Here is a 55783-nt window from a genome sequence, read left to right on the forward strand (position 1 = left end):
CTCACCCGCCCCTGGGGGCACCGCGTCCCGGCGTGGCTGCTCGCCCTGCCGATGTGGGCGGCCACCGGTCTGCTCGCGCCGATCATGGCCGGGTTCCCGGCACAGCTCGCGGTGCGGGCGCTCGGCGGCTCGGTGAACAGCGCGGAGGACACCGGCCGCGAGCCGTTCCTCGACGAGTGGGTCTTCGGGGTGGTGTACGGCGGCTTCATCCTCCAAGGCCTCAGCCTGGGCCTGCTGTTCGCCCTGTACGCACGCGACCGCTGGGGCCAGGTGTGGCGCGGCCGGGTGGCGGGGCTCGCGGCCCCCGGCCGGGGCGCGCGGCTGTGCGCGCTCGCCGCGGCCGTCCTCGCGCTGTACCCGGCGACCCTGCGGCTCCTGTGGGCGAGCGGTTCGACGCTCGGCCTCAACGCGTCCCGGGCCGCGGAGCGCACCAGCGACTTCTACGTCCTGCAGGCCCTGGAGGCCTGCTACCTCGCGGCGGCCGTGGCGGGCGTCCTGGCGCTGGCCTTCCGGTGGCGGCCCGCGCTGCCCGTGCGGGTGCCGCTGGCGCTCGCCTGGCTGGGGTCGGGGGCGGTGGCGTGCTGGGGCGCCTGGCTGCTGATCGCCTCGCTCGGGCCCGCGGGCGACGCGGCCGAGCAGCCGACGACGGCCATGATCCTGTCCTACGCTGTACAGATGATCATCGGAACGCTCGTGGCCGCCGTCGGCGTCCGCCTGCTCACGGAGCGCGCGGGCCGCGGCGGGGCCGCGTGAGACGCCTCGGCCCTGCCCTGTTCGGGCGGCGGGCGCGCCGCCGGTGGATCCATCTGATCCTCGGCGGCGCGGTCGCCATGCCGTACGTCTTCGTGGGGTCGATCCTGTCGGGACCGCTCTTCGGCGACGACCGGTTCTTCGGCTCGTTCCGCGCCCAACTCCTCGCGTTCGCCATCGGGTTGCCGATGGCCGCGGTCACCGCGCTGTTCCCGCTGACCCGGCCCATGTCGGTGGCGGCGGTGCGGGCGCTGTGCGGGGTGCCGGACGAGGCGCTGGCCGACGGGCCGCCGCGCACCCGCCAGGAGCGCGGGCGCACGGTCCTGTGGTTCACGCTGCACCTCGGGTTCGGCGGGATCATCAGCGGGATGACCCTCGGGCTCGTGCCGTTCGCGGCGTTCCAGCTCGTGCTGCCCCTCACCGTGGGCGGGTGGGACTCCTGGCTCGGTCTCCCCGACCACCTCCGCGACCCCTGGACGCTGGCCCTCGCGCCGGTCTCGGGCACCGCGTGCCTGCTCGTGCTCGCCGGGTGCGCGGCGCTCGGCGGCGGGCTGCTCGCGCGGTGGGCGCCGCTGCTGCTCGGGCCCACGCCCGCCGACCGGCTGGCCGCCGCCGAGCAGCGCGCCGCCGACCTCGCCGTGCGCAACCGCCTCGCCCGCGAGCTGCACGACTCCGTGGGCCACGCGCTGAGCGCGGTCACGCTCCAGGCGAGCGCCGCCCGCCGGGTCCTCGACCACGACCCGGAGTTCGTGCGCGAGGCCCTCGCCGCCATCGAGGACACCACCCGGCGCACCGTCGGCGAGCTGGACGCGGTCCTCGGCGTCCTGCGCGAGGGCGACCAGCGGGCGTCGACGGCTCCCGCGCCCACGCTCGCCGCCGACCTGGACGGCCTCCTTCGCCGTACCCGCGCGGGCGGGCTGCGCGTGAAGGCCGCCGTCGCCCTCGGCCCCGGCGGCGCCGACGCGCTGCCGCCGATGGTGTCCCGCGAGGCGTACCGCATCGTGCAGGAGGCCCTCAGCAACGCCCTCAGGCACGGCGGCGCCGACACCGCCGTGACGCTGCGGATCGCGCGCGACGACACCGGCCTCGACCTGAGCGCCGAGAACCCGCTGCCGTCGGCGCCGCCCGGCACCGCGGCCGACCGGCCCGGCGGCGGCCACGGCCTGCGCGGCATCGCCGACCGGGCCCGGCTGCTCGGCGGCACCACCGAGTCCGGACCCGAGGCCGGGGTGTGGCGGCTGCGCGTACGGCTGCCGCTGCGACCACCCGCCTGACCGGCCCGACCGACCCCCCGCCCGCGTGACCGCCTGGAGGACCGCCCATGACCGACACCCCGCTGCGCATCGTGCTCGCCGACGACGAGCGCATGGTGCGCACGGCGCTGCGCGTCATCCTCACCGCCGAGCCCGACCTGGAGGTCGTCGGCGAGGCGGCGACCGGCGCCGAGGCGGTGTCCGTCGTCCGGGAGCTGCGGCCCGACGTGGTCCTGATGGACGTGCGCATGCCGGAGGTCGACGGCATCCGCGCCACGGAGCAGATCCTCCAGACGATGGCGGAGCCGCCGCGCGTCGTGGTCGTCACCACCTTCGAGAACGACGCGTACGTCTACGAGGCGCTGCGCGCCGGGGCGTCCGGCTTCCTGCTCAAGCGGGCCGACGCGGACTCCCTGGTGCAGGCGGTGCGCCTGGTCGCGCGCAGCGACTCGCTGCTGTTCCCCGCGGCCGTGCGCGCCCTGGCCGCCGAGCACGCGCGGGCCACGACCGCGCAGGCCCCCTGGGTGGCCCGACTCACCGGGCGCGAGCGCGAGGTCCTGAAGCTGATGGCGGCCGGGCTCACCAACGCCGAGATCGCCGGGCGCATGGAGGTGGGCCCGGCGACGGTCAAGACGCACGTGGCGGCGGTCCTCGCGAAGACGGGCGCCCGGGACCGCACGCAGGCCGTGATCGCGGCGTACGAGGCGGGCTTCATGAAGAACGCCTGAGAAACAGGACACATCCCTCCAAGCCGGGAACGTCCCGGCCCCGGATGCTCGTCCTTGTCAGGGATGAACAAGACGATCAGGCACACCGCGGTCTTCACGCTGCTCCTGGTGGTCGCGCTGCTTGTGCGGGCCACCTGGGTGCAGTTCCACGACTCGAAGGCGCTCGCGGAGGACAAGCTGAACAAACGGAACGCGATCAGGACCTACGCGAACCCGCTCGGCGACATCATCGTGGCCGGTGAGTCCGTCACCGGCTCCAAGCGCACGTCGGGCGGCGACCTGGCGTACAAGCGCACGTACAAGAACGGGCAGCTGTACTCGTCCGTCACCGGGTACAGCTCGCAGGTGTACGGCGCCACGCAGCTGGAAGGGATCTACAAGGACCTCCTGGACGGCAGCGACAACCGGCTGAAGAACCCGCTCGACACGCTCACCAACAAGCGCGCCGACCCCGGTGACGTCGTGACCACCATCGACCCGGCCGTCCAGAAGGCCGGGTACAAGGCGCTCGGCGACAAGAAGGGCGCCGCCGTCGCCATCGACCCGAAGACCGGCAAGATCCTCGGGATGGTCTCCACGCCGTCGTACGACCCGTCGAAGATCAGCGGCTCCAACGACGGCGACGCGTGGAAGGCGCTCACCGGCGACGAGGACAAGCCGATGGTGAACCGCGCGATCCGGCAGCCGCTGCCGCCCGGCTCGACCTTCAAGCTGGTGGTCGCGGCGGCCGCCCTGGAGGACGGCCTGTACGACTCGGTCGACCAGAAGACCGACAGCCCCGACCCGTGGACGCTGCCCGGCACGCGTACGTCCATCCCGAACGAGGTCAAGTCCGCGCCCTGCGAGAACGCCTCGCTGCGCACCGCGCTGCAGTGGTCGTGCAACAACGTCTTCACCAAGCTCGCCGTCGACCTCGGCCAGGACAAGCTGCGGGCGCAGGCGGAGAAGTTCGGCTTCAACGCGGAGAAGCTGGACGTGCCGGTGCGCGCGGGCGTCAGCCTGTACCCGAAGGACATGGACAAGGCGAGCACCGGCCTCACCGGCATCGGCCAGTTCGACGTGACCGCGACGCCGCTGCAGATGGCCATGGTGTCGGCCGCGATCGCCAACGGCGGCGAGCTGAAGTCCCCGCACATGGTCTCCAAGACCACGACCGCCGACGGCGACGTCCTGAAGAACTACGACGAGGACACCGGCTCGGAGCGCGTCGTCAGCGAGTCCACCGCCGATCAGCTCGCGTCCGCGATGCGGTCGGTCGTCGAGAAGGGCACGGCGACGAACGCGCGCATCAGCGGGGCGACCGTGGGCGGCAAGACGGGTACCGCCCAGCACGGCGAGAACAACAGCAAGACGCCGTACGCCTGGTTCACGTCCTACGCCAAGGGGTCCGACGGCAAGGAGGTCGCCGTCGCGGTCATCGTCGAGTCCTCCGACGCGGATCGCTCCGAGGTCAGCGGCAACGGCCTGGCGGCCCCCATCGCCACGGCCATGATGCGGGCCGCACTGCGCTGAGGCCCGCGCCCCCTACGGGGCGCTCACGCCGGGCTTCGCTTCGCGTACGGCAGGGTCGGGCGCGGGGATCGTCAGGTCGCGCACGGAGAGCATGACGTGCACGGCGACGGAGAGCAGCAGGCTGCCGGTGGCCAGGTACAGGCCGGTGAGCAGGGCCCCGAAGAGGGCGAAGACGAGCACGCCGGTGCCGCCCTGGTACCACCCGGCGAGCGCGTACACGGCGAGCGACAGGGCGGCGGCCGCGTACAGCGGCAGCCCGAGGGCGCCGACGCCGAAGGCGATGAGCAGGCCGCGGTAGACGAACTCGGCGCAGATCCCGTCGGTCACGGCGGCGGCCACGGCGAGCCGTCGCTCCCGCCCGGTGCGCGGGAGCATGGCCTCGATGGCGGCGCGGCCGGGGATGTGCTTGCCCTGCCTGGCCAGCTCCTGGAAGTGGCGGCTCGACGCGGCGGCGGCGACGCCGAAGAGCAGGACGACCGGCACCGTGTACGGCGCGTCGTCGGGCAGCGTGACGCCGAAGTCGGCCGGGGCGGCGCCGGGCGAGAGCAGCAGCACCGCCACAGCCAGCGCGGCCAGCCCCCACCAGGCGGCGATCACGTATCCGAAGTAGCGGACGAGGGCGCCCGGTTCGGTGGCGCGGCGGCGTGCGAGCGAGCCGTACATGCGGCGCCCCAGCCAGGGCTCGCCGAGCAGCAGATAGGCGGCGAGCGCGCCCCCGACTGCCGTGGCGGCCACCGATAGGTCGGGCGAGATCGACATGGGTCCCCCTGGACGATGTACGTGCGCACACGGCGGATGGACGTGTACTGGCTGGTCAGAGCCAGACCGTATGGTCAGCTGGTCCGTTGCGCAAACCATCTCGGGGCGCCGGGTGCTCCGGGCTATGGCCGCCAGCGCGGGTCGCGGCCGCTGAGCGCGATGACGCGGTCCAGGAGGGGAGCCTCCGGCGGGACGGGCACCGGCGGCCCGAAGAGCGAGCTCCGCGCCGCCGGGCCGTCGGCGTCGGTGGCGGACAGCATCGCGTGGGCGACGCCGAGGCTCGCCGCGTCCGGCGCGTACTCCTGGCCGGTGGCCCGCGCCAGGTCCCAGCCGTGCACGACGAGTTCGTCGACGGCGACGACCCCGGCCACCTCGCCGGGCAGGTCCACGCCGCCCGCCCGGGTCTGCCCGGTCCACGCGGCGGAGTCGCGCCACACCTCCGCCAGCTCGGCGAGGCGGCGCGGCAGCTCGTCGCGCCAGTCGGCGTCGATGTCGGGCAGCCTGCTCGACGGATCGGTGTCGGTGCGCGCCCCCAGGTCCTTGCGCGCGGCGTCGGTGAACGCGGCGGCGAGCCCGACGAGGTGGCCGAGCAGATGGCGCACGGCGTAGTCGGGGCAGGGCGTCGGCCCGTCCAACTGGTCGTCCGTCACCCCCACGGCCAGGCTCGCCACCAGGCGCGCCTGTGGCCTCAGGTCCGGCAGCTCGTGCGGCTCCCCCGCGGGGTCCACCGCGTCCGGCAGGGGGTTCGAGGTCTCGGGCATGGCCGTCTCCTTCACGCTGGGAAGCTCGCCCCGGTGGGGCCCTCTCCCTGACGTGACTGCCCCGGCGGCCGGAATTCATCGCCGCCGGGGCCCCGCTGTCGAGGCGGTTACTTCACGTCCGCCCAGCGCTTGATCGTCGCGATGACCCGGGACTGCTGCGGCTCGGGCAGTTTCGCGATGGACGCGCCGTGGTTGGCGCCCGGCACCTCGTAGCGGTAGGAGTCGCGGTGGCTCGGGGTGAACTTCTCCGCGCTCCACGGGTCGTTCTCGCCGTAGATGAACATCATCCGCTGGCCCCGGGTCTTCACCCAGCGGTCGACGTCGGCGATGGTCGCGTTGTCGTACGTGCCCCGCATGGCGGCGGGCAGGACCGAGTTCGGCTGGTAGATGTCCGGGTAGTGGCGCACGCCCTTGAGGTGCTTGAACTTCAGGTCGGCCCAGCCGAGCTGGGTGGCGGCCTGGCGGTAGTAGGGGCCCGAGCTGTTCACGCCGAGGTCCTCGTCGTAGTAGACGCTCAGACCGTGCCCCTTGGACCAGGAGTAGAGCTCGTCGTCCGTGGCCTTCTTCGCGTCGGGCACGGTGGCGCAGTTGTCGATGCTGCCCGACTGCCAGAAGTTCCACACCTGGTCGAGGACCGCGAACTCGTACGCGCGGTCGGTCGTGCCGAGCGTCTCCTCGAAGGTCTGGCCGTTGGCCTTGGCGTCCGCCTCGAACTTGGGCAGGAGCGCGGCGCGGCGGACGAGCATCTCGCGCTGCACGGCGTTCAGGGCCGCGCGGCACTCCTTGGTGCCGACGGTCTCGAAGAAGCGCTCGTAGCCGGAGTCGTCCCGGTTGTTCTTGTCGTTGGGCGCGACGAACGCGACCACGGCGTCCAGGTCCTCGGGGTAGAAGCGCTCGTGGTACGTGGCCGTCATGCCGCCCTTGCTGGCGCCGGTGCCGATCCACTTGCCCCGCTCGATGCCGCGCAGGGCCTGGGTGACGCGGTGCTCGTCGGCCGCCTCCTGCTGGACGGTCATCTTCGTCCAGTCGTCGCCCGCCGCGCCCTGGGGGCGGGACTGGAGGAAGTAGCGGTGTTCGAGGCTGACCTGGTTGGCGTCCAGGAGCCGGGTGACGGCGGTGGTGCCGGAGGCGATGCCGTAGCCGGTGGTGTACAGGACGGTCGGCCGATCCGTCGACTTGTGCCACAGCGTCAGGCGCTGGGTGAAGGAGGCCTTGTGCGGGCGCTCGTGGTCGACCGGCTGACGGTAGGTCAGGGTGTAGAAGGGATAGCCCTCCTTGTCCGTCACGGAGACGACCGTCATGCCCGGTATCTTCTCCAGGCGTTCGCGGACGTCCTCCGCGGTGGCTCTCGCCGAGGTGTCGGCCCGCCCGGAGCCGGCCCTGGTCTGCGCCTGCGCCGCGCCGTCCTGCGCGGCCGCCGTGCCCGCGGTGGCGAGCACCGCGGCGCCTGCCGTGAGTCCGGCACAGACCAGCGCGGATATCCCCTTGTTGCGCACGTTGTCTCCCCTGTTCCCCGCCCACGTGAGCGATGTTGGTGCGCGGATCGTAACGGCTGTCAGGCGAGCCGCGACAGGGCCTTCTCGACGTGCGCGAGGTCCTCGTCGGAGGCGAGACCCGCGTGATAGAGGCGCAGTTCGGTGGCGCCGTGCGCCGCCGCGCGCCGGGCGTCGGCGGCGAGCGTCGCGGGGCTTCCGCCCAGGCCCGCCACCACCGTGAGGTTGGCGGCGAGGACGGTGTGCCCGCGCGCGCGGGCGGCGAAGGGCGCGAGCGCCTCGGGGCCCCCGGTGCAGGGTACGACCACGCCGTCGGCCACGGACAGGACGTGCTCGGGGTCGGCCCCCGCGTTGGCTCCGCAGCGGTACGTCACCGGGTCCGCGTGCAGGAGCACCGAGAAGCCGTCGGGCGCCTCGGCGCGCACGGCCCCGACCGCCGCCTCCTGGAAGGTGCGGGCGCTGTGCTCGCGCCACGCGCGCGTGGCGGCCGCCGCCTCGGCTCCGAGCAGCCGCTCCACGCCCGCCCAGCCCGGACCGGGCGCGGCGCCGCGCCACACCGGCTCCAGGCCCCGGCGCACGGCGGCGGCGAGCCGGTCGGCGTCCTGGCCGTGTTCGCCGTACCCGGCGCGGCAGGTGGCGCAGAAGCACAGGGACATCGCGTACTCGCCCGCCTCGCCGAGCCGCACCCCGGCGACCTTGTCGTGGGCGTGCAGATGCGCGAAGCCGTACCAGCCGCACGACTCCAGTTCGGCCCCGGCCGCGCCCGGCCGGACGGCGGCCTCGGCGGCGAGGTCGACGAGGTAGGCGCGGTTCGCGGGCCGCGCGATGCAGGGCGCCCAGGGGTAGCGGTCGCCGTAGGCGTTGACCACGCCGGTGTCCGGGTGCTCGGCGCCCAGGCGGGAGTTGTGGGCGAGCACCACCCAGGCGTGGACGTCGAGCCCGGCGGCCGCCAGGGCCTCGGCGGCCGCGCCGTAGGCGTCGCCCGGCGCCCAGTCCCCCGCGGGGTACGGGCGTGGCTCCCGGCCCCGCCAGCGCCCGCCCGGCGGGTACAGGACGGCGGCGTGCCCGGCGGTGACGACGCGGTGGTGCGGGTGGCGCGGGGTGAGGGCCCGGGTGGAGTGGTAGGCGGCGGCGAGGGTCACCTGGCGCACGCCGAGGGCGGCGACGCGCTCTGCGGCCGCGGGGTCGCCGACGACGTCCCAGGGGTAGAGGAACGCGCCCGCCCTCACGCCCCGGCCTCCGCCGCCAGGGCCCGGCCCCGCTCGATGAGTTCGGCCAGGCGCTTGACGTGGTCGTCGGCGGGCTCGTGCAGCGGCGGGCGCACCCCGCCCACGTCGAGGCCGGTGAGCCGCACCCCCGCCTTGACCAGGGAGACCGCGTAGCCCTTGCCCTGGGCGCGCAGTTCCACGAAGGGCCGGTAGAAGCCGTCGATCAGCCGGGCCGCCGTCGCGTCGTCGCCGCCGTTCAGCGCCCGGTGGAAGGCGAGCGCGAGGTCGGGCAGGAAGCAGAACACGGCCGAGGAGTACAGGCGCACGCCGATGCCCCGGTAGGCGAGGCCGGTCAGCTCGGCGGTGGGCAGGCCGTTGAAGTACAGGAAGTCCCCGGGCCCTTCGGCGCGTACGGCGCTGACGATCCGCTGCATCAGGTCGAGGTCGCCGAGGCCGTCCTTGAAGCCGATGACGCCGTCGGTGCGGGCGAGGCCGAGGACCGTGGCGGGCGTGAACACGGCGTTGTCGCGCTGGTAGACGACGACGTCCAGACAGGTCGCCGCGGCCAGTTCGGCGTAGTGCCGCAGCAGGCCCTCCTGGGAGGCGGCGACCAGGTAGGGCGGCAGGGCGAGCAGGCCGTCGGCGCCCGCCTCCTCGGCGAGGCGCGCGTACCGCACGGCGAGCGCGGTGCCGTAGCCGGTGCCCGCGACCACCGGGACGCGGCCCGCGGTCTCCGCGACGGCGGCGGCGACGCACTCCTGGAACTCCTCGGGCGTCAGCGCGTGGAACTCGCCCGTGCCGCAGCACGCGAAGACCGCCGCCGCGCCCGCCTCCACGCCCCGGCGCACATGGGTGCGCAGCGCGTCGACGTCGATCGAGCCGCCGGGCCCGAAGGGGGTGACGGGGAAGAACAGCGGCCCGCTGGGAACGCGGAGCCGGGAGGCGAGGGTTCCTGACCGACCTGACCTGCCTGACGTCACGGGCTCTCCCTAAGCGTGCACGTTTCTGATTCACGTCCATGTCCCTGAACGCGCCCACGCTAGGGCGGCTCTCCGTGCGGGTCAAGCGCGCAACCACGCGACGCGGGAACGGATCCACCGGCTCCGCGCCCCCTTGACTCCACCCGCCACCGCTCCCTAGCGTGTCCACGGATGTGAATCCTGGACACAGGCACGCACGACACGGCCCCCGCCGCCGCGCCTCCCCCGGCCACCCCGCGCCACGCCGCCCCCGCACACCACCACGCCGCCCTCTCGCGCCACCCCGAGGAGACCGCCGCATGCCCGCTCCCCGCACCGTCCTGCTGACCGGAGCCGCCGGCGGTCTCGGCACCCTGATGCGCGGCCTGCTGCCCGCGTACGGCTACGAGCTGCGCCTGCTCGACCTGCGCCCCGTCGAGGGCGCGCCCGGCGCGCTCACCGTGGACCTCGCCGACCGGGCCGCGCTGCGCGAGGCCGTGCGGGGCGTGGACGCGGTGCTCCACCTCGCGGGCATCTCCCTGGAGTCCACCTTCGACAAGATCCTCAAGGCCAACGTCGAAGGCACGTACCACCTCTACGAGGCGGTGCGCGAGGAGGGCGTGCCCCGCGTCGTGTTCGCCTCCTCCAACCACGCGGTGGGCTTCGCCCCGCGCCCCGTCGGCACCGACCCGCTGATCCCCGTCGACGCCCCGCGCCGCCCCGACACGTACTACGGCCTGTCGAAGTCCTTCGGCGAGGACCTGGCCCAGTACTACTGGGACAAGCACGGCGTGCAGACGGTGTCCGTGCGGATCGGCGCCTGCTTCGCCGAGCCCGCCGACGTCCGGATGCTGTCGGTGTGGATGTCACCCGAGGACGGCGCGCGGCTCTTCCACGCGGCGCTCACCGCCCCGGACGTCGGGCACACCGTGGTGTACGGCTCGTCCGCCAACACCCGGCTGTGGTGGGACCTGGAGCCCGCGCGGGCGCTCGGGTACGCGCCCCGGGACGACTCCGAGCGGTTCGCGGCGAAGCTGATCGCCGAGCACGGGGAGCTCGACCCCGCCAACCCCGACCACGCGCACCTCGGCGGCCGCTTCTGCACGAACCCGCCAGTGTGGCCGTATTGAGCCTCATCCCGTGAGGGGACGGCGTCCTCAGACCGGGGTCGGGTGCGGGTCAGACCGTCGGCTGACGTGCCCGAACAGCCGCACCCCTAGCCTGACTCGACATGACGACCACCCGAAGGACCCCGCGCGGCCGTGCCGTCGCGTCCGTGCTCGCGCTGGCCCTCGCCCTGCCGCTCGCGGCCGCGTCGGAGGCGCTCGCCGCGCCGCGGACCGCCGACCGGCCCGCCACCGCCGACGCGCCCGTCACCCGGCCCGAACTCCCGCGCCCCACCGGCAAGTACGCCGTGGGCCGCGACACCCTGCACCTCGTCGACAAGAGCCGCAAGGACCTCTGGGCGCCCGAGGAGCCGCGCGAGCTGATGACCTCCCTGTACTACCCGGCGAGAGGACAGGGCGGGCGCGCCACCGCGTACACGTCCCTCGAGGCCGCCCGCGCCCTGCTCACGTACTACCACCTGGACGCCCCGCCCGCCGCCTACAGCGCGACGCGCACCTACGCCCGCACCGGGGCGCCCGCCGCGCCGGGCCGGTTCCCGCTGGTGCTCCTCTCGCCCGGCTTCACCGCGCCGCGCTCGACCCTGACGCACCTCGCCGAGGACCTGGCGAGCCGCGGCTACGTCGTGGCCACCGTCGACCACGCCCACGAGGCGGCGGGCGGGGAGTTCGAGGGCGGCCGCATGCCGCCGTGCCTGGGCTGCGACCCGGACTCGACCGTTCCGGGCCCGCGCATCACCGAGAACCGGGCCCAGGACCTGTCGTACGTCCTGGACCGTCTGGTCGGCGGGAGGTCCGGCAAGGCGACCTGGCGGCACGCGAAGATGATCGACCGCAAGCGGATCGGCTCGGGCGGCCACTCCATCGGCGGCGCCGCCACCATGGCCCTGATGAACACCGACCGCCGGGTGCGGGCGGGCATGAACATGGACGGCGGCATCCAGATCAAGCCGGACGGCCTGCGCGGCCGCCCCTTCCTGATGCTCGGCACCGAGCTGACCACGAAGCCCGACGGGCCCTACCACTGGGACGACGCCTGGCCCCTCATGGACGGCTGGAAGCGCTGGCTCGCGGTCGCCGGGTCCGGCCACTTCACGTTCACCGACGCCCCGGTCGTCCTCGAACAGCTCGGCGTGGACGAGGACCCCGAGGCGCCGATCTCCGGCGAGCGCGCCGAGCGGATCACCCGCGCCTACGTCGGCGCCTTCTTCGACCGGCATCTGCGGGGCATCGAGCAGCCGCTCCTGAACGGCCCGACGGCCGACCATCCGGAGGTGACGTTCCACCAGCCCTGATCCGTGCGTCCGGTGCGGGCGGCAAACGGGCGCCGTCCGCACCGCGAACGGGCCCGCGCGCCGTCGGCACCGCAGGCCAGGGCCGCCCCGGGCGGGCACATCCGGGCATCATCGAGTCCGCTTTCCGCCTGTTCAGCCCAGTGATCGCCCTGTAGAAACGTCCCCACGGGCCCGAACGGTCACCCGGAACGAGCCAGGGGAAGAGGTGGCACCATGACGGCGGAGGAGCGCCAGCGGCAGATCGTGCGCGCGGCTCGCCGCTCGGGATCCGTCGACGTCAGCGCGCTCGCCGTCGAGCTGGGCGTCGCGAAGGAGACCGTACGCCGCGACCTGCGCGCCCTGGAGGACCACGGCCTGGTGCGGCGCACCCACGGCGGCGCCTATCCGGTGGAGAGCTCGGGCTTCGAGACCACCCTCGCGTTCCGCACGACCATGCACGTGCCGGAGAAGCGGCGGGTGGCGGCGGCCGCGGCCGAGCTGCTCGGCGACGCCGAGACGGTGTTCATCGACGAGGGCTTCACCCCGCAGCTGATCGCCGAGGCCCTGCCGAAGAACCGCGAGCTGACCGTGATCACCGCGTCGCTCGCCACGGCGGGCGCCCTCGCCACGGCCGACCACATCACCGTGCTGCTGCTCGGCGGCCGGGTCCGTCCGGGCACCCTCGCGACCGTCGACCACTGGACCACCCGCATGCTGGCGGGCTTCGTCATCGACCTGGCCTTCATCGGCGCCAACGGCATCTCCCGCGAGCACGGGCTCACCACCCCCGACCCGGCGGTCAGCGAGGTGAAGGCGCAGGCGCTGCGGGCGTCACGGCGCGTCGTGTTCACGGGCGTGCACACCAAGTTCGGGGCGGCGAGCTTCTGCCGGTTCGCCTCCGTCGGCGACCTGGAGACCATCGTCACGAGCACCCTCCTGTCCGCGTCCGAAGCCCACCGCTACGCGCTGCTCGGCCCGCAGGTCATCCGCGCCTGAGCGCGCCCCGCCCCCTCTCCCTCCGGGCTCCGGCATGCCCCACATGCCCCAAATACCCCCTTTATCCCAGGAGCGATTCATGCGAACCCAGAGCCGACGGAGGCGCGGGCCCCTGCTCGCCGCTGCCGCCGCAGGGACGCTGCTCGTCCCGTCGCTGTCCGGCTGCTGGGCCGGCGCGGGCGGGTCCGGGTCCGGCGGCGACGCCATCAACGTCCTGATGGTGAACAACCCGCAGATGGTCGAGTTGCAGAAGCTCACCGCCGCGCACTTCACCGAGGAGACGGGGATCGAGGTGAACTTCACCGTGCTGCCCGAGAACGACGTCCGCGACAAGATCAGCCAGGACTTCGCCAACCAGGCCGGCCAGTACGACGTGGCGACGCTCAGCAACTACGAGATACCCATCTACGCCAGGAACGGCTGGCTGCGCGAGCTCGGCACCTACGCCCGCAAGGACCGCGCCTTCGACCAGAACGACATCCTGCCGCCGATGCGCCAGTCCCTCACCGGCGCGGACGGCAAGCTCTACGGAGAGCCCTTCTACGGCGAGTCGTCGTTCCTGATGTACCGCAAGGACGTCTTCGACAAGGCCGGGCTCACCATGCCCGCGCGCCCCACCTGGCGCCAGGTCGCCCGTCTCGCCGCCCGGGCCGACGGCGCCGAGGAGGGCATGAAGGGCATCTGCCTGCGCGGCCTGCCCGGCTGGGGCGAGGTCATGGCGCCCCTGACGACCGTCGTGAACACCTTCGGCGGCACCTGGTTCGACAAGGACTGGAAGGCCCGCCTCGACTCCCCCGCGTTCGAGCGGGCCACGCGCTTCTACGTGGACCTCGTACGCGAGCACGGAGAGTCCGGGGCGGCGCAGTCCGGGTACGCGGAGTGCCTCAACAACCTCACCCAGGGCAAGACGGCCATGTGGTACGACGCCACGGCCGCCGCCGGATCGCTCGAATCCGCCACGTCGCCGGTCAAGGGGAAGATCGGCTACGTGGCCGCGCCGGTGGAGCGCACGCCGAGCTCCGGCTGGCTCTACACCTGGGCCTGGGGCCTGCAGAAGGCCTCCCGGAACCAGGACAAGGCCTGGAAGTTCATCTCCTGGGCATCCGGCAAGGAGTACGAGGAACTCGTCGGCGAGAAGATCGGCTGGTCCAACGTGCCCGCGGGCAAACGCGCCTCCACGTACGCCGACCCGCGCTACCGCAAGGCGGCGGCCGCCTTCCAGGGCGTGACCCGCGCCGCCATCGCGGGCGCGCGGCCGCGCGACCCGGGCGTGCAGCCGCGGCCCGCGCCCGGCATCCAGTTCGTCGGCATCCCCGAGTTCACCGACCTCGGCACGAAGGTCTCGCAGGAGATCAGCGCGGCCATCGCCGGACGCACCTCCGTCACGTCGGCCCTCGGCAGGGCCCAGGACCTCGCCGAGAAGATCTCCGAGGAGTACGAGGGCCGATGACCGCCGCACCGACAGCCACCCGCACGCCCCCGCGCGCGCCCGGCTCCGTGCCGCGCCCCTCGCCCCGGCTGCGCGCCTGGGTCACCCGGGCCCCGCTGCTCCCCGCCCTCGTCTTCATGATCGCCGTGACCCAGCTGCCGTTCGTGGCCACCCTGGTGATCTCGTTCTTCGACTGGAACGCGCTCTACCCGGACGCGCGCAGGTTCACCGGCCTCGCCAACTACCACGAGGTCCTCGCGGACGCCGACCTGCGCAAGTCCGTGCTGACGACGATCCTCCTGACGGCGACGGTCGTCCTCGCCAGCCTCGTCGCCGGGCTCGGCCTCGCGCTGCTCCTCGACCGCAGGTTCCGCGGCCGGGGGGTGGTGCGCACCCTGCTCATCGCGCCGTTCCTGCTCGTGCCGGTCGCGGCGGCCCTGCTGTGGAAACACGTCCTCTACAACCCGGAGTACGGCCTGTTCAACGGGGTCCTGCACTGGGTGGGCGGGGACGGCGCGGCCCAGCCCGACTGGATCTCCGACACCCCGCTCATCGCCGTCGAGCTGGCCCTGATCTGGCAGTGGACGCCCTTCATGATGCTGATCCTGCTCGCCGGGCTGCAGAGCCGCGACCCCGAACTCATCGAGGCGGCCCGCATGGACGGCGCGGGCAACTGGCAGGTGTTCCGCCATCTGACGCTGCCCCATCTGCGCCGCTACCTCGAACTGGGCGCACTGCTCGGCTCGATCTACATCGTGCAGAACTTCGACGCCGTCTTCACGATCACCTCCGGCGGCCTGGGCACCGCGAACCTGCCCTACACCGTCTACCAGAGCTTCTACCAGGCCCACGAGAACGGCCTGGCGTCCGCCGCCGGGGTGCTCGTCGTCATCGGGTCGATCGTCATCGCGACCTTCGCGCTGCGCGTGGTGTCGTCGCTGTTCCGCGAGGAGGTGTTCCGCGCATGACCGGTGCTTCACGCACGACCGGTGCTTCGGGTACGACCGGGGCGTCGCGATCGGCCGGGGCGTCGCGCGCGACCGCCCTGCGCGCCCCACGCGCCCCCCGCGCGGTCCGTGCCAGGAGGCTCGGCCTCGGCCTCGCCGCGTGGCTGGCCGGGATCGTGTTCTTCCTGCCGATCGCGTGGATGGCCCTGACGTCCTTCCACTCCGAGGAGGACGCGGCGACCAACCCGCCCGCGCTCGCCGCCTCGCTCACCCTGGACGGCTACCGCGAGTTCTTCGGCGCGGGCGGCGGCGCGAGCCCCTGGCCCTCGCTGATCAACTCCCTGGTGGCGTCGACGGCGTCCACCCTCCTCGTCCTGCTCCTCGCGCTGCCCGCGGCGTACGCGCTGTCCGTGCGCCGGGTCCGCAAGTGGACCGACGTCCTCTTCTTCTTCCTCTCCACGAAGATGCTGCCGGTGGTGGCGGGCCTGCTGCCCCTCTACCTCTTCGCCAAGAACACCGGCCTCCTCGACAACATCTGGCTCCTGGTCCTCCTCTACACCTCGATGAACCTGCCGATCGCCGTCTGGATGATGCAGTCGTTCCTGTCCGAGGTGCCGGTGGCCGTCATCGAGGCCGCCCATGTCGACGGCGCGCGGCTGCCCACCGTCCTGACCCGGATCGTCGCGCCCATCGCCCTGCCGGGCATCGCCGCGACCTCCCTGATCTGCTTCATCTTCAGCTGGAACGAACTGCTCTTCGCCCGGGTGCTCACCGGCGTCGTCGCCCAGACCGCACCCGTGTTCCTGACCGGCTTCATCACCAGCCAGGGCCTGTTCCTGGCGAAGGTGTGCGCCGCGTCGCTCGTCATCTCCCTGCCGGTGCTCGCCGCGGGGTTCGCCGCCCAGGACAAGCTGGTCCAGGGCCTGTCGTTGGGAGCCGTCAAGTGAAGGCCGCCATCATCGAGTCCGTCGGCACCGCGGTGGTCGGCGAGGTGCCCGACCCCACGCCGGGGCCGCGCGACGTCGTCGTCGAAGTCGCCGCGTGCGGCCTGTGCGGGACCGATCTGCACATCCTCCAGGGCGAGTTCGCCCCGACGCTGCCCGTCGTGCCGGGGCACGAGTTCGCCGGCGCGGTGGTGGACGTCGGCACCGGCGTCACGGAGCTGCGGGTGGGCGACCGCGTCGCCGTCGACCCCTCCCTGTACTGCTACGAGTGCCGCTACTGCCGCACCGGCCACAACAACCTCTGCGAGCGGTGGGCGGCCATCGGCGTCACCCGGGCCGGGGGCGCCGCCCAGTACGCGGTGGCTCCCGTCGCCAACTGCGTACGCCTCCCCGACCACGTGCGCACCCAGGACGCGGCGCTCATCGAGCCCCTCTCCTGCGCGGTGCGCGGCTACGACGTGCTGCGCGCGCGGCTCGGGGCGCACGTGCTGATCTACGGCTCCGGGACCATGGGCCTGATGATGCTGGAGCTGGCCAAGCGGACGGGGGCGGCCAGCGTGGACGTCGTCGACGTCAACCCCGACCGGCTCGCCACGGCCAAGCAGCTCGGCGTCACCGGGGCGGCCACGCGTGCCGACGAGCTCGACCGGCCGCGCCGATGGGACGTCGTCGTCGACGCGACGGGCAACGCGGCGGCGATCCAGGACGGCCTGGGGCGGGTGGCCAAGGCGGGCACGTTCCTGCAGTTCGGCGTGGCGGACTACGACACCCGCGTGGCGATCGACCCCTACCGCATCTACAACCAGGAGATCACCATCACCGGCTCCATGGCGGTCCTGCACAGCTACGAGCGCGCCGCGGAGCTCTTCGCGAACGGCGTGCTCGACCCCGACGTCTTCATCAGCGACCGGCTGCCGCTGACCGACTACCCCGAGGCCCTGGCGAAGTTCGCAGCGGGCGAGGGCCGCAAGATCGTGGTGCTTCCCTGAGCAGTTCCCTCGGCGCTCCGCGCCTCGTCCTCAAACGCCGGACGGGCTGAAAGTCCCCGGTGCGGGCCGCAGACGACATCCGGTCCGCACCGGCAACCATTCAGCCCGTCCGGCGCTTGAGGACGAGCGCGTCAGCGCGATGCAGGGCGGGGTGCCAGGGGCGGCAGCCCCTGGTTCGGGAAGGGGCGCCCGCGCGCGGAGCGCGCTGATGGACACAGCGGGGCGCACCCGCGAGGGTCGGTCGGGTGGGCGGAAAAGGCACCGAGGTAAGGGAACGGCAAAGTCCCTCCGCTCGTTACCCCAGGCATGACCGCTATGACCCCCGGCTCGAACATCCCGCTCGCCGCGACCCGCGTCGCCGTGGACGTCTCCGCCCCCGTGCGGCTCGACGTATCGGGCCTGCTGCTCACCGCCGACGGCAAGGTGCGCTCCGACGACGACTTCATCTTCTACAACCAGCCCACGGGCCCCGGCGTGGCCTACCGCTCCGGCGGTGGCAGCACACCGGACGCGATCACGGTGGACACCGGCGCCGTCCCGCCGGGCATCGAGAAGATCGTCGTCACGGCGAGCCCGGACGCCGCGGGCCAGTCCTTCCAGGGCATCGAGCCCACCGCCACGATTCGCAACGCGGACGACGGCTCGGTCCTCGCCACCTTCACCCCGCCCCAGCTCGGCGCGGAGACGGCCCTGGTCATCGTGGAGATCTATCTGCGCAACGGCGCCTGGAAGGCCCGAGCGGTCGGCCAGGGCTATGCGAACGGCCTCGCGGGCATCGCCACGGACTTCGGCGTCTCGGTCGAGGAGCCCGCCCCGGCCGCCCCGGCCGCCGCGCCCCAGGCGCCCACCGCCCCCGCCATGGCGCCCCCGTCCGGCCCGCCGGTCCAGGGCCCGCCGCCGCCCACCGCGGCCCCCCACCACGCGGCCCCGCAGGCCCCCGCGGCCCCGGCCGCCCCCGCCCCCGGCGCCGGGAAGATCAATCTGGACAAGGGCCGCGTCAGCCTCCAGAAGAACCAGACGGTGTCGCTGGTCAAGGGCGGCCGCCCGCTGCTCTCCCAGGTCAAGATGGGCCTCGGCTGGGAGCCCGCGTTCCGCGGCAAGGACATCGACCTGGACGCCTCGGTCATCGCGTACGGCCCCCAGCGCAACCACATCGACAGCTGCTACTTCGGCAAGCTGTCGATCCTGCACGGCTCCGTCAAGCACTCCGGTGACAATCTGACCGGCGAGGGCGGCGGTGACGACGAGGTGATCGTCGTGGACCTCGGCCGTCTCCCCCAGGAGGTCAGCGGCCTGGTCTTCACGGTGAACTCGTTCTCGGGCCAGAAGTTCACGGAGGTCGCCAAGGCGTACTGCCGCCTCATCGACGCGGCCACCGGCGAGGAGCTGGTCCGCTTCGACCTGACGAACGCGGAGGCGCAGACCGGCGTCATGATGGCGAAACTGATCAGGCAGTTCTCCGGCGAGTGGGAGATGACCGCCATGGGCGACTTCGTGAAGTCCCGCACGGTCCGCGGCATGGTGAAGCCCGCCGCGCAGGCCCTGTAGCCGACGGCGGGGCGGGGGCCGGGACGCGTCTCGGCCCCCGCTCTCCGGCCGGGGTCAGGGGCGCTGGCGCCGCCACGGCCCGGTGATCGCGAACATGATCCCGGGGGTCTGGATGTTCGCGTACAGGGTCCTGCCGTCCGGCGAGAAGGTGACGCCGGTGAACTCGCTGTAGGCGGGCTTCTCGGGCGTGCCCTCGTTGAGTTCGTTGCGGGCGATCGGATACGTGCGCCCGCGCTCGGTCGCGCCGAACAGGTGCTGGATCCCGTCGCCGTCCTCGGCGAGGACGAGCCCGCCGTAGGGCGAGACGGTGATGTTGTCCGGCCCGTCGAAGGCGCCGTCCTTGCCGGGGTCCTGGTTCACGCCGAGCAGCACCTTCAGGGTGAGGGTGCGGCGGCCCGGGTGGTAGAACCACACCTGCCCGTCGTGCTGCGCGCCGGGGCTCTCGGCACGGGCGTACGAGGAGACGATGTACGCGCCGCCGTCGCCCCACCACATGCCTTCGAGCTTGCGGGCGCGCGTGACGGCGCCGGCGGCGAACTGCTTGCGGACCGAGACCGTGCGGGCGTCGCGGTCGGGGACCTCCACCCAGTCGACGCCGTACACGGTGCCGATCTTCGTGGCCCGGGACAGGTCGTCGACGAACCGGCCGCCGGAGTCGAAGCACTTGGGCGCCTTCAGGACGCCCGCGTCGTCGGCGAGGGAGCGCAGCTTGCCGCGGCCGTGCTTGAAGCCGTGCGGCGGGGTCCAGCGGTAGAACAGGCCGTTGGGGCCCGCGGCGTCCTCGGTCAGATACAGGTGGCCGCGCTTGGGGTCGACGACGACGGCCTCGTGGGCGTAGCGGCCGAGGGCCTTGACGGGCTGGGGGCCGCGGTTGGCGCGCCGGTCGTAGGGGTCGATCTCGAAGACATAGCCGTGGTCCTTGGTCATGCCGTTCTGGCCGGCCTTGTCCTCGGTCTCCTCGCAGGTCAGCCAGGTGCCCCAGGGGGTGGAGCCGCCCGCGCAGTTGGTGCTGGTGCCCGCGACGCCCACCCACTCGGCGACCTGGCCGCCGCGCCGGTGCTCGACGACGGTGCAGCCGCCGGAGGCCGCCGGGTCGTAGACGAGTCCCTCGGTGAGCGGGACCGGGTACTTCCACTTGGCGCGGGCGCCGCTCAGCTCGTGGTTGTTGACGAGCAGCGTCACCCCGCGCGGCCCGTCGAAGGTGGCGGTGCCGTCGTGGTTGGAGGGCGTGAACTCGCCCGTCTCCAGCTTGGTCCTGCCGCTGTACGTGAGGACGCGGTACGAGAATCCGGCGGGCAGGGCGAGCAGGCCCGCGGGGTCGGGCACGAGCGGGCCGTAGCCGGGCCCGCCGTGGCCGCGGCCGTCCGCGTCGGCCGCGTCGCCCGCGTCGAGGTCCTGTGCGGCGAGCGCGCCGGGCGCGGTGGCGAGCGCGCCGACGCTGCCGGCGAGCGCGACGCCCGCCCCGGTGAGCGCGGATCGTCTGGCGAAGTCCCTGCGGGTGAGCGACATGGTTTCTCCTCGGGCCTGAGGGAGCGGATGCGGGCGTTCGGCCTGTCCCACGGAGTGCGTACCGCCGGGCCGCTGCCGGCGCCAGATTCCCGCTCACGTATAAACGGCGGTTGAACGCGGTCCGACTTCGGCGGTCGACTTCCGGAGTACGGCGTTCCAGCAGTGCCACCCCTTGGCGAACCAGGAGATCCGTATGACTGTGCAGAGCACCGGCCGTCGCGTTCTGGTCAGCGGCGCCTCACGCGGGCTCGGCCGGGCCCTCGCCCGCGCCTTCGCGGACAACGGCGACCGCGTGGCGGTGCACTTCGGGGCGCGCGAGGAGGAGGCGCGCGCGACGCTCGACTCGCTCGCGGGCACCGGGCACGCGCTGGTCGGCGGCGATCTGTCGGACCCCGCGGGGGCGAAGGACGTCGCGGACCGCGCTGCCGAGGCGCTCGGCGGCATCGACGTGCTCGTCAACAACGCCGCCGTGAACCTGCCGCACCCGCCCGCCACCACCTCGTACGAGGACTGGGCGGCCCTGTGGCAGCGGCACACCGCCGTCAACCTGCTGGCCACGGCGAACCTCAGTCATCTCGCCGCGCACCGGATGATCGGCCAGGGCACGGGCGGGCGCATCGTCAACATCGGCTCGCGCGGCGCCTTCCGGGGCGAGCCCGAGCACCCGGCGTACGGCGCGACGAAAGCGGCCGTGCACGCGCTCGGCCAGTCCCTCGCGGTGGCGCTCGCGCCGCACGGCATCGCGGTGGCGTCGGTGGCGCCCGGCTTCTTCGCCACCGAGCGGGTCGCGCACCGCCTCGGCGGCGCGGAGGGCGAGGCCATCCGGGCGCAGAGTCCCTTCGGGCGCACGGGCACCGCGGAGGAGATCGCGGCGGCGGTGCTCTGGCTGTCCTCGCCCGCGGCGGAGTGGGCCTCGGGCACGGTCATGGACCTCAACGGCGCCTCGTACTTGCGGACTTGAGCGCTCCGGGCCGGGGCCCGCGCGCCCGGCGTTGATCTGTACGAAGATGACGGGCACGTAACTGGTCGGAAGGGACTTCGTAAACAAGGTCAACAGACGCGGACCGGCTGTAAAGCCATGATTTACCGCAGACCGCCTTGACCGCCCTGGTCCCCGGCAATAAACAACCCCTACCTGCATCACCCACGCGGGAGGCGAGCCGGAGTGGACGCACGCCAGGCGCGCCACCTGCACGAGGACCAGCTGATGAGGCTGGCCAACGTGACCGGGGTCGGCGTCGGGAAGGACGAGCGCTCGGGCGCGGACGTGATCATCGTCTTCGTCACCCGCCGCGTGCCGCGCGACCGGCTCCGGGACGAAGACGTGGTCCCGGACGTGCTCGAGGGCGTCCCCGTGCGCGTCCTCGCCATCGGCGACGTCGGCGCGCAGGGCGGCTCCTGACGGCACGCTCCGGACCTCGGACCTCCAGCCAGGGGAAACTCAGGAAAAGGGGTGGTCTGGCGTGAGCCAGTCCGAATGGATGCGAGGACCCACCGGCGGCACCCTCAGTGACAGCTCCCGGCAGCAGGCGCTCGGCGACTTCCTGCGCCGCGAGGAGCCGCTCGCGAACGTCGTCGGCTTCGGCCACGGCGTCAAGTGGACCTCGGGAGAGCCCACCGGCGAGCCCGCCGTCCTGGTCTTCGTGACCCAGAAGGTGCCGGAGTCGCTGCTTCCCGAACGGGATGTGATTCCGCGTCAGATGGACGACGGCACGCCCACCGACATCATCGCCGTCGGCCACGTCGCCGCCCAGCGGCAGCAGCGCACCGGCGTACGGGCCGAGAACCGCGGGCGGCGCGCGTACGACGGCGACGGCGGCATCGGCGAACAGCTCGCGGGCCTCGGGCAGCCGCGGCTCGAAGAGCCCGGCGGGCTCGGCGCGTTCGAGCCGCAGCTGCTCAAGCGGCGGATGCGGCCGTGCCCCTCGGGCTTCTCCGTCGGCAACGTCCGCGTGACCGCGGGCACCCTCGGCAGCGTCGTCTACGACTTCCTGCCCGGCGCCTCCGTCGACCCGCCCGCCGCGGGCCTCGGCGTACCGGCGAAGTTCTACATCCTGTCCAACAACCACGTGCTCGCCGACTCCAACCGGGCCCAGCTCGGCAGCCCCGTCGTGCAGCCGGGCGTCTTCGACGGGGGCCAGGACCCCGCCGACCGCATCGCGACCCTGGAGCGCTTCATCACCATCCAGTTCGCCCCGCAGATCCCGCTCGACCGGCACAACAACGTGGTCGACGCGGCCCTCGCGGCCGTGGACTTCCAGGACGCCACGCGCGAGCAGTACTTCAGCGGGGCGCCGCGCGCCTGGCGGCGCAAGACCAATGTGGCGGTGGGCGACCGCGTGAAGAAGTCGGGCCGCACCACCAACATCAGCTTCGGCCGGATCATCTCCGTCGACGCGACCATCGACGTCAACTACGGCACGGCGGGCACCGCCCGGTTCAAGGACCAGATCCTCACCACGAACATCTCCGCGGGCGGCGACTCGGGGTCCCTGGTGACCTCCTTCGACAACGTCGCCCTCGGGCTGCTCTTCGCCGGCTCGTCGACGGTCACCGTGATCAACCACATCGAGAACGTCCGCGCGCTGCTGCGCGTCGAGGTAGCCGAGCAGCTGGCCTGACGGCCGGGAAGGGAGAGCCCACCCCATGACCACCCAGGCACGCAAGCAGAAGGACCGGTCCCGCGCGGAACACCACTTCTTCAACCCGCAGGGCGCCCAGGTCAAGACCCGCGACGAGGCGTTCGCCGCGCCCGCTCAGCTGGAGGTGTCCGCGGAGGCCGTCGCGACGGCCTGCAAGCTCACCCTCCACAACGGGCAGGTCACCTTCGCGATGGAGGTGAAGTACAACCCCAACACCTATCCGCACGTCGTCATCGGCGGCCGGATCACCTCGGGCATCTGCGGTGCTCCGTGGGACATCACCGGCGGCCACATCGGCGACACGCTGCGCCTGGACGCGAAGCGGGCGGGGCAGGGGTCCTGCGCGTCGACGATCACGATCGTCGGTCAGTACCAGAACCCGCCGGCGTACCGGGGGACGTACGGCTTCGAGGGCGCCACGTCGTCGTTCCGCCACACGACCCGCTACGAGTGCTAGGCCTCACGCCGGCCCGGCAGCACAGGCCCCGCCGCTCCGCGGCGGGGTGTTCTCCCACCCGCCCACCCGTACCTGCCCCGGCGACCGGGGCGGGGCCCCGACCTAGCGGCTTGCACGCCGTCGTCCGGCGACGGACGGCGGCGCGTGACCGGCAGATTCAGGAGGGGCGGGCGGGCGGGAGAAAGCCCTGCCCGGGTGGGGCTAGGCCTGTTGCGACCTGGCCTTGAAGGCCGCCTTGCGGGCCTCCTTGGCCACCTTCTTGTCCGAGTGCAGCCGCCCCATCGCCTCCAGGACCTCCGCCGTGGCCGGGTGGTCGACCCGCCACGCCGCGGCGAAGAACCCGCTGTGCTGGGCGGCGAGCCCCTCGACGAGCGCGCGCAGTTCGTCGGAGTTCCCCTCGGCCGCCAGCTGTGCCGCGACCGTGTCGATGGTCAGCCAGAAGACCATGCCCTCGGAGGGGGCGGGCACGTCGGCGGCCCCGTGCTCGGCGAGCCACACCCGTGCGAGCCCGCCGAGTTCGGCGTCGTCGAGGACCTCGCGCAGGGCGGGCTCGGCCGCGCCCCCGACGAGGGAGAGCGCCTGCTGGCAGTGGAGCCGCCGCAGCGGCGCGCCCTCGTCCGCCCCGCGCGCGGCGGCCAGCAGCTCCCGGGCCGCGGCCAGCGGCTCGCGCCCGTCGAGCCACCGCTCGATCTCGGCCTGCGCGGCGGCCCGCGGGAACGCTGCGGTGGCGTCGAGCAGCGAGTCGGCGCCCTTGTCCGCGAGGTCGCCGACGGCGGGCGCGTCGACCCCGGCCTCCAGCATCCGCGCCCGCACCCCGTAGAGACCGAGCGGCGTCAGCCTGACCATGCCGTAGCGCGTGACGTCCTCGTCGTCGACGGGCGGCAGCGGCTCCCCCGCGGTCCCGGCGGCCTCCGCGGCCTCGTCGACGTCCGCCATGAGGGCCTCGTCCACGGGCTGGTACTCGACGAGTCCGACGGGTTCGAACATCCGGAACTGGTCGTCGAGCCGCATCATCGCGTCGGAGACCTGCTCCAGGATGTCGTCGGTGGGCTCGCCCATGTCGTCCGGCACGATCATGGACGCGGCGAGCGCGGGCAGCGGCACCGCGCCGTCCTCGGGGGCGCCCTCGCTGACGGTCAGCAGATACAGATTGCCGAGGACGCCCTCCAGGAACTCGGCCTCGGCCTGCGGGTCCCAGCCCAGCTCGGCGAAGTCGATCTCGCCGCCGCCCTGGATGACGTCGACGAGGTCCTCCAGGTCGGGCACCGTCGCGTCGGCGAAGACGGTGTCCAGGGCGCCGAGCCAGATGCCGAGGACGTCCTGCGGGCCGCCCGAGGTGATCAGGGCGAGGTCCTCGCCGGTGGCGACGGTGCCCTCGGCGTCGTCCTCGTCGGCGTCCTCGACCTCGACGAGGCCGGTGTCGACGGCGACCCGCCAGGCCTCGCTCGCGTACGCCGCCGCGTCCCCGGCCTCCAGACCGTCCACCCCGTCGACGAGGCCGAGCTCGGCCGCCGCCGCGGGCAGCTGCTCGTCGACGAGCTCGCCGCCCGCGCCGACCCGCGTGTCGGGCCCGGCCCAGCGGGCGAGCCGCACGGCGCGGGCGAGCAGGGGGGTCGCGAGCGCGTCCCGCGCGAGCTCCGCTTCTGAGTGCAGCAGCACCGGCGGCAGGGTGGCGGGGCTTTGGGACATCGGCTGGTTCTCCTGACGGGCCTGACGGGGTACGGGTCTGCTGCGTGCAGCGTAGACGGGTTTGCCCGGTTGCCGCCCACCGCGCCCCCGGGCCCGGCTCCCCCGGGACACATCCCGGGCCCCACTCCCCCCGACGCCTCCGCGCCCCCACCCCCGGGCCTCCGCCCGTGCCCCGCCGGGTCTCCGCCCGTCCGTCGCCTGCGGGTGCATCGTGGCCGGTCGCGCAGTTCCCCGCGCCCCTACAGGGCACCCCGCCCACGTCGCCCGCGGTGTTCCGCGCTTGCCCCTCTTTGCCTCAGTTCATGTCCCTGTCAGAAGACGTACAGCCTCGGGACACCGCTCCGACCTTGACAACTCCCCTGGTCACACCGGAGATTGACGCGCGTAGAGCGCCACCTCCCCGAGTCGCGTGCCCTCTGCCCCTCAACCCCGAACCCGGAGTCCTCGATGTCCCACATATCCCGGTCCCGCATGCCCAGATCCGCCGCCGTGAGCGCGGTCGTCGCCACCGCCCTCGCCGCCGGTCTGCTCGCCGCGACCAGCTCGGCGGCCTCCTCCACGGCCGCGGACGCCGGCGAGGTGCGCGTGCACGACGTCCAGGGCGGCACGCGCCTCTCCCCGCTCGCGGGTCAGCAGGTCGCCGACGTGCCGGGCATCGTCACCGGAGTACGGACGTACGGCTCGAAGGGCTTCTGGATCCAGGACGCGAAGGCGGACGACGACCCCGCCACCAGCGAGGGCGTCTTCGTCTACACCGGCACCACGCCGACCGTGAAGGCGGGCGACGCGGTCCGCGTCTCCGGCACGGTCACCGAGTACGTCCCCGGCGGCGCCGCCTCCGGCAACCAGTCCCTCACGCAGCTCACCAAGCCGACCGTGACCGTCGAGTCCTCGGGCAACGAGCTGCCCGCCCCCGTCACGATCGGCGCCAAGTCGGTGCCGTCCGCGTACGCGCCCGCCGGTGACCCGGCCGACGGCAACAGCGTCAACAAGCTGCCGCTGCGGCCCCGCGCGTACGCCCTGGACCTCTACGAGTCCCTTGAGGGCATGAACGTACGCGTCGGCTCCTCGCGCGTGGTCGGCGCGAGCGACCCGTACAACGAGCTCTGGGTGACCGTGAAGCCGCACGAGAACACCACCCGGCGCGGGGGCGCGCGCTACGGCTCGTACGAGGCGCAGAACACCGGGCGGCTCCAGATCCAGCAGCTGGCCCCGGTCGCCGAGCGGCCGTTCCCGAAGGCGGACGTCGGGGACGCCCTGACCGGGACCACCGAAGGGCCGCTGGACTTCAACCAGTTCGGCGGGTACACGCTCGCCGCGCGCTCCCTCGGCGAGGTCGTGCGCAAGGGCCTGGAGCGGGAGCGCACCCGGCCGCAGCGCGAGCGCGAGCTCGCCGTGGCGACGTACAACGTGGAGAACCTGGACCCGGGCGACCCGCAGGCCAAGTTCGACGCGCTCGCGCAGGCGGTGGTCACGAACCTCGCCTCGCCGGACGTCGTGGCCCTGGAGGAGATCCAGGACAACAACGGCGCGAAGAACGACGGCACGGTGGCCGCCGACCAGACCCTGAAGAAGTTCACGGACGCCATCGCCGCGGCGGGCGGCCCGCGCTACGCGTGGCGCTCGGTCGACCCGGAGAACAACAAGGACGGCGGCGAGCCCGGCGGCAACATCCGCCAGGTCTTCCTCTACAACCCCGAGCGGGTGTCCTTCACCGACCGCCCGGGCGGCGACGCGACCACGCCGACGGACGTCGTGCGCGAGGGGAAGCGCGCCGCGCTCACCCGCTCGCCCGGCCGGATCGACCCGGCGAACGAGGCGTGGACCAACAGCCGCAAGCCGCTCGCGGGCGAGTTCACCTTCCGCGGCAGGACCGTCTTCGTGATCGCCAACCACTTCGCCTCCAAGGGCGGCGACGAGTCCCTGACCTCCCACCACCAGCCGCCGAGCCGCTCCTCGGAGGTCCAGCGCGTGAAGCAGGCCACGGCGGTCAACGCCTTCGTGCGCAAGGTCCGCGCGGCCGAGCGGAACGCGGACGTCGTGGTCGTCGGCGACATCAACGACTTCGAGTTCTCCCCGGCCACCCAGGCCCTGGAGGCGGGCGGCGCGCTGCGCGCGGGCATCAAGTCCCTGCCCCGCGCCGAGCGCTACTCCTACGTCTACCAGGGCAACTCCCAGGTCCTCGACCAGATCCTGGTCAGCCCGGGGGTCGGCCGCTTCGCCTACGACAGCGTCCACGTGAACGCCGAGTTCGCCGACCAGAACAGCGACCACGACCCCCAGGTCATCCGCTTCAAGCCGTAGGCCCCACGCCGAAGGCGAACCGGTACCGCTTCAAGGTGCCGTCCGCCACCGCGCCCCCGGTCTCCTGCGTCCACTGCGCGTACGTGAGGCCCCGCGTCCCGTCCGTACTCAGATGCGCGTGCGCGGCGACGAGGCCGGGCACCCCGGCGTGCGCGGCGAGCGAGGCGTCCGCCCAGCCTCGGCGACGGTCGGGGTCCGCCCCTTCGAGGTCGGCCTCGACCGTCGTGAAGCCCGTGGGCACGCCCGCTTCCGGGCCCACGCTCCGGTAGCGGCTCGTCTTCGTCAGACCGACCCGCTCGATCCCCGGCACCGCCGCGTCGATCTCCGCGTTCCGCTCGTCGCGCCCCCGCGCGAAGAAGTCCTGGTAGGCCTGCTCGTCGCGCCACTGCGAGTGGTGCATCAGGGTCCGGCCGTCGAGGCCCTCGTACACGCTGTACGACAGCAGCCCCTCGTGCGGCCACTCCCGGCTCTCCCAGGCGCGGGCGATCGCCTCGGCCGCGGCCCGCTGCCGCTCGGGCGTGCCGAGGCGCCAGGTGCTGAAGAAGGTCAGGCCCGCGTCCCCGGCGAGCGGGGCGGGGGGTGTGGTCAGGCGCTGCGTCATCGGGGTCCTCCGAGGTCAGTAGGGATGCGGGCCCGCCGTCCGGCCGCCCGCACCACCTACGTTCCAAGGTCAACCAAGGTTGAGGTCAAGCCCGTTCCGACAGCGTCACCACGTCGAGGCCCGGCCGCTTCGCGGTGTGCCCGTCGTTGCGCGGCACGCGCCACCGCCAGGCCCGCCGCCGCACCCACGGGCCCGCCGCCCCCGCGAGCCACCGCACCTCCTGCGCCGCGCCGCCGATCGCGGAGACCCGCGCGAGCGGCGGCAGCGGCCGGGCCCAGTCCGCGTACCCGGGGACGCCGAGCGCGTCGGCGACGCCCGCGGCGATCCGGGCGTGGCCGAGCGGGCTCGCGTGCATCCGGTCGGGGCTCCACAGCCGCGGGTCGGCCGTGATCCGCTGCGGGAACAGGTCGAGCACGACGACGCCGTGCCGGTCGGCGGCCGCGCGGATGCGGGCGTTGAGGTCCATCACGCGGGGCTGCGCGCGGCGCGCGAGCGGGGCGATGCGGCCGATGTCGGGGATGGTCACCGTGGCCACGCAGGCGCCCGCCCCGGTGAGTTCGGCGAACATCTCCTCCATGGTGCGGGCCGTGCGGGCCGCGTCGTAGCCCGGCCCGACCAGGTCGTCGACCCCGGCCACCACGGTCGCCAGGTCCGGCTTCAGGGCCAGGGCGGGCCCGAGCTGGTCGTCCTTCACCCGCTCCGTGACGCGGCCGCGCACCGCGAGGTTGGCGTACGAGAAGTCCGGGTGGCCGACGGCGAGGATCTCCGCGAGCCGGTCGGCCCAGCCACGGTAGCCACGGTGTTCGTCACCGTCGCCGAGCCCTTCGGTACGGCTGTCTCCGACGGCGACGTACCGCGCGTACGGATGCGAGGTCATGGCCCGAGGGTCCTGCGGAGTCGAGCGCTCCGTCAACGAGGCGTCGGCGCCCGCGGCGCACTCCGGCCACCGCCCGCCCCTCCCCGCCCAGGCGCCCCCTCCGCGCGCCCCCGGGGAGCGGTCCGCGCCCCTAGTCCGGCTCGCGCAGCCGCCCCAACTCGCTCTGGAACCAGTCGAGGCGGGCCTGGAGCAGGGCCGCCTCCGCGGTCAGCTCGGGCAGGCCGAGGCCCGCCGGGCCCGGCCCGGACGCCGCGGGGGCGGCGGTCACCCGCAGTCCCTCGCCCGCCGCGGCCGCGAACCCGGACAGGGTCACCGCCGCCCGGCCGCCGCCGCGCCCGCACCGGCCGCACACCCCTTCGAGGGCGCGCCAGCCGGGTCTGCCCCAGCCCGCGTCGGCGAGGCCGGTGGCGGCCGCGCCGCAGTCGCAGGGCTGCACGGTCACCGAGCGGACCCGCTGGCGCGCGGAGCGGAAGCCCCGTTCGAAGCGGATGTACGCGCCGAGCACCGCGACGCGCAGCAGGGCGGCCGTGCGGTGCTCCGCGGTGCACAGCAGCCCCTCGGCCTCGGCGCGGGCGTGCACGCTGTGGAAGCCGCAGTCGCAGCGCCGGTGCGGCGCGCGGTGCCGTCTGCCGTAGGCGCAGCGGGCCTCGTCGAGCACGCCGTAGGGCAGGCTGCCGCCCAGGGAGATGCCGGTGAAGGCGGCCCGGGTGCCGTCGTGGGACAGCATCGGGTGGGCGATCTTGTACGCGGTCGGCGGCTCCTTCGGGCGTTCCTCGGGAAGCCGGAGGCTCATCGGCCGACGGTCACCTCGTGCGCGACGGTCACCTCGTGCGCGGCGGCCGCCTCCCGCTCCTCGGCGTCCAGGACGAGCTCGGGCGTCTCTTCGTCGGCCGCCGCGCTCCCGCGGGGCTCTTCCTCGGCGATTCCGGTGGCGAGTGCCTTGCCCAGCCTCATGCTGCCTCCTGTGCGCGCGGTACGCGACGGACGTGTTCGCCTGGCTCCCGCCATGGTGACGCATTCGGGGGCGCGTTGGCACCGGCGCGTCCCGACTTCGCGGTCGCGCGCCCCCGCGGCCCGCCGACCGGGAGGGTCGACGGGCCGCGGTGACGGATCAGCGGGCGGCGGTCAGCGGGCGGCGGTCAGCGGCATCCAGCGCCCGAGGTAGTCGGCGGACGCCTTGCGGAAGCCGCTCAGCGGCACGGCCTTCTTGCTGCCGACGGTGACGAGCAGCAGCTGGCTGCGGTACTCGTTCTTGCCGCTGCACCTCTTGGGGTCGCAGCCGATGGTGATGAGGCGCTTGCTGTCGGCCCAGGCGAGCGGCTGCATGCCGGGCACGAGGCCGACCTTCTGGCCGGTCGTCGCGTTGATGATCCAGGAGCCTTCGGAGTCTCCGTCGACCGCGACGTGCTTCCCGTCGGGCGACAGACCGGCCTGGGACCAGCCCGCGAACCGCTCCCCCGCGGGCGGGGCCGTCCTCGCGCCGGACGTGGTGTACCACGCGCGGTTGTCGGACTTGCCGCCGCTGGACTTGGGCCGCTCGACGTAGAGCCTGGTGCCGTCGTGGCTCCAGCCGACGTCCTCACGGGAGTTGCCGTCGTAGTTGCCCCACTTGTCCGGCTTCGGCTGCCGCAGCGTCCGGAAGGGGCCGACCTCGCCCGAGCCCGCGTCGACGAGGTAGAAGCCGGTGCGGTTGCCTCTCGGGCGGTCGATCCGGTCGGGGTTCTTGCTGTAGGCGGTCGCCACGAGGCGCTTGCCGTCCGGGGACCACTCGACGCCCGCGACCGGGCGGTTCGTGGGGATCCAGCGCTCCACCTTCCCGGTCACGAGGTCGAGCAGGCCGATGCGCCAGGCGGGCAGTTCACCCTCCAGGACCGCGGCGGTGCGCATCCCGGGCGCCACGGCGGCCCAGGCCCACTTCGTGTCGAGCGCCTTGTACCGGCCCGTCTTCTGGTCGAGCACGGTGTAGTAGCGGGTGAACAGCTCTTGACCGTTCGACTGCTTGACCGCGCGGCTGGTGAAGTAGCCGGACACGGCGGTGTTCCCGGCCGCGATCAGGTCGCGCGGCGGCGACTGGTCGGGGTGGCCCACCACGTCCCCGGTGATCGACTCGCTCGCCGGGCTCGCCGTCTCCTGGCCGTCGCCCGTCCCCGGCACCGTCAGGATCGCGGCGACGAGGGCCGCCGTCACGGCGGCGGCCCCGGCGACGCCGCGCCGGTTGCGCCGCCGCCGGGCGGTCAGGACCCGGTCGGCGAGGTCGCCCCGTGGCGTGCCGCCCGCCGCGGCCTCCTCCTGGAGCGCCTCGCGCACCAGCTGCTCTACGTTCACGGACGTACCTCCACAGGTGAGATGTCACGGGGCGGCGCGGTCTCGGCGAACGCCGGGCCGAGCGCCGCGAGCTCGGGCGCGAGGGCGCGCAGCCGGGCCAGCGAGCGGTGCGCGGTGCTGCGGACCGTGCCGACGGAGCAGCCGAGGATCCGGGCCACGTCGGCCTCCGGCAGGTCCTCGAAGTACCGCAGGACGAGCACGGAGCGCTGGCGCGGGGTGAGCCGGGCGAGCGCGCCGCGCATCACGACGCGCAGTTCGGCGGCGCCCTCCCCGCCGTCGCCCGCCCGCTCCGGGGGCTCGGCGACGGCCACCTCGCGGCGCGGCCACTTCAGCCGCCAGCGGCTGACCTGCTGCCGGTAGAGGACCTGCCGGACGTACGCCTCGGGCTCGTCGAGCCTGCTCCACCGGTCGGCGACCTTCACCAGGGCGTTCTGCAGCAGGTCCTCCGCGGCGTGCCGGTCGCCGCCGCTGAGCAGGACGGCGGTCCTCAGCAGGGCGCCGGACCTGCTCTCCACGAACTCCCGGAAGCGGTCCTGGCTTTCGGCATCCATCGTCACCTTCTCTTCTCCGGCGGCCTCACTGCCCCCTCTGCTGTGGATGACGTGCGAGGACCCGCGTCGCTATGCCTGGTGCGCGACGCGGGTCCGGGGGCCGGGTGCGGTGACCGGGCTCTCAGTCGGAGAGCGGGTTCCTGGGGAAGCCCTTCGCCTTGGTCCACTTCAGCCGGTGCTCGTGGTACTTGAACGTGACCTGCTTGCCGTTCTTGGTGATGTCGGCCTTGGCCCAGCCGTCGAAGCTCCTGGTGAGGTGGCGGTCCCACTTCGTCAGACGGCCGGTGGAGACGGCGGCGAGCGACTCCTGCGGGGGCTCGCCGTCGTAGCAGTACAGCGCCCAGTCGGCGATCGCGGCGACCGTGCCGGCGCGGTGCTTGAGCGTGATGCCCTGGCAGACGTCGGTCTTGGTGCGATAGATGTTCTTCGGCTTGGACCAGCCGCGTTCCTTGGGGCTGTAGTCCTGGACGTACAGACCCTTCTTGTCCAGGTAGTGCATGGCCACGCGGCGGCCGTCCGGGAGCTTCAGCTGCGACTCGAAGCGATCCTTGGGGCCGCCATAGTGGATGTCGGTGTGCTGGAGCTTATAGCTGTGACTCCCCTTGGGCTTGGTACCCGCGCCCTTGGCACCCGCGTCCTTGGCCACGCTCGGCCCGCCCCCGGCGAGCAGCAGCGCCACCGCCGCGCTCGCCGACACCAAGGCCTTCGTTCCCGATCTGTTCATTCCGATCTCCCCTCCGTTTCGCGCAGCATACGCACGAAGGGCGCCCCACCGGTGAGGGATGCCGTTGGCGAATTCGGGGCTCTGCGTGACGTCGGCCTTCAAGACCTGGTTGTGGTCTTGAAGGCCGACGTTGTCGTATGGGGTGGGTGTCGATGTCGATGCGTCCGATCGGAGATGGGGAGATCCCCGCGGAGACGGTGCGGGTGGCCCAGGCGGCGTTCCCGAAGGGCAGTCTGGCGATCCGGTTGCGGGATGAGCTGGGGGTGCTGTTCCGGGACGAGCAGTTCGCGGATCTGTTCCCGTCCCGGGGCAAGCCGGCCTGGTCCCCGGGCCGGCTCGCGCTGGTGTCGGTACTCCAGTTCGCCGAGGGGCTGCCCGATCGGCAGGCGGCCCTGGCGGTGCGGGCCCGGATCGACTGGAAATACGCCCTGGGCCTGGAGCTTACCGACCCGGGCTTCGACTACTCCGTACTCAGCGAGTTCCGCACCCGGCTGGTCGAGGCGGAAGCGGGGCAGCAGGTCTTCGACCACGTCCTGGAGTCCGCCCGGAAGGCGGGAATGCTGAAGGCGCCAGGCAGGGCCCGCACCGACTCCACCCACGTACTGGCCGCGATCCGGTCGCTGAACCGGCTGGAGTTCGTCATCGAGACCCTGCGCGCTGCGCTCAACGCACTCGCCGCTGCGGCCCCCAACTGGCTGTCCGCCCACGCTGATCCGGCCTGGTTCGACCGGTATGCCACCCGGCCGGAGGACTACTGGCTGCCCTCCGGCAAGGCCAAGCGGACCGAGTTGGCCGAGCAGACCGGCCGGGACGGCATGCGCCTGCTGGCCGACGTGCACGCCGCCGGGGCGCCCGTGTGGCTGCGCGAGCTGCCCGCCGTCCAGATCCTGCGCCGGGCCTGGGTTCAGCAGTACGTGTTCGATACGGAGGGCGAGGTGCGATGGCGGGACCCAAAAGAGTGCCCGCCGGGTGCTCTTCGCCTGGTCAGCCCCTATGACACCGACGCTCGCGCGAGTGTGAAGCGGGATATCAAGTGGGACGGTTTCAAGGTCCATTTGACCGAGACCTGCGATGCGGACACGTCTCACCTGATCACGAACGTGCTGACGCAGGACGCTACCGTCCAGGACAGCACGGCCACCAACCTGGTCCACGACGCCCTCGCCGCCAGGGACCTTCTGCCCGGCGAGCATCTACTGGACGCTGGCTACATCGACGGACCCCGCATCGTCACCGCCGATCGTCAGTACGGCATCACCCTGACCGGCCCCATCCGCGGCAACACCACTGCCCAGGCCAGCGGCCCCTACAGCCAGAGCGCCTTCGCCATCGACTGGCAGAGCCAGACCGTGACCTGCCCGAACGGCAAGAACGCCACCCAATGGCGGGACAAGATCTCCGATCGTGGCGCCCCCATCATCATCGTCCGGTTCTCACCCGCTGACTGCCGCACTTGCCCCGCGCGCCCCGAGTGCGTGAGCTCACCCCGAGCCGCGAGAAGGGAAATCACCCTGCGGCCCCGGGCCGAACACGAGGCGATCCAACAGGCCCGTGCAGCCCAGGGCACTCCCGAGTGGCGGGAACGCTACGCGGCCCGCAACGGCATCGAGGGCACCCTCTCCCACGCTGTTCACACCGCCGGTCTGCGCCGGTGCCGCTACCGCGGACTCGCCAGAACCCGCCTCCAGCACCAGCTCACCGCAACCGCGATCAACCTTGCCCGCCTCGACGCCCACCTCACCGGAACACCCCTGGCCCGGACCCGCACCAGCCACTTCGCACGACTTCGCCCCGCCGACCAAACGATCGACGGGGCGAAGTAGCAGGACCCCGAATTCGCCAACGGCATCCCGGTGAGGTGGGGCGCCCTTTTCGTGCGGGACCGTGACGGTCAGTTGTGGCTGTGCAGCACGTCGTTCAGGCCGCCCCACACCGCGTTGTTCGGCCGGGCCTCGACCGCGCCGGTGACCGAGTTGCGGCGGAAGAGGATGTTCGAGGCGCCGGACAGCTCGCGGGCCTTGACGATCTGTCCGTCGGGCATGGTCACGCGCGTGCCGGCCGTGACGTACAGGCCCGCCTCGACGACGCACTCGTCGCCGAGCGCGATGCCGACGCCCGCCTCGGCGCCGATCAGGCAGCGCTCGCCGATGACGATGCGGACGTTGCCGCCGCCGGAGAGCGTGCCCATGGTGGAGGCGCCGCCGCCGATGTCGGAGCCGTCGCCGACGACGACGCCCGCGGAGATGCGGCCCTCGACCATGGAGGTGCCGAGCGTGCCCGCGTTGAAGTTCACGAAGCCCTCGTGCATCACGGTGGTGCCCTCGGCGAGGTGCGCGCCGAGCCGGACGCGATCGGCGTCGCCGATGCGGACGCCCTTGGGGGCGACGTAGTCCGTCATGCGCGGGAACTTGTCGACGCTCGTCACCGCCAGGTGCAGGCCCTCGGCGCGGGCGTTCAGCCGGACCTTCTCCAGGTCGTCGACGGCGACCGGGCCCAGCGAGGTCCAGGCGACGTTGGCGAGGAAGCCGAACATGCCGTCCAGGCTGGCGCCGTGCGGCTTGATCAGGCGGTGGCTGAGCAGGTGCAGACGCAGGTAGACGTCGTGCGCGTCCAGCGGCTTCTCGTCGAGCGAGGCGATGACCGTACGGACGGCGACGACCTCCACACCGCGGCGGGCGTCCGGGCCGATCGCCTTCGCGGCGCCCTCGCCGAGCAGCTCCACGGCACGCTCGGCGCTCAGCCGCTCGCTCCCGGCGGGGCCCGGCTCGTCGACGAGCTCGGGGGCGGGGAACCAGGTGTCGAGCACGGTGCCGTCGGCGGCGATGGTGGCGAGCCCGGCGCCCACGGCGCCGGTGGTGCGGGAAGCAGTCGTATCGGTCATGGGTGAAAACCTAACCGGGCCGCCCCCACGGAAGCGAACCGGCACCCACCCACGGCCCGCGCAGCCCACGGCCCGCGGCACACGCCCACCCACGGGGCACACCCCGACCCCGACCCTGCCCGCGACACACGCCCATGGCCGGACCGCGGCACACGCCCTGCCACCGCCGCCCCTGCCCCTGCCCCTGCCCACAGCGCAGGCACCACCCCCGACCGCGGCGCACGTCCGTGGCCGGACCGCAGCACACGCCCCTCGCCGGACCGCGGCGCCCAGCCCCGCCGGGCCACCCGCGCGTCAGCGCGGCCCCGCGGATCAGCCGCGCCCCGCGGCAGGCCCGGCCAGCAGCCGCCCGAACATCTCCCGGGCGTAGGCCTCGTCGTAGGTGTCCCCCGCGAGCAGCACCTGGAGGCAGATGCCGTCCATCAGCGCGCTCAGGCCGCGCGCGGTGGCGGTGTCGGTGTGCTCCCGCAGCAGATCGATCAGGCCGCCGCACCACTCGCCCGCGACGGGCCGCAGGACGGGCCTGCGCAGGGCCGCCAAGTACAGCTCGTACTCCAGCTCCACGCCCTGGCGCCGCCCGAGGAGCCACTCCCCGAGCAGCGCGGCCAGCTCGCCCGCGACGTCGGCGTCCGGGCCCCGCAGCAGCCCGCGGGCGCCGACCGTCTTCGCGTACGCCTCGCTGGACTGCCGCAGCGCGGCCACGAGCAGCTCGTCGAGCGTCTTGAAGTGGTACGTCGTGGACCCCAGCGGCACATCGGCCTCGACGGCGACGGACCGGTGGCTCAGGCCCGCGATCCCCTCCCGGCCCACCAGACGGATCGCCGCGTCGATGATCCGCTGCCGCCGCTCGGGGTCGTACCGCCGCCCCACTAGTGGGCCCCTCCCAGATTCAGCACGACGACGCCCGCGATCACGAGGGCGATCCCGGCGAACTTCACCAGGCTCGTCGACTCCCCCAGGAACAGCATCCCGATGGCGGCGACGGCGGCGGTCCCGATCCCCGCCCAGATCGCATAGGCGGTCCCCACCGAGAGGGTCTTGAGGGTCTGGGCGAGCAGCGCGAAGGCCAGGACGTACCCCACCACGGTGACCAGCGAGGGCCACAGCCTGCTGAACCCCTCGCTGTACTTCATGGCCGTCGTCCCGGCCACCTCCGCCGCGATGGCCGCGGCCAGCAGTCCGTATCCCATGCGTACGAGAGTACATATCGTTGCGTACGGCTGTACACAAAAAACGGGAACCGGCATGCGACGAGGCCCCCGCGCCCAGGGGCGCGGGGGCCTCGCGAGCCCGGGGAGCACGCTGCTCCGCAGGGGACCTCAGACGTTGAACCCGAGCGCCCGCAGCTGCTCGCGGCCGTCGTCGGTGATCTTGTCCGGGCCCCACGGCGGCATCCAGACCCAGTTGATCCGGAGCTCGTTGACGATGCCGTCCGTGGCGGACTTCGCCTGGTCCTCGATGACGTCGGTCAGCGGGCAGGCCGCCGAGGTGAGCGTCATGTCGATGGTGGCGATGTTGGCGTCGTCGACGTGGATGCCGTAGATCAGGCCCAGGTTGACGACGTCGATGCCCAGCTCGGGGTCGACGACGTCGTAGAGCGCCTCGCGGACCTCTTCCTCCGAGGCGGGCTTGGTCGTGAGGCCCTCTTCAGAAGCCACAGTGTTCTCGCTCATGCCGTCTTCCTTTCGGCGTCGGCGTCGGCCCCCAGGGCCTGCGCCGTCGCGTCCTTCCACGCCATCCAGCTCAGCAGAGCACACTTCACGCGCGCGGGGTACTTGGAGACCCCGGCGAACGCGACCGCGTCCTCCAGGACCTCCTCCATCGCGTCGTCCGGCTCCAGCTTGCCCTTGGACTGCATCAGCTCCAGGAACACGGCCTGGATCTTCTGCGCCTCGGCGAGCTCCTTGCCGACGAGCAGCTCGTTCAGGACGGACGCGCTGGCCTGGCTGATGGAGCAGCCCTGGCCCTCGTACGACACGTCGCTGATGCGCGAGCCCTCGTACTTGACGCGCAGCGTGATCTCGTCGCCGCACGTCGGGTTGACGTGGTGCACCTCGGCGTCGCCGTCGCGCAGACCACGCCCGTGCGGGTGCTTGTAGTGGTCCAGGATCACGTCCTGGTACATCGAATCCAGCTTCACTCCGAGCCAGCCCCTCAGCCGAAGAAGTTCCGTACGTGCTCCAGGCCGTCGACCAGGGCGTCGATCTCGCCGGGCGTGGAGTACAGATAGAACGACGCTCGCGTGGTCGCGGGAATTCCGTAGCGCAGGCACACGGGACGGGCGCAGTGGTGGCCGACCCGGACCGCGATGCCCTGCTCGTCGAGGACCTGGCCCACGTCGTGCGGGTGGATGTCGCCGAGCGTGAAGGAGATCGCGGCGCCCCGGTCCTCGGCCGTGGACGGGCCGATGATCTTCAGGTCCGGGACCTCGAGCAGGCGCTTCACCGCGTACTCGGTGATCGCGTGCTCGTGCCGCTCGATCTTGTCCATGCCGATGGCCGTGAGGTAGTCCACGGCCGCGCCGAGGCCGACGGCCTGCGCGATCGGGGGCGTACCCGCCTCGAACTTGTGCGGCGCGGGGGCGTAGGTCGAGGAGTGCATGGACACCGTCTCGATCATCTCGCCGCCGCCGAGGAACGGAGGCAGGTCCTCCAGGAGCTCCTGGCGGCCCCACAGCACGCCGATGCCCGTCGGCCCGCACATCTTGTGGCCGGTGAAGGCCACGAAGTCGGCCTGGAGGGCCTGCACGTCCAGCGGCATGTGCGGCGCGGCCTGGGAGGCGTCGATCAGGACGAGCGCGCCGACCTCCTGGGCGCGGCGCACGATCGCCTCGACCGGGTTGACCGTGCCCAGGATGTTGGAGACCAGGACGAAGGAGACGATCTTCGTCTTCTCCGTGATGACCTCTTCGATGTTCGACAGGTCGAGCCGGCCGTCGTCGGTGAGGCCGAACCACTTCAGCTTCGCGCCCGTGCGCTGCGAGAGCAGCTGCCACGGCACGATGTTGGAGTGGTGCTCCATCTCCGTGATGACGATCTCGGTGTCGTGGTCCACGCGGTAGGGCTCGTCGGCCCAGCCGAGCATGTTGGCCACGAGGTTGAGCGATTCCGAGGCGTTCTTGGTGAAGATCACCTCGTCGCGGCTCGGCGCGTTGATGAACGCCGCGACCTTGTCACGGGCGCCCTCGTACAGCGCCGTGGCCTCCTCGGCGAGGACGTGCACGCCGCGGTGGACGTTGGCGTTGTGCTGCTCGTAGTACTCGCTGAGTACGTCGATGACCTGGCGCGGGGTCTGGGACGTGGCCGCGTTGTCCAGATAGACGAGCTTCTTGCCGTCGTGGAGCGAGCGCTCCAGGATCGGGAAGTCCTTGCGGAGCGCCTCGGTGTCGAGGAGACCCGGCAGCTGTGTCACGCGGACGCGCCTCCCTTCACGTACGCCTCGTAGCCCTCGGCCTCCAGCTTGTCGGCGAGCTCGGGGCCGCCGGACTCGGCGATGCGCCCGTTCGCGAACACGTGGACGAAGTCGGGCTTGATGTAGCGCAGGATGCGCGTGTAGTGCGTGATGAGCAGGGTGCCCACCTCGCCCGTGTCACGGACGCGGTTGACGCCCTCGGAGACGACGCGCAGGGCGTCGACGTCCAGGCCGGAGTCGGTCTCGTCGAGGATCGCGATCTTCGGCTTGAGGAGCTCCATCTGCAGGATCTCGTGGCGCTTCTTCTCACCGCCGGAGAAGCCCTCGTTCACGTTGCGCTCGGCGAAGGACGGGTCCATCTGGAGCCCGGCCATCGACTCCTTGACCTCCTTCACCCAGGTGCGCAGCTTGGGGGCCTCGCCGCGGATCGCCGTCGCCGACGTGCGCAGGAAGTTGGAGACGGAGACGCCGGGGACCTCGACGGGGTACTGCATGGCGAGGAACATGCCCGCGCGGGCACGCTCGTCGACCTCCATCGCCAGGACGTCCTCGCCGTCGAGGGTGACGGTGCCCTGCGTGATCGTGTACTTGGGGTGGCCCGCGATGGAGTAGGCGAGGGTCGACTTGCCGGAGCCGTTCGGGCCCATGATGGCGTGCGTCTCGCCCTGCTTCACGGTCAGGTCGACACCCTTGAGGATTTCCTTGGTGCCGTTCTCGACCTCGACGGTCACGTGCAGGTCGCGGATTTCAAGCGTTGCCATGGGTGCCTCAGGACTCCTGGGAGAGGGAGACGAGCACGTCGTCCCCTTCGATCTTTACGGGGTAAACGGGGACGGGGCGCGTCGCGGGAAGGCCGGACGGCTTGCCGGTGCGGAGGTCGAACGCGGAGCCGTGCAGCCAGCACTCGATCTGGCAGTCCTCCACCTCGCCCTCGGAGAGCGAGACGTTCGCGTGCGAGCAGATGTCGTGGATCGCGAACACCTCACCCTCGGTGTGGACGACCGAGACCGGCGTGCCGTCGAGTTCCACCCGCTTCGGGGTGTCCTCCTCCAGCTCGCTCAGTCCACAGGCGCGTACGAACGTCATGCGACGGACGCCTCCAGCTCCTCTTCGATCTTCGCGATGAGCCGCTCCTCGATGTCGGCGACACCGATCTGCTGAACGAGCTCGGCGAAGAAGCCGCGGACCACGAGGCGGCGCGCCTCGTGCTGCGGGATGCCGCGCGCCATCAGGTAGAACAGCTGCTCGTCGTCGAAGCGGCCGGTCGCCGACGCGTGGCCCGCGCCGACGATCTCGCCGGTCTCGATCTCCAGGTTCGGCACCGAGTCGACCCGGGCGCCGTCCGTCAGGACGAGGTTGCGGTTCATCTCGTAGGTGTCGGTGCCCTCGGCCGAGGCCTCGATGAGGACGTCACCGATCCACACGGCGTGCGCGGCGTCGCCCTGCAGGGCGCCCTTGTAGACGACGTTGGACTTGCAGTGCGGGACGTTGTGGTCGACCAGGAGGCGGTGCTCCTGGTGCTGGCCCGCGTCCGTGAAGTACAGGCCGAACAGCTCGGCCTCGCCGCCCGTGCCCGCGTACGCCACGCGCGGGTGGATGCGGACGACGTCACCGCCGAAGGTGACGACCACGGACTTGAAGGAGGCGTCGCGGCCCACGAGCGCGTTGTGCTGCGCGACGTGCACGGCCTTGTCGTCCCAGTCCTGTACGGAGACGACGGTGAGCTTCGCGCCGTCGCCGAGGACGTAGTCCACGTTGGCGGCGAGGACCGCGTCGCCGGAGTGGTCGATCACGACGACGGCCTCGGCGAACGCGCCCAGCTCGATGACCTGGTGGCCGAAGGCGGTGCCGCCCTCGCCGTGCACGGCGATGCGGATCGGCTCGGAGAGCACCGTCTCCTTGGGGACGGTGACGACCGAGGCCTTCTCGAAGGACGAGTACGCCTGGGCGGCGATCCGGTCCACCGGGGTGCCCGCCCTGCCCAGGCGCGCGTCGTCGCGGCCGACGGTCTCGACGGTGACGCCCTCGGGGGCCTCGACCTCGACCTTGACGCCCTCGCCGGTGGCGACGGCGGTGCCGTCGTGCAGCCCGCGCAGGCGCTCCAGCGGAGTGAACCGCCACTCCTCCTCGCGGCCGTGCGGCACCGGGAAGTCCGCCACGTCGAAGGACGGGGGCGCGCTCATACGGGTGGCGACGGTGGACTCGGCGGCCACCGCGATGGTGCCGGCGGTGGTCGATCCCACCGGGATGTTCTGAGCCTCAGCCATGGCTGTCGTGGTGCTCTCTCTCTGCGTGTTGCGATCCTCGGCCCGCTGGGCCGCTAGCTGCTGGAACGGCGGCAGGTCAGCCGACCGAGCCTTCCATCTGCAGCTCGATCAGCCGGTTGAGCTCCAGGGCGTACTCCATGGGGAGCTCCTTGGCGATCGGCTCGACGAAGCCGCGCACGATCATCGCCATGGCCTCGAACTCGGTCAGGCCACGGCTCATCAGGTAGAAGAGCTGGTCCTCGGAGACCTTGGAGACGGTCGCCTCGTGGCCCATGGACACGTCGTCCTCGCGGACGTCCACGTAGGGGTAGGTGTCCGAGCGGGAGATCGTGTCGACGAGCAGCGCGTCACAGAGCACGTTCGACTTCGATCCGGCGGCGCCCTCACCGATCTCGACGAGGCCGCGGTACGAGGTGCGGCCGCCGCCGCGCGCCACCGACTTGGAGACGATGTTGGAGGACGTGTTCGGCGCCATGTGGACCATCTTGGAGCCGGCGTCCTGGTGCTGGCCCTCGCCCGCGAAGGCGATGGACAGGGTCTCGCCCTTGGCGTGCTCGCCCATCAGGTAGACGGCCGGGTACTTCATGGTGACCTTGGAGCCGATGTTGCCGTCGATCCACTCCATGGTCGCGCCCTCGTAGGCCACGGCGCGCTTGGTGACCAGGTTGTAGACGTTGTTCGACCAGTTCTGGATCGTCGTGTAGCGGCAGCGGCCGCCCTTCTTCACGATGATCTCGACGACGGCGGAGTGCAGCGAGTCCGACTTGTAGATCGGCGCCGTGCAGCCCTCGACGTAGTGGACGTAGGCGTCCTCGTCGACGATGATCAGCGTCCGCTCGAACTGGCCCATGTTCTCCGTGTTGATGCGGAAGTAGGCCTGGAGCGGGATCTCGACGTGCACGCCCTTGGGGACGTAGATGAACGATCCGCCGGACCACACGGCCGTGTTCAGCGCGGCGAACTTGTTGTCACCGGCGGGGATGACGGTCCCGAAGTACTCCTTGAAGAGCTCCGGGTGCTCCTTGAGCGCCGTGTCGGTGTCCAGGAAGATGACGCCCTGCTCCTCCAGGTCCTCGCGGATCTGGTGGTAGACGACCTCGGACTCGTACTGCGCGGCGACGCCGGCGACCAGGCGCTGCTTCTCCGCCTCGGGGATGCCGAGCTTGTCGTACGTGTTCTTGATGTCCTCGGGCAGGTCCTCCCAGGACTCCGCCTGCTTCTCCGTGGAGCGCACGAAGTACTTGATGTTGTCGAAGTCGATGCCCGACAGGTCCGAGCCCCAGTTCGGCATGGGCTTCTTCTCGAAGAGCTTCAGGCCCTTGAGGCGCAGCTTCGTCATCCACTCGGGCTCGGACTTCTTGCCCGAGATGTCGCGGACGACGTCCTCGCTCAGACCGCGCTTGGCGGCGGCACCGGCCGCGTCGGAGTCGGCCCAGCCGTACTCGTAATTGCCCAGGCCCTCGAGCTCAGGGTGGGCAGTCTCCGTGGGGAGAGTCATGCGGGGTTCCTCCCGGCCGTGCTTGCTGATGCGTGGTTGGTGGTCTGTGGGGTGCTGTGCGGGACCTCGCCGCGCGGGATGAACGTCGTGCAGACGCCGTCGCCGTGGGCGATGGTGGCGAGTCGCTGGACGTGCGTCCCGAGCAGCTGGGAGAAGATCTCCGTCTCCGCCTCGCACAGCTGCGGATACTGCTCGGCGACGTGGGCGACCGGGCAGTGGTGCTGGCAGAGCTGCTCGCCGCTGTGCGGATGGGGTGCGCTACGCGCCGTAGCAGCGTACCCGTCCGAGGTCAATGCCTTCGCCAGTGCCTGGGTGCGGTCCGCCGCGGGGGCGGCGTCCATCGCCGCCCGGTACGCCTTCGCCTGCTCGGCGACGCGGGCCCGGGCGAACGCGACGACCGCCGCCTCGCCGTGCGTCTCCCCGATCCAGCGCAGGGCGTCGGCGGCCAGCTTGTCGTAGGACTGGTCGAAGGCGTCCCGGCCGCAGTCGGTGAGCGCGAAGACCTTGGCGGGGCGGCCGCGCGTGCGCGCGCCGTAGACCCGCTTCTCCCGGCCCTCGACCACGTTCTCCTGGACGAGGGCGTCGAGGTGGCGGCGGACGGCGGCCTGGGTCAGGCCGAGACGGCCCGCGAGGTCGGCCACGGTGGACGGGCCGTGGTCCAGGATGGAGCGCGCGACGCGGTTGCGCGTGGACCGCTCACCGGTCGCGAGCTCTTCCTGGGGAGCCCCCGGAGGGGTCTCCTGAGCCTCGCCAACGTTTTTCACAACGCCATTGTTGCGTAATTCCTCAGAGCCTGACAACCCGTGCCCCGGCCACCGAGCGGTGCGGTGCATCACTTAGGTTCACCTAAGCTGACCTGCGGAAACGATCATCGATCGATCAAATCAGTGGCGCTCGCGAAAGCTTTCCACAACACTTCTTGAGCATGTCGACACCCCCTGTGACCGGCCCTTTGTGTACGCGCGCCACGCTCGCCGAGGAGCTGCGCGCGCTCGGCGTGCGACGCGGCGACACGCTCTTCACACACACCTCGCTCAGCTCGCTCGGCTGGGTCTGCGGCGGCGCGGAAACAGTCGTCCTCGCCCTCCTCGACGCCCTCGGCGACGAGGGCACCCTGGTGGTGCCCACGCACTCCTCGGACAACTCCGACCCGGCCGAGTGGCAGCACCCTCCCGTGCCCGAGGAGTGGTGGCCCCTGATCCGCGACGCCATGCCCGCGTACGACCCGCGCACCGCCCGCGTCCGCGGCGTCGGCGTCGTCCCCGAGACCGTGCGCACCTGGCCCGGCGCCGTCCGCAGCGCCCACCCGCAGACCTCCTTCGCGGCCGTCGGGGCCCGCGCGAAGGAGCTGATGGCCGAGCACGCCCTCGACTGTCGCCTCGGCGAGCGCAGCCCCCTGGCCGCCCTGGAGGCGACGGGCGCGCGCGTGCTGCTCCTGGGCGCGGGGTTCGACGCCTGCACGGCCTTCCACCTGGCCGAGTACCGCCTGCCCGCACCCGAGGTCGAGAACTCCTTCGCGGTCATGACGGACGAGGGCCGCCGCTGGCTCACCGTGCGCGAGCCCGCCATCTCCGAGGAGCGCTTCGACGAGCTGGGCGCCGCCTTCGAGAAGGAGCGCCCGGTGACACGGGGCCTGGTCGGCGCCGCCACGGCCCGCCTCTTCCCGCTGCCCGACGCGGTCGCCTACGCGCGGGGATGGCTGGCCGAGCACCGGCCGTACACCGCCTGACCGGGCCGCACAGAGGACCGGGTCGGCCCCCTGCCCACGGCCCCCGCGACCCTCTCTAGACTTCCCGTCATGGGAAATGAGTCCGTCGTCCAGGTCCACGGCCTGGTCAAGCGGTACGGGGCGAAGACCGCGGTGGACGGCCTCGACCTGGACGTCCGCGCAGGCACCGTGACCGCCGTGCTCGGCCCGAACGGCGCCGGGAAGACCACCACCATCGAGACCTGCGAGGGCTACCGCACCCCCGACGCCGGGACCGTCCGCGTCCTCGGCCTCGACCCGGTCACCCAGGCCGCCCGGCTGCGCCCGCGCGTCGGCGTGATGCTCCAGTCCGGCGGCGTCTACTCCGGCGCCCGCGCCGACGAGATGCTGCGGCACGTCGCCGCGCTGCACGCCCACCCGCTCGACGTGGACGCCCTCATCGCCCGCCTCGGCCTGGAGTCCTGCGGCCGCACCGGCTACCGCCGCCTCTCCGGCGGCCAGCAGCAGCGGCTCGCCCTCGCCCTGGCCGTCGTCGGCCGCCCCGAGCTCGTCTTCCTCGACGAGCCGACCGCCGGTCTCGACCCGCAGGCCCGCCGCGCCACCTGGGACCTCGTCCGCGACCTGCGCCGCGACGGCGTCTCCGTGATCCTCACGACCCACTACATGGACGAGGCCGAGGAGCTCGCCGACGACGTCGCCATCATCGACGCCGGCAAGGTCATCGCCCAGGGCAGCCCCGAACAGCTGTGCCGCGGCGGCGCCGAGAACACCCTGCGCTTCACCGGCCGCCCCGGCCTCGACGTCGGCTCGCTCCTCAAGGCCCTGCCACCGGACTCCGCCGCCGCCGAACTCACCCCCGGCGCCTACCGCGTGAGCGGCACCGTCGACCCCCAGCTGCTCGCCACCGTCACCTCCTGGTGCGCGCAGCACGGCGTCATGCCGGACCGGATCTCCGTCGAACGGCACACCCTGGAGGACGTCTTCTTGGAGCTCACGGGTAAGGAGCTGCGGTCGTGACGAGCGCCCCCGACACCACTGCCACCGCCGGTACGCCGGGGACGTACGCCCCGAGGCCGGGCGCGGCCCCCCTGTCCCGGATGATCCGCGCACAGGCGGTCCTGGAGACGAAGATGCTGCTGCGCAACGGCGAACAGCTGCTGCTCACCATCGTCATCCCCACGCTGCTGCTCGTCCTCTTCAGCGCCGTCGACGTCGTCGACACCGGCGACGGGAAGGCCGTGGACTTCCTCGCCCCGGGCGTCCTCGCGCTCGCCGTCCTGTCCACGGCGTTCACCGGGCAGGCCATCGCCACCGGCTTCGAGCGGCGCTACGGCGTGCTCAAACGGCTCGGCGCCTCGCCGCTGCCGCGCTGGGGCCTGATGACCGCGAAGACCCTGTCGGTCCTGGTCACCGAGGTGCTCCAGATCGCGCTCCTCACCGTGATCGCCTTCGCGCTCGGCTGGTCGCCGCACGGCAACCCGCTGGCCGTCCTGCTGCTCCTCGTCCTCGGTACGGCGGCCTTCTCCGGGCTCGGCCTGCTGATGGCGGGCACGCTCAGGGCGGAGGCGACGCTGGCCGCCGCGAACCTCGTGTTCCTGCTGCTCCTCGTCGGCGGCGGCGTCATCGTGCCGCTCGACCGGTTCCCCGGAGCCGTCGAGTCCGCGCTCGCCCTGCTGCCCATCTCGGCCCTCTCGGACGGTCTGCGCGACGTGCTCCAGGACGGCGCCGCGATGCCGTGGGGCGACCTCGGGATCCTCGCGGTGTGGGCGGTCCTCGGGCTCGGCGCGGCGGCCCGCTTCTTCCGCTGGGAGTAGCCCGTCTTCCGCTGGGAGTAGCCCACGCGCGCCCCACAGGGCGTAACCGGCATCACAGTTGGAGCGGATACGTCCCCCTCGTGAAGCCGTGCACAAGCGGCCCCCTACGATGGGGGCCGTGCCCAAAGTGACCCGAGCCGAAGCCGCCCAGTTCGCGCGCAACCCGCTCGCCTTCATCGCCGAACGCTGGACCCCGACCGGGCGGACCGTCCAGCGCGCGGCCCTCGCCGCCCTCGTGATGACGGTCGTCATCGTGGTCACCGGCGGCGCCGTACGCCTGACGGGATCGGGCCTCGGCTGCCCGACCTGGCCCAAGTGCACCGACGACTCGCTCACCGCGACCAGCGAGATGGGCTTCCACGGCGTCGTCGAGTTCGGCAACCGCATGCTGACGTACGCCCTGTGCGCGGTCGTCGGGTTCGCGATCATCGCGGCCCGCTCGCAGAAGCCGTGGCGGCGCAGCCTGACCCGGTACGGCTGGGCGCAGTTCTGGATCGTCATGGGCAACGCCGTCCTCGGCGGCATCGTCGTGCTCGTCGGCCTCAACCCGTACACGGTCGCGGCGCACTTCCTGCTCTCCACCGCCCTGATCGCGGTCGCCACGGCCACCTGGCAGCGCACCCGTGAGGGCGACGCCCCGACGCGCCCGCTGGTCGGCAAGGCCGTCGCCCAGCTCGTCTGGGTCCTGACCGGGGTGACGGTGCTCCTGATCGCGGTCGGCACGGTCGTGACGGGCGCGGGCCCGCACGCGGGCGACTCCAGCGACGTGCCGCGCATGAAGGTGGACGCCATCGGCCTGGACTGGGAGTCCGTCACCAAGCTGCACGCCGTCCTGGCGTGGATCGTGGTCACGCTGGCCTTCGCCCTGTGGTTCGTCCTCAAGGCGGTCGACGCCCCGGCGGGGCCGCTGGCCCGCACCCGCGACCTGTTCCTGGTGCTGCTCGCGCAGGGCGTCGTGGGCTATGTGCAGTACTTCACGGACCTGCCGGAGGTCCTGGTCGCGGCCCACATGCTGGGCTCGTGCGTGGTGTGGATCGCGGTGCTGCGGGTGCTGCTCTCGCTGCGCGAGCGGCCCGCGACGGCGCCCGAGGTCCCGGCGCAGGCCGACGCGGAGCTGTCCGCGGTCTGAGCGCCGCGCCCGCCCCCCCCTCTCGACGCCCCGCTCCCTCTCGACGCCCCGCCCGCCGTCGCGGCGGGGCGTCACGCGTGTGTGAGGCCGTAGCCCGTCAGTCGTCCGTCAGGCGGTCGCCCCGTCAGGCCGTGGAGCCGTCACTCGTCCGTGAGGCCGTAGACCCGGCGCGCGTTGTCCGCCGCGATCATCGCCGCCACCCGCTGCGCGTCCGCGAGCGACCACGCGCCCTCGGCCACCCAGGTGCCGAGCACCCGGCTGAGCGCCTCGCGGAACAGGGTCGCCCCCACCACGTGCAGCTCCGGCAGGCCGTGGGCGCCGCTGGAGAACAGCAGCTTGCCGAAGGGGGCCAGCTCCAGGATCTCGGCGAGCACGGCCGCCGCACGGGCCCCGGTGCGCACCAGCGCGGGCCCCAGGTCCGCGTACACGTGCGGGAAGACGCCCGCGAGGTGGGCCGCCGCGCGGTGGTGCGGATAGCCGTGCAACAGCACCAGGTCGGTGCCGAGCCCCGCGGTGGCACGGGCGAACGCGCCGAAGGACCGCTGCGGGTCGGCGGCGCCGGTGTGCAGCTGCAGCGGCAGGCCGGAGGCCACGGCGATCCACAGCAGGTGCCGCAGGAGCACGGGGTCGGCGAGCTCCCCGCCCACCTGGCGTCCGGCGAGCCAGCGGCCCGCCGCGCCGCGCACCTCGCCGGGGCCCGGCGGCTCGGGCGGCAGCGGCCGGTCCTCGCGCACCCCCGCGACCGAGGTGAAGGCGACGGCTCCGGCCGCGGCCCCGTGCACGGACTCGGCCAGGTTGGCGAGGAAGGAGTCGACGGTTCCCGAGGTGTCGGCGACCTGCTCGGCGAGCAGTTCGAGGCGCACGATCTCATGGGCCTCCGCGGCCCCGGTGGTCGCGAGCTCCCCGGGACCCGTGAGGTCCCCGGGCAGGCCGGTGTCGACGAGGTACGTGGTGATGCCGCTGCCGCGCAGCAGGCGCCGCCCGGACTCCAGGACGCCCAGTTCCCGGCGGCGGGCCAGATAGCGGGCGGGCGGACAGTGCGGTTCGAGTCCGAGGAGCGGCGGGCACCAGCGGCGTACCGCGAAGCCGGTCTGGGTGTCGAAGAAGGTGGTGCCCGGGGCGGGCGGGCCCTCGCCGCGGCCGAGGTGCGCCTCGAACGTGCCGAGCCCGAGCTCCGTGCGCAGGACGCCGTGGCAGTGCTGGTCCACCAGGGACGGCGTTTCGATCATCCTGGCTCCCCTGCGTGGACCGTACTCCTACGGTCCTAACGGGTGACCGTGGCGACAGGTGTTGCTCGCCTTGTCACTCCGTGCCCGCCCCGGGCGCGTCTCATCCGCCCGAGGGGCCACCGATCTGGATGCCCGCCATGCGCGTCCACTCGTACGGACCCGTCCGCACCTTGGCGGCGAAGTCGCCGTCGAAGTCGTCGTGGACGGTGATCCCGGCCTTCTCCACGGCGCTCAGGGCGATCGCGTGGGTCGGCGCGACGAGGTCGCCCCAGCCGCCGTCCTCGCCGACGAGGACGATGCGGGAGCCCCGCTGCCCGATGTACGCGATCTGCCCCTCGGCGCCGCCGTGGGCCCGCGCGAACGCGGTGATCTGCCGGGCCAGCTTGGCGGCCTTGCGGTCGGCGCGCGCGGCGTCCTTGTCCACCGGGGCCGCCGCGGCCGTCTGCTCGCCCTGCTCTGCCGCCGCGGTGGTGCCCTGCTCCGTGTCTGCCATGGCACAGGATGCTACCGACGGGTAGATCGTTCGGCGACGCCCGGGTGGCGTGGTCTCGGCCACGGTCGCGGCGCCGGTGCGCGCGGCCGTTCCCCCTTGCGGCGGCCCGTGGTAGGACGAGGGCATGTCCGGTCTGCTGGTCGGCGAGGTCGTCCGGTCCGCCGCCGGGGCCGCCCCGCACCGCCCTGCCGTGGTGTTCGGCGGGCGCGTGCTCACCTTCGCCGCCCTCGACGCGGCCGCCGACCGGGCCGCCGGGCACCTGGCGGCCTGCGGTGTGCGCCGCGGCGACCGCGTGGTGTGGCCGTCGGCCGGGGCCCCCGTCGAGTCGCTCCAGGTGTACGCGGGGGCCGCGCGCGCCGGGGCGGTCCTCGTGCCGCTCGGGCCCGACGCGTGGTCGGCCCGTGTCGTGCGGGCTGCGGCGCCGCGCCTGGTCCTGACGGACGCCGGGCGGGCGGCCGAGGGCGCGCGGTTCGCGGCGGCCGCGCGGGCACGGCACGCCGTACTCGCGGACGGCGACGCGCCCGCCCCGCGAGCCGCGTCGCCCGATACGACCGACAGGAACGATACGACCGGCAGGACCGACAGGACCGACAGGACCGGCAGGACCGACAGTGCCAGCAGGCCCGAGCGGCCCGAGCGGACCTGGGACCCTGCGGAGAAGGACCCCCACCTGGTGCTCTTCGCCGGCCCCTGCCGCCCCCACGGCGTCGTCCTGTCGCACCGCGCGAGCGTCCTGCGCGCGCACTGCGGCGGCCGGCCCGAGGTGCCGGGCGCCCTGGTGTGCGGCTTCCCCGCGGGGCACTGGGGCCTGTGGACCGCCGTGCTGCGGCAGTGGCAGGCCCGGGGCACCGTCGTGCTGCCGGAGGCGCCGGGGCCCGGGGCGATCTGCGCGGCCGTGCGCGAGCACCGCGCCACGCGTCTGGTGTGCCCGCCCGAGGTGTGGTGGCAGGTCCTGGACACGGCCCCGCACCACCTGGCCACGCTGCGCTCGGCCGACACGGAGACGGCGGCGGGCGCCGCTCCCCCGCGGCTGATCGAGGCCATCCGCACCGCGACGCCCGCGGCCCGGGTCCGGGCCTTCCTCAGCACGCCCGAGGCGGGGGACGTCGCCGCCCTCGACCACGCCGACGTACGGGCCAGGCCCGGCAGCTGCGGGGTGCCCGCGCCGGGGGTGGCGGTGCGGGTCGCGGGCGGCGAGCTGTGGGTGCGCGGCCCGCTGCTCTTCGACGGGTACCTCAGGGACAAGGAGGCCACGGACGCGGTGCTGCGGGACGGCTGGTTCCGCACCGGCCGCGCGGCCCGCCTCGACGGGGACGGCCATCTGCACCTCACCGACCGCTGAGCACCGCGCCCCGGAACGCGGAACGGCCCCGCCGCCCGGAGGGCGGCGGGGCCGTTCGGGCCGAGCGGGACTAGCGCAGGAAGGGGTCCACCGCGACCGCCACGAACAGCAGCGACACATAGGTGATGGACCAGTGGAACAGGCGCATCTCCTTGAGCTTGGTGCCGGTCTCCTCCGCCTTGGCACGGTTCTGGAGCGCGTGCGCCTCCCACAGCCACCAGCCGCCCGTGGCGAGGGCGACGGCCGTGTAGAACCAGCCGGTGTAGCCGAGCGGCTGGAGCAGCAGCGAGACCAGGACCATGACCCAGCTGTAGAGGACGATCTGCCGGGCGACCACCTTGTTGGAGGCGATGACCGGGAGCATCGGCACGCCCACGCGCGCGTAGTCCTCCTTGACCCGCATGGACAGCGGCCAGTAGTGCGGCGGCGTCCAGAAGAACATCACGAGGAAGAGGATGACGGGCGCCCACGACATCGAGTTGGTCACGGACGACCAGCCGATGAGCACCGGCAGACAGCCCGCGATGCCGCCCCAGACGATGTTCTGGGAGGTGCGCCGCTTGAGGATCATCGTGTAGACGACCACGTAGAAGAGCAGCGCGCCGAGGGACAGCCAGGCGGACAGCCAGTTGACGGCGAGGCCGAAGAGCAGCGTGGAGACGACCGCCAGCGTGATGCCGAAGGCCAGGCACTCACGGGGGCTAACCATGCCGGTGACCAGCGGCCGCTGCGACGTGCGCTCCATGAGGGCGTCGATGTCGCGGTCGTACCACATGTTCAGCGCGTTGGCCCCGCCCGCGGACAGGTAGCCGCCGAGGCAGGTGAGGAACACCAGCTTCAGATCGGGCACGCCCTGCTCGGCGAGGAACATCACCGGAACGGTGGTGATCAGCAGCAGCTCGATGATCCGTGGCTTCGTCAGCGCCACGAACGCCTTGACTCGGGCCCCGAACGGCCGGTGGCTCGGGCTCTGGCTCGTCCCGAGCGTCCCCACTGGACGGGATTCAACGGCCGTCACGCACACCCCTGACAGAGACATCCCAGCAAGCCCACGGCGGACCTTCAGACATGAAGATCCGGTAAAGGCTCACGCGTACCACGCCACTGTAGACGTTGCCCATACCTGGCCCTTCGCGGGGGTGGGTTCGTGTTGAGCGGCCAGACGAGGGGTCTTGGGGGCCGGGCGCGCGAACGGACACCCCGGGCGGAATCGGAACCCAGATGAGCGGTGCCGACTTCACATGGTGAGAGCGGTGTCGCCCGTTCAGGAGGCGGATCGGAGCGGGCCCCGGCAGTCTGGAATGACTCGAAAAAATGCACGTTCTTACAGGGGTAGGCTCGACAGCGGCCGGTGCGGTTCCTGCCACCGGCATTCGACATTGTGGAGAGGAGCCCTGACCCAGGGTGAGCATCAAGCCGACCACCACAGACCTCGAGTGGACCGATCTGGACCAGCGGGCCGTCGACACCGGCCGGGTCCTGGCCATGGACTCCGTACAGAAGGTCGGCAACGGCCATCCGGGTACGGCCATGAGCCTCGCGCCTGCCGCGTACACCCTCTTCCAGAAGGTGATGCGGCACGACCCGGCGGACGCCGACTGGACCGGCCGGGACCGATTCGTGCTCTCCGCGGGGCACTCCTCGCTGACCTTGTACATCCAGCTCTACCTGGCCGGTTTCGGTCTTGAGCTGGACGATCTGAAGGCCTTCCGCACCTGGGGCTCGAAGACCCCGGGCCACCCGGAGTACGGCCACACGGTCGGCGTCGAGACCACCACGGGTCCGCTGGGCCAGGGTGTCGCGAACGCCGTGGGCATGGCGATGGCCGCGCGCTACGAGCGCGGTCTCTTCGACCCGGAGGCGGCCCCCGGCACCTCCCCGTTCGACCACTTCGTCTACGCCATCGCCGGTGACGGCTGCCTCCAGGAGGGCATCTCCGCCGAGGCGTCGTCGATGGCCGGGCACCAGCAGCTCGGCCATCTGATCCTGCTGTGGGACGACAACCACATCTCGATCGAGGGCGACACGGAGACCGCGGTCTCCGAGGACACCGAGAAGCGCTACGAGGCCTACGGCTGGCACGTCCAGCGCGTGGAGCCGAAGGAGAACGGCGACCTCGACCCACAGGCGCTGTACGCGGCGATCCAGCGGGCCAAGGCCGTCACGGACAAGCCCTCCTTCATCGCGATGCGCTCGATCATCGCCTGGCCCGCGCCGAACGCGCAGAACACCGAGGCCGCGCACGGCTCGGCGCTCGGCGACGAGGAGGTCGCGGCCACCAAGCGCGTCCTGGGCTTCGACCCGGAGCGGACCTTCGAGGTCGCCGACGAGGTCCTGGCCCACACCCGTGAGGCCCTCGACCGGGGCCGCCGGGCCAAGGCCGAGTGGGAGAAGTCGTTCCAGGAGTGGCGCGGCGCCAACGCCGAGCGCGCCGCCGAGTTCGACCGGATCGCCGCGGGCGAGCTGCCCACCGGCTGGGAGGAGAAGCTCCCGGTCTTCGAGGCGGGCAAGGGCGTCGCGACGCGTGCCGCGTCCGGCAAGGTCCTCCAGGCGCTCGGCGCGGTCGTCCCCGAGCTGTGGGGCGGCTCCGCCGACCTCGCGGGGTCGAACAACACCACGATCGACAAGACTTCGTCGTTCCTGCCCGCGGACAACCCGCTGCCGGAGGCCGACCCGTACGGCCGCACGATCCACTTCGGCATCCGCGAGCACTCCATGGCCGCGGAGATGAACGGCATCGCGCTGCACGGCAACACCCGCATCTACGGCGGCACCTTCCTGGTGTTCTCCGACTACATGCGCAACGCCGTGCGCCTGTCGGCCCTGATGCACCTGCCGGTGACGTACGTGTGGACGCACGACTCCATCGGCCTCGGCGAGGACGGCCCCACCCACCAGCCGGTCGAGCACCTCGCGACGCTGCGCGCCATCCCGGGCCTGAACGTGGTCCGCCCGGCGGACGCCAACGAGACCGCGATCGCGTGGCGCGAGATCCTCAAGCGCTACACCAAGGAGTTCGGCAAGGGCGCCCCGCACGGCCTCGCGCTGACCCGTCAGGGCGTGCCGACGTACGACCGCGAGGTCACCGAGGGCGCGGCCAAGGGCGGCTACGTGCTGTTCGAGGCCGAAGGGCCCTCCGGGCAGAGCACGGCCCCCGAGGTCGTGCTCATCGGCACCGGCTCCGAGGTACAGCTCGCCGTCGAGGCGCGCGAGCAGCTCCAGGCGGCGGGCGTTCCCACCCGGGTCGTCTCGATGCCGTCGGTGGAGTGGTTCGAGGAGCAGGAGCAGGGGTACCGCGACAGCGTGCTGCCGCCGTCCGTCAAGGCGCGCGTGGCCGTCGAGGCGGGCATCGGTCTCACCTGGCACAAGTACGTCGGCGACGCGGGCCGCATCGTCTCGCTCGAACACTTCGGTGCTTCGGCGGACGGAAAGGTCCTCTTCCGCGAGTTCGGATTCACTGCCGACGCGGTGGCCGCGGCGGCGCAGGAATCGATCGCGGCAGCCCGGCGCTGACGCCCTCATACGACCAGTAGGAGATGTAATTCCATGACAGACGCACTCAAGCGCCTCTCCGACGAAGGCGTCGCGATCTGGCTGGACGACCTGTCGCGCAAGCGGATCACGTCCGGCAACCTCGCCGAACTGATCGACCAGCAGCACGTCGTGGGCGTCACCACCAACCCGTCGATCTTCCAGAAGGCCATCTCGTCCGGCGACGGCTACGAGCAGCAGCTCGCCGACCTCGCCGCGCGCAAGGTGACCGTCGAGGAAGCGGTCCGCATGATCACGACGGCGGACGTCCGTGACGCCGCCGACATCCTGCGCCCGGTCTTCGACGCCACGGGCGGCCAGGACGGCCGGGTGTCGATCGAGGTCGACCCGCGGCTCGCCCACCACACGGCGCCGACGATCGCCGAGGCGAAGCAGCTGGCGTGGCTGGTGGACCGGCCGAACACGCTGATCAAGATCCCCGCGACCAAGGCGGGCCTCCCGGCGATCACCGAGGTCATCGGCCTCGGCATCAGCGTCAACGTGACGCTGATCTTCTCGCTCGAGCGCTACCGCGAGGTCATGGACGCGTATCTGGCGGGCCTGGAGAAGGCCAAGGAGCGCGGCCTGGACCTGGAGAAGATCCACTCGGTGGCGTCCTTCTTCGTGTCCCGCGTGGACACCGAGATCGACCAGCGCATCGACGCCCTCGGCACCGACGAGGCCAAGGCGCAGCGCGGCAAGGCCGCCCTCGCCAACGCCCGGCTCGCCTACGAGGCGTACGAGGAGGTGTTCGGCTCTGCCGACAAATCGACACAGCCCTCGGACCGCTGGGTCGCGCTCGACAAGGCGCACGCCAACAAGCAGCGTCCGCTGTGGGCGTCGACGGGCGTCAAGGACAAGGCGTACAAGGACACCCTGTACGTCGACGACCTGGTCGCGCCGGGCACGGTGAACACCATGCCGGAGGCCACCCTGGAGGCCACCGCCGACCACGGTCAGATCACCGGCAACACCATCGCCGGGACGTACGACCAGGCGCGCGCGGACATCGCGGCCGTCGAGAAGCTCGGGATCTCCTACGACGAGGTCGTGCAGCTCCTGGAGGACGAGGGCGTCGACAAGTTCGAGGCGTCCTGGAACGACCTGCTCAAGTCGACCGAGGCCGAGCTGAAGCGCCTCACCCCCTCGGAGGGCTGACACCTTGACCGCAGTTCATGGAGCCAATCCGCTTCGTGACGCCGCGGACCGACGGCTCCCGCGCATCGCGGGGCCGTCGGGCCTGGTCATCTTCGGCGTGACGGGCGACCTGTCCCGGAAGAAGCTGATGCCGGCGGTGTACGACCTGGCCAACCGCGGTCTGCTGCCGCCCGGCTTCTCCCTGATCGGCTTCGCCCGCCGTGAGTGGCAGGACGAGGACTTCGCGCAGGAGGTGCACGACGCGGTCAAGGAACACGCGCGCACGCCCTTCCGCGAGGAGGTCTGGCAGCAGCTCATCCAGGGCATGCGCTTCGTCCAGGGCAACTTCGACGACGACGACGCCTTCGAGCAGCTCAAGGCCACCATCGAGGACCTGGACAAGAAGCAGGGCACGGGCGGCAACTTCGCCTTCTACCTGTCGGTCCCCCCGAAGTTCTTCCCGCAGGTCGTCCAGCAGCTCAAGAAGCACGGCCTCGCGGACGCGCCCGAGGGCTCGTGGCGGCGCGCCGTCATCGAGAAGCCCTTCGGCCACGACCTGAAGTCGGCCCAGGAGCTGAACGCGATCGTCCACGAGGTGTTCGCCCCGGACCAGGTGTTCCGGATCGACCACTACCTGGGCAAGGAGACCGTCCAGAACATCCTGGCGCTCCGCTTCGCCAACCAGATGTTCGAGCCGATCTGGAACCGGTCGTACGTCGACCACGTGCAGATCACCATGGCCGAGGACATCGGCATCGGCGGCCGCGCGGGCTACTACGACGGCATCGGCGCCGCCCGTGACGTCATCCAGAACCACCTGCTCCAGCTGATGGCCCTGACCGCCATGGAGGAGCCCGCCTCCTTCGACGCGGACGCGCTGGTCGCCGAGAAGGCCAAGGTGCTCGGCGCCGTACGCCTGCCGAAGGACCTGGGCCGCGACACCGTGCGCGGGCAGTACTCCGCCGGGTGGCAGGGCGGCGAGAAGGCCGT

General features: G+C 72.5%; 54 protein-coding genes (2 of these 54 only partly in view). 26 read left to right on the top strand and 28 right to left on the bottom strand.

The annotated features are described in order from the left end of the window. The 4 genes from C9F11_RS10630 to C9F11_RS10645 form a co-directional block, all read left to right on the top strand. On the top strand, nucleotides 1-753 hold the 3' portion of the coding sequence (locus C9F11_RS10630; protein ID WP_171075696.1) for a hypothetical protein. The gene continues 249 nt to the left of window position 1, outside the view; 753 of the gene's 1002 nt are visible here — the last part of the coding sequence; its start codon lies beyond the left edge, outside the window; the stop codon is at nucleotides 751-753. Continuing rightward, a complete protein-coding gene (locus C9F11_RS10635) occupies nucleotides 750-2024 on the top strand; it encodes a histidine kinase (RefSeq protein WP_249401674.1) in 1275 nt (424 codons plus the stop codon). The genes C9F11_RS10630 and C9F11_RS10635 overlap by 4 nt, the downstream gene beginning before the upstream one ends. Nucleotides 2025-2071: 47 nt before the next feature. After that, on the top strand, nucleotides 2072-2731 hold the full coding sequence (locus C9F11_RS10640) for a response regulator transcription factor (RefSeq protein WP_138959036.1): 660 nt from the start codon (nucleotides 2072-2074) through the stop codon (nucleotides 2729-2731). Between the two features lie 63 nt (nucleotides 2732-2794). After that, the gene (locus C9F11_RS10645) at nucleotides 2795-4243 is read left to right on the top strand and encodes a penicillin-binding transpeptidase domain-containing protein (protein WP_138959037.1); all 1449 of its coding nucleotides are present in this window, start codon (nucleotides 2795-2797) and stop codon (nucleotides 4241-4243) included. Nucleotides 4244-4255: 12 nt separating this feature from the next. Here C9F11_RS10645 and C9F11_RS10650 read toward each other — a convergent pair whose 3' ends face one another. The 5 genes from C9F11_RS10650 to C9F11_RS10670 all read right to left on the bottom strand — a co-directional run bounded on the left by C9F11_RS10650 (nucleotide 4256) and on the right by C9F11_RS10670 (nucleotide 9444). Beyond that, a complete protein-coding gene (locus C9F11_RS10650; protein ID WP_171075697.1) occupies nucleotides 4256-5002 on the bottom strand; it encodes a CPBP family glutamic-type intramembrane protease in 747 nt (248 codons plus the stop codon). Nucleotides 5003-5124: 122 nt separating this feature from the next. Further along, complete coding sequence (locus tag C9F11_RS10655; protein ID WP_138959039.1) at nucleotides 5125-5763, bottom strand: TIGR03086 family metal-binding protein; 639 nt, start codon at nucleotides 5761-5763, stop codon at nucleotides 5125-5127. Between the two features lie 107 nt (nucleotides 5764-5870). Next, the gene (locus C9F11_RS10660; RefSeq protein WP_138959040.1) at nucleotides 5871-7259 is read right to left on the bottom strand and encodes a S28 family serine protease; all 1389 of its coding nucleotides are present in this window, start codon (nucleotides 7257-7259) and stop codon (nucleotides 5871-5873) included. A 59-nt stretch (nucleotides 7260-7318) separates the two neighbouring features. Beyond that, nucleotides 7319-8485: a hypothetical protein gene (locus C9F11_RS10665; protein ID WP_138959041.1), complete on the bottom strand. Its 1167-nt coding sequence runs from the start codon at nucleotides 8483-8485 to the stop codon at nucleotides 7319-7321. Continuing rightward, nucleotides 8482-9444, bottom strand: a complete 963-nt coding sequence (locus C9F11_RS10670) for a 5-dehydro-4-deoxyglucarate dehydratase (protein WP_138959042.1) — start codon at nucleotides 9442-9444, stop codon at nucleotides 8482-8484. Before C9F11_RS10670 ends, C9F11_RS10665 begins: the two co-directional genes overlap by 4 nt. A gap of 299 nt (nucleotides 9445-9743) precedes the next feature. On the opposite strand from C9F11_RS10670, the gene C9F11_RS10675 reads away from it, so the two are divergent. The 8 genes from C9F11_RS10675 to C9F11_RS10710 all read left to right on the top strand — a co-directional run bounded on the left by C9F11_RS10675 (nucleotide 9744) and on the right by C9F11_RS10710 (nucleotide 18674). Next, complete coding sequence (locus C9F11_RS10675) at nucleotides 9744-10553, top strand: NAD(P)-dependent oxidoreductase (protein WP_138959043.1); 810 nt, start codon at nucleotides 9744-9746, stop codon at nucleotides 10551-10553. Between the two features lie 101 nt (nucleotides 10554-10654). Beyond that, the gene (locus C9F11_RS10680; RefSeq protein WP_138959044.1) at nucleotides 10655-11842 is read left to right on the top strand and encodes an alpha/beta hydrolase; all 1188 of its coding nucleotides are present in this window, start codon (nucleotides 10655-10657) and stop codon (nucleotides 11840-11842) included. Between the two features lie 213 nt (nucleotides 11843-12055). Next, nucleotides 12056-12817, top strand: coding sequence for a DeoR/GlpR family DNA-binding transcription regulator (locus C9F11_RS10685; RefSeq protein ID WP_138959045.1), 762 nt, complete (start codon nucleotides 12056-12058; stop codon nucleotides 12815-12817). A 79-nt stretch (nucleotides 12818-12896) separates the two neighbouring features. Continuing rightward, a complete protein-coding gene (locus C9F11_RS10690; protein ID WP_138959046.1) occupies nucleotides 12897-14267 on the top strand; it encodes a sugar ABC transporter substrate-binding protein in 1371 nt (456 codons plus the stop codon). Beyond that, nucleotides 14264-15214 carry a sugar ABC transporter permease gene (locus C9F11_RS10695; RefSeq protein ID WP_138959047.1) on the top strand — a complete coding sequence of 317 codons (951 nt, stop codon included), beginning with the start codon at nucleotides 14264-14266 and terminating at the stop codon, nucleotides 15212-15214. Before C9F11_RS10690 ends, C9F11_RS10695 begins: the two co-directional genes overlap by 4 nt. Next, a complete protein-coding gene (locus C9F11_RS10700) occupies nucleotides 15211-16140 on the top strand; it encodes a carbohydrate ABC transporter permease (protein WP_249401675.1) in 930 nt (309 codons plus the stop codon). Before C9F11_RS10695 ends, C9F11_RS10700 begins: the two co-directional genes overlap by 4 nt. Then, nucleotides 16137-17126 (top strand): zinc-dependent alcohol dehydrogenase family protein, encoded by a 990-nt coding sequence (locus tag C9F11_RS10705; protein ID WP_138959048.1) that lies wholly within the window; start codon nucleotides 16137-16139, stop codon nucleotides 17124-17126. Before C9F11_RS10700 ends, C9F11_RS10705 begins: the two co-directional genes overlap by 4 nt. A 315-nt stretch (nucleotides 17127-17441) precedes the next feature. Further along, nucleotides 17442-18674, top strand: a complete 1233-nt coding sequence (locus C9F11_RS10710; protein WP_171076072.1) for a TerD family protein — start codon at nucleotides 17442-17444, stop codon at nucleotides 18672-18674. A 54-nt stretch (nucleotides 18675-18728) separates the two neighbouring features. On the opposite strand, the gene C9F11_RS10715 is transcribed toward C9F11_RS10710, so the two are convergent. Beyond that, on the bottom strand, nucleotides 18729-20183 hold the full coding sequence (locus tag C9F11_RS10715; RefSeq protein ID WP_138959050.1) for an alkaline phosphatase PhoX: 1455 nt from the start codon (nucleotides 20181-20183) through the stop codon (nucleotides 18729-18731). A gap of 193 nt (nucleotides 20184-20376) precedes the next feature. Here C9F11_RS10715 and C9F11_RS10720 point away from each other — a divergent pair, with 193 nt between their 5' ends. From C9F11_RS10720 to C9F11_RS10735, 4 genes are all read left to right on the top strand, one after another. Beyond that, nucleotides 20377-21144 carry an SDR family oxidoreductase gene (locus C9F11_RS10720; protein WP_138959051.1) on the top strand — a complete coding sequence of 256 codons (768 nt, stop codon included), beginning with the start codon at nucleotides 20377-20379 and terminating at the stop codon, nucleotides 21142-21144. Nucleotides 21145-21348: 204 nt separating this feature from the next. After that, complete coding sequence (locus tag C9F11_RS10725; RefSeq protein ID WP_249401676.1) at nucleotides 21349-21585, top strand: hypothetical protein; 237 nt, start codon at nucleotides 21349-21351, stop codon at nucleotides 21583-21585. Between the two features lie 61 nt (nucleotides 21586-21646). Continuing rightward, nucleotides 21647-22804, top strand: coding sequence for a S1 family peptidase (locus tag C9F11_RS10730; protein ID WP_249401677.1), 1158 nt, complete (start codon nucleotides 21647-21649; stop codon nucleotides 22802-22804). A gap of 25 nt (nucleotides 22805-22829) precedes the next feature. Further along, nucleotides 22830-23282, top strand: coding sequence for a hypothetical protein (locus C9F11_RS10735; RefSeq protein ID WP_138959052.1), 453 nt, complete (start codon nucleotides 22830-22832; stop codon nucleotides 23280-23282). 201 nt (nucleotides 23283-23483) lie between these two features. Here the strand turns inward: C9F11_RS10735 and C9F11_RS10740 are convergent, their stop codons facing one another. Next, nucleotides 23484-24971, bottom strand: coding sequence for a hypothetical protein (locus C9F11_RS10740; RefSeq protein WP_138959053.1), 1488 nt, complete (start codon nucleotides 24969-24971; stop codon nucleotides 23484-23486). Nucleotides 24972-25442: 471 nt separating this feature from the next. Between C9F11_RS10740 and C9F11_RS10745 the strand changes: the two genes are divergently transcribed. Beyond that, nucleotides 25443-27275: an endonuclease/exonuclease/phosphatase family protein gene (locus C9F11_RS10745; protein ID WP_249401678.1), complete on the top strand. Its 1833-nt coding sequence runs from the start codon at nucleotides 25443-25445 to the stop codon at nucleotides 27273-27275. On the opposite strand, the gene C9F11_RS10750 is transcribed toward C9F11_RS10745, so the two are convergent. The 7 genes from C9F11_RS10750 to C9F11_RS10775 form a co-directional block, all read right to left on the bottom strand. Then, nucleotides 27265-27876, bottom strand: a complete 612-nt coding sequence (locus C9F11_RS10750) for an antibiotic biosynthesis monooxygenase (protein WP_138959055.1) — start codon at nucleotides 27874-27876, stop codon at nucleotides 27265-27267. The genes C9F11_RS10745 and C9F11_RS10750 overlap by 11 nt on opposite strands. Before the next feature lie 85 nt (nucleotides 27877-27961). Further along, on the bottom strand, nucleotides 27962-28753 hold the full coding sequence (locus tag C9F11_RS10755) for an SGNH/GDSL hydrolase family protein (protein WP_138959056.1): 792 nt from the start codon (nucleotides 28751-28753) through the stop codon (nucleotides 27962-27964). Between the two features lie 130 nt (nucleotides 28754-28883). Beyond that, nucleotides 28884-29546, bottom strand: coding sequence for a hypothetical protein (locus tag C9F11_RS10760; RefSeq protein ID WP_138959057.1), 663 nt, complete (start codon nucleotides 29544-29546; stop codon nucleotides 28884-28886). Beyond that, nucleotides 29543-29707, bottom strand: a complete 165-nt coding sequence (locus C9F11_RS47325; protein ID WP_171075698.1) for a hypothetical protein — start codon at nucleotides 29705-29707, stop codon at nucleotides 29543-29545. Before C9F11_RS47325 ends, C9F11_RS10760 begins: the two co-directional genes overlap by 4 nt. A gap of 171 nt (nucleotides 29708-29878) precedes the next feature. After that, a complete protein-coding gene (locus C9F11_RS10765) occupies nucleotides 29879-31078 on the bottom strand; it encodes a WD40 repeat domain-containing protein (RefSeq protein WP_138959058.1) in 1200 nt (399 codons plus the stop codon). Further along, complete coding sequence (locus C9F11_RS10770) at nucleotides 31075-31629, bottom strand: SigE family RNA polymerase sigma factor (protein ID WP_138959059.1); 555 nt, start codon at nucleotides 31627-31629, stop codon at nucleotides 31075-31077. The genes C9F11_RS10765 and C9F11_RS10770 overlap by 4 nt, the downstream gene beginning before the upstream one ends. 121 nt (nucleotides 31630-31750) lie before the next feature. Next, nucleotides 31751-32353 carry a hypothetical protein gene (locus C9F11_RS10775; RefSeq protein ID WP_249401679.1) on the bottom strand — a complete coding sequence of 201 codons (603 nt, stop codon included), beginning with the start codon at nucleotides 32351-32353 and terminating at the stop codon, nucleotides 31751-31753. A gap of 152 nt (nucleotides 32354-32505) precedes the next feature. Between C9F11_RS10775 and C9F11_RS10780 the strand changes: the two genes are divergently transcribed. Further along, nucleotides 32506-34176 (top strand): IS1182 family transposase, encoded by a 1671-nt coding sequence (locus tag C9F11_RS10780; protein ID WP_138958190.1) that lies wholly within the window; start codon nucleotides 32506-32508, stop codon nucleotides 34174-34176. Between the two features lie 68 nt (nucleotides 34177-34244). Here the strand turns inward: C9F11_RS10780 and dapD are convergent, their stop codons facing one another. The 11 genes from dapD to C9F11_RS10835 all read right to left on the bottom strand — a co-directional run bounded on the left by dapD (nucleotide 34245) and on the right by C9F11_RS10835 (nucleotide 43174). After that, nucleotides 34245-35234 carry a 2,3,4,5-tetrahydropyridine-2,6-dicarboxylate N-succinyltransferase gene (gene dapD / locus C9F11_RS10785; protein WP_138959060.1) on the bottom strand — a complete coding sequence of 330 codons (990 nt, stop codon included), beginning with the start codon at nucleotides 35232-35234 and terminating at the stop codon, nucleotides 34245-34247. Between the two features lie 312 nt (nucleotides 35235-35546). Next, complete coding sequence (locus C9F11_RS10790; RefSeq protein ID WP_138959061.1) at nucleotides 35547-36104, bottom strand: TetR family transcriptional regulator; 558 nt, start codon at nucleotides 36102-36104, stop codon at nucleotides 35547-35549. After that, complete coding sequence (locus C9F11_RS10795; RefSeq protein WP_138959062.1) at nucleotides 36104-36424, bottom strand: multidrug efflux SMR transporter; 321 nt, start codon at nucleotides 36422-36424, stop codon at nucleotides 36104-36106. The genes C9F11_RS10790 and C9F11_RS10795 overlap by 1 nt, the downstream gene beginning before the upstream one ends. A 129-nt stretch (nucleotides 36425-36553) precedes the next feature. Further along, complete coding sequence (locus tag C9F11_RS10800; protein ID WP_138959063.1) at nucleotides 36554-36907, bottom strand: metal-sulfur cluster assembly factor; 354 nt, start codon at nucleotides 36905-36907, stop codon at nucleotides 36554-36556. Next, nucleotides 36904-37374: a Fe-S cluster assembly sulfur transfer protein SufU gene (gene sufU, locus C9F11_RS10805; RefSeq protein ID WP_138959064.1), complete on the bottom strand. Its 471-nt coding sequence runs from the start codon at nucleotides 37372-37374 to the stop codon at nucleotides 36904-36906. Before sufU ends, C9F11_RS10800 begins: the two co-directional genes overlap by 4 nt. Before the next feature lie 14 nt (nucleotides 37375-37388). After that, a complete protein-coding gene (locus C9F11_RS10810) occupies nucleotides 37389-38645 on the bottom strand; it encodes a cysteine desulfurase (protein WP_138959065.1) in 1257 nt (418 codons plus the stop codon). Beyond that, complete coding sequence (sufC, locus tag C9F11_RS10815) at nucleotides 38642-39406, bottom strand: Fe-S cluster assembly ATPase SufC (RefSeq protein WP_138959066.1); 765 nt, start codon at nucleotides 39404-39406, stop codon at nucleotides 38642-38644. The genes C9F11_RS10810 and sufC overlap by 4 nt, the downstream gene beginning before the upstream one ends. A gap of 7 nt (nucleotides 39407-39413) precedes the next feature. Continuing rightward, nucleotides 39414-39731, bottom strand: a complete 318-nt coding sequence (locus C9F11_RS10820) for a bifunctional 3-phenylpropionate/cinnamic acid dioxygenase ferredoxin subunit (RefSeq protein ID WP_030687200.1) — start codon at nucleotides 39729-39731, stop codon at nucleotides 39414-39416. Then, complete coding sequence (gene sufD / locus C9F11_RS10825; protein ID WP_138959067.1) at nucleotides 39728-40912, bottom strand: Fe-S cluster assembly protein SufD; 1185 nt, start codon at nucleotides 40910-40912, stop codon at nucleotides 39728-39730. The genes C9F11_RS10820 and sufD overlap by 4 nt, the downstream gene beginning before the upstream one ends. 76 nt (nucleotides 40913-40988) lie before the next feature. Beyond that, a complete protein-coding gene (gene sufB, locus C9F11_RS10830) occupies nucleotides 40989-42410 on the bottom strand; it encodes a Fe-S cluster assembly protein SufB (RefSeq protein ID WP_138959068.1) in 1422 nt (473 codons plus the stop codon). Beyond that, entirely contained in the window at nucleotides 42407-43174 is a 768-nt protein-coding gene (locus C9F11_RS10835; protein ID WP_249401680.1) for an ArsR family transcriptional regulator, read from the bottom strand. The genes sufB and C9F11_RS10835 overlap by 4 nt, the downstream gene beginning before the upstream one ends. Nucleotides 43175-43335: 161 nt before the next feature. Here C9F11_RS10835 and C9F11_RS10840 point away from each other — a divergent pair, with 161 nt between their 5' ends. The 4 genes from C9F11_RS10840 to C9F11_RS10855 all read left to right on the top strand — a co-directional run bounded on the left by C9F11_RS10840 (nucleotide 43336) and on the right by C9F11_RS10855 (nucleotide 47061). Beyond that, the gene (locus tag C9F11_RS10840) at nucleotides 43336-44139 is read left to right on the top strand and encodes an AAC(3) family N-acetyltransferase (protein WP_138959070.1); all 804 of its coding nucleotides are present in this window, start codon (nucleotides 43336-43338) and stop codon (nucleotides 44137-44139) included. A 69-nt stretch (nucleotides 44140-44208) separates the two neighbouring features. Beyond that, nucleotides 44209-45135, top strand: coding sequence for an ABC transporter ATP-binding protein (locus tag C9F11_RS10845; protein ID WP_138959071.1), 927 nt, complete (start codon nucleotides 44209-44211; stop codon nucleotides 45133-45135). Nucleotides 45136-45215: 80 nt separating this feature from the next. Next, the gene (locus tag C9F11_RS10850) at nucleotides 45216-45932 is read left to right on the top strand and encodes an ABC transporter permease (RefSeq protein WP_216678160.1); all 717 of its coding nucleotides are present in this window, start codon (nucleotides 45216-45218) and stop codon (nucleotides 45930-45932) included. 109 nt (nucleotides 45933-46041) lie between these two features. Continuing rightward, a complete protein-coding gene (locus C9F11_RS10855; RefSeq protein ID WP_138959073.1) occupies nucleotides 46042-47061 on the top strand; it encodes a COX15/CtaA family protein in 1020 nt (339 codons plus the stop codon). Nucleotides 47062-47201: 140 nt separating this feature from the next. Here the strand turns inward: C9F11_RS10855 and C9F11_RS10860 are convergent, their stop codons facing one another. Both C9F11_RS10860 and C9F11_RS10865 read right to left on the bottom strand, forming a co-directional pair. Further along, the gene (locus C9F11_RS10860; RefSeq protein WP_138959074.1) at nucleotides 47202-48290 is read right to left on the bottom strand and encodes an amidohydrolase family protein; all 1089 of its coding nucleotides are present in this window, start codon (nucleotides 48288-48290) and stop codon (nucleotides 47202-47204) included. A gap of 100 nt (nucleotides 48291-48390) precedes the next feature. Then, the gene (locus tag C9F11_RS10865) at nucleotides 48391-48783 is read right to left on the bottom strand and encodes a hypothetical protein (protein ID WP_249401681.1); all 393 of its coding nucleotides are present in this window, start codon (nucleotides 48781-48783) and stop codon (nucleotides 48391-48393) included. A gap of 124 nt (nucleotides 48784-48907) precedes the next feature. On the opposite strand from C9F11_RS10865, the gene C9F11_RS10870 reads away from it, so the two are divergent. Continuing rightward, on the top strand, nucleotides 48908-50125 hold the full coding sequence (locus C9F11_RS10870) for a class I adenylate-forming enzyme family protein (RefSeq protein ID WP_138959075.1): 1218 nt from the start codon (nucleotides 48908-48910) through the stop codon (nucleotides 50123-50125). A gap of 70 nt (nucleotides 50126-50195) precedes the next feature. Here the strand turns inward: C9F11_RS10870 and C9F11_RS10875 are convergent, their stop codons facing one another. Then, nucleotides 50196-51164, bottom strand: a complete 969-nt coding sequence (locus tag C9F11_RS10875) for a heme o synthase (RefSeq protein ID WP_249401682.1) — start codon at nucleotides 51162-51164, stop codon at nucleotides 50196-50198. Nucleotides 51165-51529: 365 nt separating this feature from the next. On the opposite strand from C9F11_RS10875, the gene tkt reads away from it, so the two are divergent. The 3 genes in view from tkt to zwf are tightly spaced (at most 33 nt apart) and all read left to right on the top strand, a layout consistent with a single transcriptional unit that may run on beyond the window. Further along, a complete protein-coding gene (tkt, locus tag C9F11_RS10885; protein ID WP_138959076.1) occupies nucleotides 51530-53638 on the top strand; it encodes a transketolase in 2109 nt (702 codons plus the stop codon). 33 nt (nucleotides 53639-53671) lie between these two features. Beyond that, the gene (tal, locus tag C9F11_RS10890) at nucleotides 53672-54814 is read left to right on the top strand and encodes a transaldolase (RefSeq protein WP_138959077.1); all 1143 of its coding nucleotides are present in this window, start codon (nucleotides 53672-53674) and stop codon (nucleotides 54812-54814) included. Nucleotides 54815-54818: 4 nt separating this feature from the next. Next, nucleotides 54819-55783, top strand: partial view of a glucose-6-phosphate dehydrogenase gene (gene zwf, locus C9F11_RS10895; protein ID WP_138959078.1) — the 5' portion only. It continues 568 nt past the right edge of the window; only the first 965 of its 1533 coding nucleotides appear in the window; the start codon lies at nucleotides 54819-54821; the stop codon falls past the right edge of the window.

It is taken from the genome of Streptomyces sp. YIM 121038 (genome assembly GCF_006088715.1).
Lineage (GTDB): Bacteria > Actinomycetota > Actinomycetes > Streptomycetales > Streptomycetaceae > Streptomyces.

Excerpts from the sequence above, each read along its gene's own strand:
- C9F11_RS10640 (WP_138959036.1), top strand. The coding sequence starts at position 2,072 with ATGACCGACACCCCGCTGCGCATCGTGCTCGCCGACGACGAGCGCATG.
- C9F11_RS10645 (WP_138959037.1), top strand. The coding sequence starts at position 2,795 with ATGAACAAGACGATCAGGCACACCGCGGTCTTCACGCTGCTCCTGGTG.
- C9F11_RS10650 (WP_171075697.1), bottom strand. The coding sequence starts at position 5,002 with ATGTCGATCTCGCCCGACCTATCGGTGGCCGCCACGGCAGTCGGGGGC.
- C9F11_RS10655 (WP_138959039.1), bottom strand. The coding sequence starts at position 5,763 with ATGCCCGAGACCTCGAACCCCCTGCCGGACGCGGTGGACCCCGCGGGG.
- C9F11_RS10675 (WP_138959043.1), top strand. The coding sequence starts at position 9,744 with ATGCCCGCTCCCCGCACCGTCCTGCTGACCGGAGCCGCCGGCGGTCTC.
- C9F11_RS10680 (WP_138959044.1), top strand. The coding sequence starts at position 10,655 with ATGACGACCACCCGAAGGACCCCGCGCGGCCGTGCCGTCGCGTCCGTG.
- C9F11_RS10685 (WP_138959045.1), top strand. The coding sequence starts at position 12,056 with ATGACGGCGGAGGAGCGCCAGCGGCAGATCGTGCGCGCGGCTCGCCGC.
- C9F11_RS10690 (WP_138959046.1), top strand. The coding sequence starts at position 12,897 with ATGCGAACCCAGAGCCGACGGAGGCGCGGGCCCCTGCTCGCCGCTGCC.
- C9F11_RS10695 (WP_138959047.1), top strand. The coding sequence starts at position 14,264 with ATGACCGCCGCACCGACAGCCACCCGCACGCCCCCGCGCGCGCCCGGC.
- C9F11_RS10700 (WP_249401675.1), top strand. The coding sequence starts at position 15,211 with ATGACCGGTGCTTCACGCACGACCGGTGCTTCGGGTACGACCGGGGCG.
- C9F11_RS10710 (WP_171076072.1), top strand. The coding sequence starts at position 17,442 with ATGACCCCCGGCTCGAACATCCCGCTCGCCGCGACCCGCGTCGCCGTG.
- C9F11_RS10715 (WP_138959050.1), bottom strand. The coding sequence starts at position 20,183 with ATGTCGCTCACCCGCAGGGACTTCGCCAGACGATCCGCGCTCACCGGG.
- C9F11_RS10720 (WP_138959051.1), top strand. The coding sequence starts at position 20,377 with ATGACTGTGCAGAGCACCGGCCGTCGCGTTCTGGTCAGCGGCGCCTCA.
- C9F11_RS10735 (WP_138959052.1), top strand. The coding sequence starts at position 22,830 with ATGACCACCCAGGCACGCAAGCAGAAGGACCGGTCCCGCGCGGAACAC.
- C9F11_RS10740 (WP_138959053.1), bottom strand. The coding sequence starts at position 24,971 with ATGTCCCAAAGCCCCGCCACCCTGCCGCCGGTGCTGCTGCACTCAGAA.
- C9F11_RS10745 (WP_249401678.1), top strand. The coding sequence starts at position 25,443 with ATGCCCAGATCCGCCGCCGTGAGCGCGGTCGTCGCCACCGCCCTCGCC.
- C9F11_RS10750 (WP_138959055.1), bottom strand. The coding sequence starts at position 27,876 with ATGACGCAGCGCCTGACCACACCCCCCGCCCCGCTCGCCGGGGACGCG.
- C9F11_RS10755 (WP_138959056.1), bottom strand. The coding sequence starts at position 28,753 with ATGACCTCGCATCCGTACGCGCGGTACGTCGCCGTCGGAGACAGCCGT.
- C9F11_RS10760 (WP_138959057.1), bottom strand. The coding sequence starts at position 29,546 with ATGAGCCTCCGGCTTCCCGAGGAACGCCCGAAGGAGCCGCCGACCGCG.
- C9F11_RS47325 (WP_171075698.1), bottom strand. The coding sequence starts at position 29,707 with ATGAGGCTGGGCAAGGCACTCGCCACCGGAATCGCCGAGGAAGAGCCC.
- C9F11_RS10770 (WP_138959059.1), bottom strand. The coding sequence starts at position 31,629 with ATGGATGCCGAAAGCCAGGACCGCTTCCGGGAGTTCGTGGAGAGCAGG.
- C9F11_RS10775 (WP_249401679.1), bottom strand. The coding sequence starts at position 32,353 with ATGAACAGATCGGGAACGAAGGCCTTGGTGTCGGCGAGCGCGGCGGTG.
- C9F11_RS10780 (WP_138958190.1), top strand. The coding sequence starts at position 32,506 with ATGTCGATGCGTCCGATCGGAGATGGGGAGATCCCCGCGGAGACGGTG.
- dapD (WP_138959060.1), bottom strand. The coding sequence starts at position 35,234 with ATGACCGATACGACTGCTTCCCGCACCACCGGCGCCGTGGGCGCCGGG.
- C9F11_RS10795 (WP_138959062.1), bottom strand. The coding sequence starts at position 36,424 with ATGGGATACGGACTGCTGGCCGCGGCCATCGCGGCGGAGGTGGCCGGG.
- C9F11_RS10800 (WP_138959063.1), bottom strand. The coding sequence starts at position 36,907 with ATGAGCGAGAACACTGTGGCTTCTGAAGAGGGCCTCACGACCAAGCCC.
- sufC (WP_138959066.1), bottom strand. The coding sequence starts at position 39,406 with ATGGCAACGCTTGAAATCCGCGACCTGCACGTGACCGTCGAGGTCGAG.
- C9F11_RS10820 (WP_030687200.1), bottom strand. The coding sequence starts at position 39,731 with ATGACGTTCGTACGCGCCTGTGGACTGAGCGAGCTGGAGGAGGACACC.
- sufD (WP_138959067.1), bottom strand. The coding sequence starts at position 40,912 with ATGGCTGAGGCTCAGAACATCCCGGTGGGATCGACCACCGCCGGCACC.
- sufB (WP_138959068.1), bottom strand. The coding sequence starts at position 42,410 with ATGACTCTCCCCACGGAGACTGCCCACCCTGAGCTCGAGGGCCTGGGC.
- C9F11_RS10840 (WP_138959070.1), top strand. The coding sequence starts at position 43,336 with ATGTCGACACCCCCTGTGACCGGCCCTTTGTGTACGCGCGCCACGCTC.
- C9F11_RS10845 (WP_138959071.1), top strand. The coding sequence starts at position 44,209 with ATGGGAAATGAGTCCGTCGTCCAGGTCCACGGCCTGGTCAAGCGGTAC.
- C9F11_RS10850 (WP_216678160.1), top strand. The coding sequence starts at position 45,216 with ATGATCCGCGCACAGGCGGTCCTGGAGACGAAGATGCTGCTGCGCAAC.
- C9F11_RS10855 (WP_138959073.1), top strand. The coding sequence starts at position 46,042 with ATGGGGGCCGTGCCCAAAGTGACCCGAGCCGAAGCCGCCCAGTTCGCG.
- C9F11_RS10860 (WP_138959074.1), bottom strand. The coding sequence starts at position 48,290 with ATGATCGAAACGCCGTCCCTGGTGGACCAGCACTGCCACGGCGTCCTG.
- C9F11_RS10865 (WP_249401681.1), bottom strand. The coding sequence starts at position 48,783 with ATGGCAGACACGGAGCAGGGCACCACCGCGGCGGCAGAGCAGGGCGAG.
- C9F11_RS10870 (WP_138959075.1), top strand. The coding sequence starts at position 48,908 with ATGTCCGGTCTGCTGGTCGGCGAGGTCGTCCGGTCCGCCGCCGGGGCC.
- C9F11_RS10875 (WP_249401682.1), bottom strand. The coding sequence starts at position 51,164 with ATGTCTCTGTCAGGGGTGTGCGTGACGGCCGTTGAATCCCGTCCAGTG.
- tal (WP_138959077.1), top strand. The coding sequence starts at position 53,672 with ATGACAGACGCACTCAAGCGCCTCTCCGACGAAGGCGTCGCGATCTGG.